Below are 55,875 nucleotides of genomic sequence, written 5' to 3'. Positions count from 1 at the left end.
CGCAGGGCGTCCTGGATGCCGCTGGCGGGGTCGGTGCTCAGGAGGGCGGCGAGCAGCGCGACGTCGTCGGCCGAGCGGGTGAGGACGGCCGTGCGCAGGATCGCGTCGGCGCCGGCGGGGGCCTCGGGCCGCAGCAGCGCGAGCAGCCGGGCCAGGTCCTCCACCGGACGGGTGGCCGCCGCCCGCTGCAGGGCGGGCGTGAGCCGCGAGGTCCGTTCGGACCCGAGGTGGCGCAGGAGCTCGGCCACCTCCTCGACCGGCCGGGCCGCGGCCGCCTCCAGCATCGTCACGGCGAACTCATCGCCGGGTGACGCCTCGGACGCGGGGCCGGGGGACGGCGGTAAGGCACCGGACGGGGCGCCGGGGGAGTCGGGTACCGGATCGGGCGTGATCGCGGTGTCGGGACCGGGGGAGAGCGGGTAAGCCACGGGACCTCCTGGAGACGGACAACTGGAACGACCGTCGGTCTCACCGCTGGAGGGAGCCCGGAACTGCCGTACTCCTTCCAGCCTCCTCGCCGCTCTGCCGAGCGCTACCGGGGTTCGGGCATTCGGAGGACCACGGCCGCCGGCCCGGGGCTCCCCGCCTCGGGCCGTGCCGCCGGGGGTGGGTCAGGAGGCCGGGTCCTCGCCGGTGGGGGTGGGGTCCTCGGGAGGGGTGTGGGGGGCGGCCGGGTGGGGTGTGCGGGGCCCGGTTCGCTCCTCGGCGGTGCGGCAGGTGCCGCAGGTGCTCCAGTGGGGGCGGTGCCGTGGCCGGTCGGCGGTGGTTTCGGTGGAATGTCGTGGCGCCATGGTCATGTCGGAGGTGTCCAGGCCGCACAGGGTGTGCGGGCCGCAGAGGCCGGACGCCTCGGCCGGGGCGGCGTGGGCACGGCGCACCGGGTTCTCGGGGTCCGCCGGTCTGCGGTCGGGTCCGAGGATCCGGACGTTGGTCGGGGTGTCGGGTTCCAGCACGATGACGGTGTCCATCCCCCCAACGTCGCCGGGGGTCGGGCGCGCCGCACCCGCCGGTGGCCATCCGGACGAACCACCGTCCGGCCACGGTCCGGCCGGGGCCCTGTGATACAGCTGGTGGTTTGCGGTCGATCGGAGGGGAAGGTCCATGGCGGAACAACGAGTTGTCATCGTGACAGGCGGCGGTACGGGCATCGGCGCGGCCACCGCGCGGCTGCTGTGCGAGGGGGGTCACCGGGTCGTCGTCTCCGGGCGGCGGAGCGAGCCGCTGGACGGCGTCGCCGAGCGGACCGGCGCGCTGGCCCACCCGGCTGACACGACCGACCCCGAGGCCGTACGCGACCTCGTCGAGAGCACCGTCGCCCGCTTCGGGCGGCTCGACGGACTGGTCGTCAACGCGGGGGTCGGCCGCGGCGGCGGCGTCGGCGAGACCTCCGACGAGGACTGGGACCTGGTGCTGCGCACCAACCTCACCGGTCCGTTCCTGACGATGCGGGCGGCCCTGCCGCATCTGCTGCGCGCCCGCGGCGCCGTCGTCGCGGTGGCCTCCGTCTCGGCGCTGCGCAACGGCACGGGCAACGCCGCCTACGCCGCGTCCAAGGCGGCGCTGCTGCAGCTGTGCAGCTCACTGGCCGTCGACTACGGCTCGCGCGGGCTGCGGGCCAACACGGTGTGCCCCAGCTGGGTGCGCACCGAGATGGCCGACCGCCGGATGGCCCGCTTCGCGGAGGAGGCGCGGCTGGGCGACGGCGAGGGTGCCGGCGGAGGCGTCGGCGACGGTTCCGGCGACGGCGGTCTGGACGCGGCCTACGCCGAGGCCACCCGGCTGCTCCCGGCGGGCCGTCCGGCCGACCCGCGGGAGGTCGCCGAGGCCATCGCCTGGCTGCTGTCCCCGGCGGCCTCCTTCGTCAACGGCGCGACCCTCACCGTCGACGGCGGCGCCACCGCCCTGGACCCGGGCACGGTCCCCTTCAACCACCGGATCGTCCCCCGGGAACCCGCCTCCTGAGCCCCGGCATGCCCACCGCCGGGCCCTGGAACGGACCGGTGCCGGCCTCCCCCCCCGAGTGCGCGGGAGGGGGAGGCCGGCACCGCCCGGGCCGGGCCCGTTACGGCAGCGGGATGCGCACCACCTGCGGGTCGTGGTCGCTGAGCTGGTTGCTGAACTCGCTGTTGATGTGCACGATGTCGTAGCCGTACGAGGTGGCCGCCAGCGCGCGGGAGATCAGGATGTGGTCGAGCACCTGCGAGTTGCCCTCGTACACGTAGGTGTAGCGCTCGGGCAGCGGCAGGGTGCGCGGCAGGTCGGTGAGCGAGCCGCCGGCGGTGAGGATGTCGGCGGTCTGGGAGAACTCGAAGTCGTTGAGGTCGCCGAGCACGATGACCGAGGCGTTCGGGTCGACGGCCAGGATCTGGTCGGTGAAGCCCTTCACCGCGGTCGCCTGGTCGTGGCGCTGGCTCTCCGAGGGGTGGGACGGCTGCTGGTAGCGGCCGAAGAGGGGCTGGTCGCCGCCCTTGGAGTTGAAGTGGTTGGCGATCACGAAGACCGGCTTGCCGTTCCAGCGGAACTCGCCGGCCAGCGGCTTGCGGCTGGAGGAGAAGGCCGCGTTGCCAGGGTCGATCCGTCCGGGGGAGTAGGCGAGCCGCGGCGTGCCGCCCGCGTTCACCACGGAGTCGGCGGTGGTGGAGCCGGCGCCTGGGCGGTCGGTGAAGGAGAGGCCGCGGTCGGTGCGGAACAGGAACACCTGGCGGATGTTGCCGCCGGGCTGCCCGCCGTCCTGGCCGTCCACCGGGTCGATCTCGCGGTACGAGTAGGCGGGGCCGCCGGCCGCGGTGATGGCCGCGGTGAGCTTGGCGATGGTCTGGGTGGCGCTGACCGTGCCGTCGTCGGTGGCGCCGCTGTTGTCCTGGATCTCCTCGAGGGCGACCAGGTCGGGCGAGCGCAGGTTGGTGACGATGCCCGCCGCGAGGCCGTCGAACTTGCTCTGCGGGTCGGAGGGGGCGAGGTTCTCCACGTTGAAGGTGGCGGCGGCGAGCTGACCGGCCGTCGGCGCGGTGGTGACCTCGGGGGCGGTGCCGCCGGAGGTGACCGCCGGGGTGGCGGTGACCTGGAGGGTGAAGTTGCCGAAGGCGTAGTCGAGCACGCCGACGGTGGCGCCGGTCAGGGTGTCGCCGGTGTTCGCGGTCGGGGTGGGCGCGAGCGCCTTGCCGAGGACGACCCGCTCCGGGTTGCCGTCACCGGCCTGGAGCAGGATGCCGCCCCGGTTGGTCCGGGTGGTGCTGCCCTGCGGGACGACGGGGAGCTCGCCGTACTTGTTGGTCGGCCCGACCACGGCCGCGTCGTCGATCTCGACCCGCATGCCCTCCAGGGACTCCCAGAAGTCCAGGCCGTCGGTGGCGGGCTGATAGTTCCCGGCGGTCTCGACGTCGCCGGAGGTGACGCTGGAGATGACCGCGGACGGGGGTATCCGGCCGCCCGGGCCGACCAGGGTGGCGGCCGGCAGCGGCGCGTTGTGGGCGACCACCGTGACGGTGGGCGCGGTGAGTTCGGTGATCGACAGGTTGGTGGTGCCGCCGGTGCCGCCCGGGCGGTACTGGCTGACGGTGGCGCTCACCGTCACCGAGTCGCCGACCGCGACGGTGGGCGCGCCGGCGGTGTAGACGTAGACGCCCTCGCTGGTGCCGGGGTCGCTGTCGGGCTGCGGGTCCTGGTACCAGAAGCCGTTGGGGCCGACGGCGGTCACCACGCCGGGCACCGCGCTGACCGCGGAGCCGGCCAGCGGGGAGGTGCGGGCGGCGCCCTGGATGTCGTGGATGCGGGTGCCGCCGGTGCCACCGCCGCCGGTGGAGGAGGAGTTGCGCGGCGTGGGCGTGGCGAGCGCGAAGTCCGCCGCGTTGTTGTCGGTGTCGGTGGTGCCGCCGCCCGCGCGCAGGGCGGCGGTGGTGTTGGACAGGTTGCCGGTCGGGGAGCCCTCGGCGGAGGTGGCGCTGCTGCCGTAGCCGATGAAGTCCTTCACCCCGGGCTGGGTGGCGCAGCCCGAACCGCAGGTCAGCGCGGTGCCGTTGGTGACCAGCGCGACCTTGCCGGAGGTCGCCGACAGGGCGATCGTGCCGGTGGCGTCCGGCGTCGGCAGGGCGCTGCCGGCGCCGGATCCGGCGGCCTCCTGGACCAGGAAGTAGTGGCCGGGCGCGATCGTGCCGGACAGGGTGGTCCGCGACCAGGACGAGCCGCCGGCCGAGGCGTACTGCACCGTCCAGCCGGTGACGGTCACCGGCGCGGTGCCGCGGTTGTACAGCTCGACGAAGTCGTTGGCGTACGGGGCGCCGGAGTTGCCGCCGCCGCCGTACACCTGGCTGATCACGATGTCGGGGGACGCCGCCTGGGCCGCGCCGGCGGGCAGGGCGACCAGCGCCGCCACCACGGCGGCGGCGGAGGCCGCGGCGAGGGTCCGGCGTCGGAATCCCGGCGTTCTCGGGGTACTCGGCGTTCTCGGGGTGCTCCGGGGGTTCGGGGTGCTCCGCATGAGGCCTACTCCTGACCACCGTCCGGGTTCGTGGCCCGGCGGTGTGAGCGCGGATGGGAAAGGTCGGGCGCTGAGGTTGTAGCAGCGCCACCAGATGCCTACCGTCCGTGTCGGGCAACGGCCAGACGTACGGCGGAAGAACGTTTCTACGCGCGACAAGTGGGAGATTCTGTTCCGGAATTGACGCCTGGTCCGCCCCTGAGGTCGCCTCCGGATCGGCGTCGTCCCGACCGGTCGGATCGCCGGTACTCGCCAGAATTGGTCCAGACCTATTGACGGGCTGTGCCGCCCCTCCTACGATCCGGACCGGCACAGCCCCACATGTCCCCCCACCTCACCCAGAGCCGGGCGTCACGCCCCCACGCGATGGTCATGCGCATGCCCACACCGCATGCCTCATGTCTCATGCCCCGTGGCGCTCGGCGGGAAGGGAGCACAGCATGTTCCGTCGAAGGCCGGGCACTCCACGCCCGTCGAGCGATGCCCGCCCCGCCGTGGAGCGCGCCACCCGGGCCCACCGGACCGGCTCCACCGGGCCCGCACCGACCGTCCTCAAGCGCGCCCTGGCCGGGGTGAGCGCCGCCGCTGTCATCGGGGCCGGGCTCGCGGCGGCCGGCACCGTCACGGCCGGAGCCGCCACCCCCGACCTCGTCGCCAACCTCGTCGCCAACCCCGGCTTCGAGAACGGACTCTCCGGCTGGACCTGCACCGGCGGCTCCGGCACGCCGGTCGGCAGCCCGGTCCACGCCGGCTCCGGTGCGCTCCGGGCCACGCCGACCGGCCAGGACGACGCCCAGTGCTCCCAGACCGTCAGCGTGCAGCCCAACTCCCAGTACACGCTGAGCGCCTACGTCCAGGGCAGCTACGTCTACCTGGGCGCCACCGGCACCGGCCTCTCCGGCGCCCAGTCCACCTGGACCCCGAGCGCCGCGACGTACAGCCAGCTCAGCGTCGGCTTCAGCACCGGGGCGAACACCACCTCGGTCACCGTCTACCTGCACGGCTGGTACGGGCAGCCCGCGTTCTACGCGGACGACGTCTCGCTCGCCGGCCCCGGCGGCAGCAGCCCCACACCGACCGCGACCCCCACCACCACACCGCCGACCACCCCGCCCACCACCCCTCCGACGACGCCGCCGACCACGCCACCCACCACCCCACCCACCACCCCGCCCACGACGCCGCCGACCACCCCGCCGGGTGACACCTGCCCGACGAAGCCCAAGCCCTCGGGCAAGGTCCTGCAGGGCTACTGGGAGAACTGGGACGGCGCTGCGAACGGCGTCCACCCCGGCATGGGCTGGGTCCCCATCACGGACAGCCGGATGGCCGCGCACGGCTACAACGTCATCAACGCCGCCTTCCCGGTGATCCTCTCGGACGGCACCGTGCAGTGGCAGGACGGCATGGACGCCGGCGTCAAGGTGTCGACCCCCGCCGAGATGTGCCAGGCCAAGGCGGCCGGTTCGACGATCCTGATGTCGATCGGCGGCGCCGCCGCGGGCATCGACCTGAGCTCCAGCACCGTCGCCGACCGCTTCGTGGCGACCGTCGTCCCGATCCTGAAGAAGTACAACTTCGACGGCATCGACATCGACATCGAGACCGGCCTGTCCGGCAGCGGCGACATCAACACGCTGTCCGCCTCCCAGGCCAACCTGATCCGCATCATCGACGGCGTGCTGGCCCAGATGCCCGCGGGCTTCGGCCTGACGATGGCCCCCGAGACCGCGTACGTCACCGGCGGCAGCGTCACCTACGGCTCGATCTGGGGCGCCTACCTGCCGATCGTCAAGAAGTACGCCGACAACGGCCGGCTCTGGTGGCTCAACATGCAGTACTACAACGGCAGCATGTACGGCTGCTCCGGCGACTCGTACCAGGCCGGCACCGTCCAGGGCTTCACCGCGCAGACCACCTGCCTGAACAAGGGCCTGACGATCCAGGGCACCACCGTCAAGGTGCCGTACGACAAGCAGGTGCCCGGCCTGCCGGCCCAGCCCGGCGCGGGCGGCGGCTACCTGGACCCGGGCCTGGTCGGCCAGTCCTGGAACGCCTTCGGCGGATCGCTGAAGGGCCTGATGACCTGGTCGATCAACTGGGACGGCTCCCGCGGCTGGACCTTCGGCGACAACGTCAAGCGCCTTCAGGGCCGTTGACCGACCGCCGGGACCCCGCCGAACAGGGCTGACGCCCCCGCCGACGTCCCGCCGACGCCCCGCGCCCGCCCCGCCGACGTCCCGCGTGCCCCGGTGCGCGGGACGTCGGTTGTTCGGCGTTTTGTTCAATGACCGAGGGCCGAACCAGAACAACCCCGGTGCGCTACACCAGTAGCGCACGCCACACCCGTGCCGTGCGTGGGACCAGGGCCGCGACAGCGCCGAACCCCGGGAGAGTGCACCAGATGACGACGCTCTGCATCGCGAACAACCGCACCGAGGAGATGGTCGGGGACCTCACCGGGATGGCGCCGCTGGAGCAGCTGTACGCCGGGTGCGGGGCGCAGCGGATGCTCTGGTGGGCGGAGGACGGGGACGTCCTGGTGCTGCCCTGGGGGCCAGACCCGGAGTACCTGGCGTACGTCACCGGGCTGACCGGGGTGCGGGCCGACAGCCTGACCTTCGTGCTGCCGCCGCCCGGCGCCCAGGGCGACCAGGTGCTCACCACCGACCGGCTGGCCGACCCGGTCTTCCGGGCCGAGCTGGGCCGGGTCCTGGCGGGCCGCACCGTCGAGGAGGTGCTGGCGATCTCGCCGAACGGCGCGGTGGCCGAGCTGGCGGCCGCGCTCGGGCTGGCGCACGCCATGCCCGGCCAGGCCTTCGCCGCGCAGGGCGGCAACGCCCTGGTGAACAGCAAGGCCGGGTTCCGGGCGGTGGCCGCCGGGGTGGGGGTGCCGATCCCGCCCGGGCGGGTGGCCGGCTCGCCCGCGGAGGTCGAGGACGCCATCGAGCAGCTGCTGGCGCAGGGCCACAGCGTGATGGTGAAGGTCGAGTTCCAGGCCGGCGGCTTCGGCAACGAGGTCCTAGCCCGGGACGAGCGGGTGGACGCGGCCGGCGCCGAACGCGTGGTGCCGCTGGCGGACCGGGAGGCGGTGGCCGGGTACGTCGCCGAGCGGTGGACCTGGCTGACCGGCGGGCGCGGCCAACGGGTGGTGGTGGAGCGGTACTTCGCCGACTCCGCGCCGCTCTACGCGCAGTTCCTGATCGACGACGCGGCCGTGGTGCTCTCCGGCTGCGGCGAGATGGTGATGCGGCCGGTGGTGATCGGGGAGATCACCCCGCCGGTCACCCCGGACGCCGAGGTGCGGGCCGAACTCGTCGCCCAGGGCGCCCGGTTGTGCGAGGCGTTGCGGGTGATCGGCTACCGCGGCACGGTCAGTGCGGACGCCGTGCTGACCCCCAAGGGCGAGATCTACTTCCACGAGACCAACGGCCGGCTCACCGGCTCCAGCCACCTGCACGACGCCTACTTCGGCCGTCTGCTGCGCGAGGAGCACCGCGGCTCGCGCTACATCCTGGAGCTGGCCGGCCTCAAGGTACCCTCCTTCGCCGAGGCCGTGGCCGCGATCGGCGAGGCCGGGCTGGCCTTCGACCCGGAGACCGGCACCGGCGTGCTCTACAGCTGCGACTTCGGGCCCGCCGACGGCTCGGTGATGTACTGCACGATCGCCGAGAGCCCGGAGGGCACCCGCGCCCTGGAGACCGCGCTGCTCGCGCTCTTCGCCGGATGAGAGCCGACACGGCCGACGGCGGGATGCGGGCGGCGGTGATCCACCGCTACGGCGGGCCGGAGGAGTTCCGCACCGAGACGGTGCCGGAGCCGGTGGCCGGCCCGGGCCAGGTGCTGATCGACGTCACCCTGGCCGGGCTCAACTACGCCGACCTGCACTGCCGCACCGGCGAGTACGCGCGCTACCCGCTGCCGGCCGTGCTCGGCGCCGACGTGGTCGGCCGGCGGCGCGGGGACGGCCGGCGGGTCGCCGCGCTGCTGCGTTCCGGCGGCGGGTACGCCCAGGTGGCCCGCGCCGAGGCGGCCCACACGGTGGAGCTGCCGGACGGCGTGGCCGACGAGCAGGCGCTCGCGCTGCTGGAACAGGGGGCGACGGCCTACGGCGCGCTGACCCTGGCGGGACGGCTGCGGCCGGGCGAGACCGTCGCGGTGACCTCCGCCGCCGGCGGGGTGGGGCACCTGGCGGTGCAGCTGGCCCGGGAGCTGGGCGCGGGCCGGGTGCTCGCCCTGGCCTCCACCCCGGCGAAGCGGGAGTTCGCCCGCTCGCTGGGCGCGGACCGGGTCCTGGACCCCGGGGACCCGGAGCTGGCCGAGCGGCTGGCCGCGGAGTCGGGCGGGGTGGACCTGTTCGTGGACCTGGTCGGCGGCCGGGTGCTGCGCGCCGGACTGGACGCCCTGGCGCCGTTCGGGCGGCTGCTGTCGGTCGGGGCCCGGGGCGGGGCGGAGGAGAGCTTCTCGGTGGACGAGCTGGCCGACCGCTCGGCGGGGCTGCTGGGGTTCTGGCTCCAGCACGTCCTGGCGGACCGGGTGCTGTTCGCCGGCGTCGCGGAGCGGCTGTTCGGGCTCGCCGCCGAGCGGCGGCTGGTGGCGCGGATCGACCGGACCGTACCGCTGTCCGGGGTGGCCGGGGCGCACCGGGCGCTGGCCGGGCGGGAGACCATGGGCAAGGTGCTGGTGGACGTCCGCCGCGAGGACTGAGCCGGCGCGGTGACCGGGCCCGACGATCCGCCGTCGGGCCCGGTTGCCGGTTCAGTACCCCGCGACCTCGTCCAGGCCGTGGCCGCGCAGCGGGACGAGGAAGCTGCGTTCGAACACCACCACGGTCTCGCCGGTGGACTTGGTGCCGGTGGTGCGGCAGCTCACGATGCCCTGCCCGTCCCGGCTCTTGGACAGCCGCTTGGCGAGGGTCTCGGTCTCCGCGTAGAGGGTGTCGCCGGTGAACACCGGGTGGGTCATCCGGATGTTCTCCCAGCCCAGGTTGGCGATGGTGCGCCCGCTCGTCGAGCGGGCGGTCATCCCGCCGACGATGCTGAGGGTCACCAGGCTGGAGACGATCGGCCGCCCCCACGGGGTGTGCGCGCTGTAGGCGGCGTCGATGTGCAGCGGGGCGTCGTTCATGCTCAGCATGCTCATCAGCACGTTGTCGAGTTCGGTGACGGTCCGCCCGGGGCGGTGCTCGACCACCTCGCCGACCTCGAACTCCTCGTAGTAGCGCCCGACCACCTCGCGGTAGCGGCGCTCGCCGATCCGCCGGTAGCCGGCCGGTTCGGTTCCGTCCATGACGGCGTTCCCCCAAGTCCTAGAGATCGGCGGTGAGTTCCTTGACGTGCCCGGCGAACTCGCGGATCAGCCGCTTGTCCATGTCGGCCCGCATCATCAGCCGGAGCCCGGCCTCGCCCTTGGGCACGATCGGGAAGAACACCGCCGAGCTGTAGAAGCCGCGCTCGAAGAGCTGGGCGGACAGCTTGACCGCCTGCTCGGCGTCCCCGACGTCGACCCGGCGCACCGGCAGGCCGTTGCCCGCGAAGGTGGTCGGCAGCAGCTCGTCGAAGAGGTCGATGTTGCGGTTCAACCTGGCCTGGAGGTCGGCGAGTTCCGGGGAGCGGTGGATGGCGGCACTGCCGAGCGAGGCGCCGACCAGCGGCAGGGCGACGTTCTGCGACCAGCCGACCGGGCCGGCGTGCCGGTGCAGGAACTCGAACTGCTCGCGGTTGCCGAGCATCGCGACGCCGCCGCCGGTGCCGAAGCCCTTGCCGAGGCTGGCGACGATGACCGTCAGCGGGTTCATCTCCAGCCGGGAGCGGACGAAGCCCTCGCCCCGCTCACCCATGATGGACAGCGAGTGGGAGTCGTCGATGTAGAGGAACAGCCCGTAGCGGTCCTGGAGTTCGAGCAGCCCGTCGAGGGCCGCCGCGCCGCCCATCGAGTACGCGCCGTCGGCCACGTAGGCGACCCGCGGGTACTTGCGGCAGATGTCCTCCAGGTAGTTCAGGTCGTTGTGCGGACAGGTGAGCACCAGCGACTCGTCCGCGCAGATCGGCTTCACGTACGCCATGCAGAAGTGGCAGAAGCGGTCGAAGACCATCACCCGCGGGCCGCCGCCGCCCTGGCAGGTGCCGTCCAGGTGGCCGGAGGCGATCAGCGGCAGGATGCCGGCGGTGAGCGAGGTGCAGGACGCGCCCGGCAGGACGTGCGCGCCGAACAGCTCGCCCAGCTCCTCCTCCAGGCGCACCAGCAGGTTGTGCCGGATCCGGGTGGTGGAGGTGACCAGCCAGGTGCTGCGGGACTCGGCCAGCGCGTCCACGGCGGCGGCCGCGACCGAGGGGTGGTTGTTCAGGCCCAGGTACGCGCAGGAGACCATGTTGGCGAACTCGTGGCCGGTCTCGCGGACGATCAGCCGGTTGTTGGACTCCGAGTCCACCGTGATGCCGATCAGGCCGTTGGCGGCGGCGGCCTGCCAGACCGGGTCGGCGGCGGCCAGCATGGCCTCGGCGTTGCGGTACCGGCGCGGGCCCAGGATCGATTCTTCGGTCATCGTCACGTCTCCGTCGCGTGGTTCGGGGTGTTGTCGGGTCGGGGCTTGCTCTCGGGTCGGGGCGGGCCGTCCGGCTGAGGCGCGCCGTCGGGTCGGGGCGAGCCGTCCGGCCGAGGCGGGTCGAACTGCTCGATCAGCCGCTGCGAGGCCTCGAAGAACGGCATGCCGACCATCACCCCGTCCACCACGGTGACCGAGCGGCCGTTCTCCAGGCCTGCCGCGACGACCCGCCGGGCGCGCGCCAGCAGCTCCTCGTCCGGACTGAACGTCTCGTTGATCAGCGCCAGTTGGCGCGGATGGACGGCGATCTTGCCGCTGAACCCGAAGTCCCGGGCGAGACCGGCCTCCCGGTGCAGCCCGGCCAGGTCGGCGACCTCGAAGAACGGCGCGTCCATCGCCTCCACCCCCGCGGCGCGGGCGCTGTTGACGATCCGTCCGCGGGCGTGGGCCAGGGCCTCCCAGGAGAGCCGGGCGCCGACCGCGAAGGCGTAGTCGGCCGAGCCGAAGACCAGCCCGCGCAGCCGGTGCCCGGCGGCCGCGATCGCGGGCGCGTGCTCGATGCCCAGCGGGGTCTCCACGACGGCCAGGAACTCCGTCTCCGGGCAGTCCGGGCCGAGCGCGCCGGCGGCGATCTCGACGTCCCGGGGGGACTCGGCCATCGGGATCAGCACCAGGTCCGGCTTGACCCGGTAGCGGGTGATGGCGATCAGGTCGCGCAGGCCGTCCGGCCCGGACAGGGCGTTGATGCGCACCGCGCTGCGCGCGAGCTTGGTGGACGGGAGGGCGAAGAACTCCTCGGCGAGCCGGCGGGCCTCCTCCTTCCGGGCGGGCGGGACCGAATCCTCCAGATCGACCATGGCGATGTCGGCCCCGGACTGGTGGCTCTTGGTGTACCGCTCCACGGCCATCGCGGGTGTGGACAGCAGGGAACGGCAGTACCGCGTGAACTTCATGGATGTCTCCGAAGTCAGCGAAGGCTGCGGGTCCCGGTTCTATCCCACCGGCTTTGTTCGGCGCCGTACGGCTGGACATTGAACATCAACTCGGAACAACCGACCCGCACGCACCATTGTTTGACGCCAACTGCCCTGTGCATGATGAATCACCGGGGGATGGACAGGAGACACGCCTCGCAACACGCGTCGCACGCGTGGACGCGTGGGGCGCAAGGGCGTCAGCACACCGCTTCAACGAAGAAGGGGGCCGTAGTGCCGCGTCGGGAAAGTCCACTGGACCCTGGGGACGGGTCGCTGCTGCGGTTCGCGGGCGATCTGCGGGCGCTGAGGGAGCGCGCCGGAAGTCCGCCGTACCGCCAGCTCGCGTTGCGGGCGCACTGTTCGGCGGCCAGTCTGTCGGTGGCCGCGGGCGGGCGGCGGCTGCCCAGCCTCGCCGTCACCCTCGCCTATGTGCAGGCCTGCGGCGGGGACGTGCGGGAGTGGCGGCACCGCTGGCAGCTGCTGGCCGCCGAGCTGGCCGCCGACGCCGCCGCGCGGCGGCGCGCCCTGGACGCCGGGCGGGCGCCGTACCCGGGCGCGGCGGCCTTCGAGGCGGTCGACGCGGAGCGGTTCTTCGGCCGGGAGGCGCTGCTGGACCGGCTGGTGTCGGTGCTGGCCGAGCGGCGGCTGGTGATCGTCACCGGGCCGTCAGGATCGGGCAAGTCCTCGCTGGTCAGGGCCGGTCTGCTGGCCAGGCTCGGCTGGGCCCCGGCGGTCGTCGGGGCGGCCGCCGGGAGATCCGGGGCCGGGGACGGAGCGGGGCGGTCCCCGGCCGGCGGCGGTGTGCCGGTGGCGCTGCTGACGCCCGGCGAACGACCGATGGAGGCGTACGCGCTCGCGCTCGCCCGGCTCGGGCAGCGAGCCGGGGAGACGACGCGCGACACGTCCGGGCCGACGGCCGGCGATCCGGTGCTGGTGGTGGACCAGGGCGAGCAGCTGCGCACCCGCTGCCGGAGCGCCGCCGAGCGGGCGCGCTTCCTGGACGCGCTGGTGGCGACGGCGGCGGGCGGCCCCGGGGAGGCCCTGGCGGGGCTGCCGGTGGCGGCGCCGGCCCGGTGCCGGGTGGTGCTGGTGGTCCGCTCGGACCAGAGCGGGCCGCTGTTCGCCGAGCACCCGGGGCTGGCCGAGGTCGGCCGCCACGGCGTGCTGACGGTGGGGCGTCCGGCGCCGGACGAGCTGCGGCGGGCGATCACCGAACCGGCGTTACGGGCGGGCTGCACCGTCGAGGGCGCCCTGCTCGCCGTCCTCATCTCGACCGCCGCGCAACAGCCGGGCGCGCTCCCGCTGCTGTCCGCGGCGCTGCTGGAGACCTGGCGGCGGCGCAGCGGCAACGCGCTCACCCTGGCCGGGTTCCAGGCCACGGGCGGTTTCGAGGGGGCGCTGGCCCGGACGGCGGAGACGCTGTACAACGGGCTGGAGGCCGCGGACCGGGCGGCGGCGCGGGCCGTGTTCCTGCGGCTGGGCGGGGAGTTGCTCGACGGCGAGCTGCCCGGGGCCGGCGAGGAGACGGCCGCCCCGGTGTCCCTGGGCGACGGGCTGACGGTGGGCGGCGAGCTGGTGGGCGGCGGTGACGAGGGCACTCGGAAGCCGGTCCGGCGGGCCGAGTTCGACGGTCCCGGTGTCCCCGAGGTGATGGAACGGCTGGTCCGGGCCCGGCTGGTGGTGGTCGACCGGGACACCGTCGAACTCGCCCACCACGCCCTTCCGCAGGCCTGGCCGAGGCTGCGCGGGTGGCTGGGCGAGGGCCGCGAGGCACTGGGCGAACAGCGCAGGCTCACCGCGGCCGCCCGGGGCTGGGCAGCCGCCGACCGGGACCCGGAACTGCTGTACCGGGGCGTCCGGCTGGAGCAGTTGATGCGACGGGTGGCGGCCGGGGAGCTGGCCACCGCGGGGGTCGAACGGGCCTTCCTGGCGGCCTCGGCCCGGGCCGCCGTCGCCGACCGGCGCCGGTCCCAGCGCCAGCACCTGACGGTGGCCGGGCTGGCCGCGGCGAGCGGGGCGCTGCTGGCCCTGGCGGGCGGGAGCCGGATCCGCCGGGCCTGGCGGTGGTGACCGGCGGGCCGGGCACGACGTAGGGCTGCTGGGGCCCGGACCACCGCCGGTCGCCGGGACGTCCAGCCGGGGCATTGATCGGCACCGGAACGGGTGAGTCGAACAACCGGTTGATCAACCGGAGTCCGGTCGCGGCGGCGTTCTCGGTGCCGATCACGGTCCTTGCGCCGCCGTCGACCGGCCGGGTAGCTTGACGATCGATCCCGGCCCGTCGAAAGGCGAATTCGGCTGCCCGGCCGGGGATTTCCCGTACGCCGTGGCCGGCCGGAGACCGTCCGGCGATTCATCCGCACCCGAATTCCCGTGGCCGGTTCCGTACGCTCGCGCCGCCGTGTCCGCGCCGTTTCCGCGTTTCCCTAAACCCGTGTCAAGGGGGAGTCATGTCCAATTCGGCCCGTCCGGTGCACAGCTGGGACGAGTTCAGCACATTGCGGGAGGTCGTGGTCGGCAGCGCCGTCGGCGCCCGGCTGCCCGAGCAGACCGAGCCGTCCTCCTGGCTGTCCTGCTTCCCGAAGACCAGTGCCGCCGACCTCGGCGCGATCCAGGTCGGGCCGTACTCGCCGCAGGTCGTGGAGGAGACCGAGGAGGACCTGGACGCGCTGGTGGCCACCCTGCGGGGTCTCGGCGTCACCGTCCACCAGCCCGAAGTGATCGACCACGCGGCCGAGTTCGCCTCCCCGCTGTGGAAGGCCGACGGCGGCTTCCACTCCTACTGCCCGCGTGACCTCACCCTGGTGGTCGGCGAGACGGTCATCGAGGTCGCCAGCCCGATGCGCCAGCGCTACTTCGAGGTCTTCGGGCTGCGCGGACTCTTCCAGGACTACCTGCGCCGCGGCGCGCGCTGGATCTCCGCTCCCCGGCCGCAACTGAGGGACGAGCTCTTCGAGTTCGACGCGGACGGGCTCCCGCTGCTGGGTGAGAGCGAGCCGGTCTTCGACGCCGCGAACGTGCTGCGGCTCGGCCGGGACGTGTTCTACCAGGTCTCCCGCAGCGGGAACGAACTCGGCCTGCGGTGGCTGGAGTCCACCCTGGGCCTGCTCGGCGACGGCGGTCTGCGGCTGCACCCGCTGCGCGACATCTACGGGTACACCCACATCGACAGCACCATCGCGCTGCTGCGGCCGGGACTGGTGCTGCTGAACCCGGAGCGGGTCAACCCGGACACCGTGCCGGAGCCGCTGCGGGGCTGGGACATCCTGTGGTGCCCGCCGGCCGAGCCCTCCGGTGACGCGCTGGAGAACGCGCTCAGCGAGAGCTGGATCAGCATGAACCTGCTGATGGTCTCCCCGGACACGGCGATCGTCGAGTCCGGGCAGGACGCCCTGATCAAGCAGCTGGAGCACGCCGGGATCACCGTCCTGCCGCACCGGCTGCGGCACTCCCGGGTGCTCGGCGGCGGCTTCCACTGCGTCACCCTGGACATCCGGCGGGACGGCGGTCTGGAGGACTACCTGTCCTGACCCGACCCGACCCGACCCGACCCGGCCGCGACGGCCGGGCCGGGCGGAGCGGGCTCAGCCCTCGGTGGGGTCGGGCGTCCGGGGGCTCAGCGGCACGGACCGGACGGAGTCGGCCACCTGCTGTACCTGCCGCAGCGTGGGATCGGAGGGCTTCCGCAGACAGGCCGTGATCTCGACCGCCGCCTTGGGGCCGTCGCGCTCGACGACGCGCACCCCGATCATCTGGCGGTCGCCGCCGAGCGCCAGGCAGGCCTTGTCGACGACCTGGGGGAGGAGCTTGGAGCGGTCCCCGGTCATCTTGTCGGCCAGCTCCGGGTCCTCCACCAGCCGGAACGTGAGGACGGCGCCGCCGAGGACGAGCGGCCCGGAGACCGGACAGCGGGAGGCCTCCAGCTTGCAGGACGGTGCGGGCTGGAGCGCCTGGGTGCCGAGGTAGCCGAACCGGTCCTGCGGGTCGTCGGTCACGGCGGTCCGGGTGTGCCAGCCCGCCGGCACGTCCACGACCATGGTCGGGAACAGCGGGAACCGGATCGATGTGCCCGTCGGGCTGAAGGAGACGGTGGGTTCGGCCGTCGGTGTGGCCGTCGCAGCAGCCGTCGCCGCCGGGTTCGGGGCGGAGACGGACCCGGCCGGCCCCAGGCCGCCGCCCCGCCCCGCGCCGGGGGCGATCGCGGGCGCGGCGGCCAGCACGGCGGCGGTGAGCCCGATGCTCAGCCCCGCGGCGAGCCCGGCCGCGCGCCGTCGGCGCCTGCTCCGGTCGACGCGGGCGAGGACGCGTTCCATCCGGTCCTCGGGGGAGGCGAGAGCCGGCACGGCCTGGTGGAGCAGGATCCGCAGCTCCTCCTCGTCGGCCCCGTCGCGCCGCGGGTCGTCCGGGCCGAGCAGGTCAGTTCCAGTCACGACGTCCCCCGTCCAGCAGGAGCTCCCGGGCGGGCAGCCGGCCGCGCAGCGCGGAGAGCGCCCGGTGCGTCTGGCTCTTGACGGTGCCCGTGGTGCAGCGCAGCACCTCGGCGGTCTCCTCGACGCTGAGGTCCTCGAAGAAGCGGAGCACCACCACGGCCCGTTGCCGCGGCGGCAGCGACCGCACGGCCTCGGCGACCACCTGGCCGAGCACCACCCCGTCGTACGGGTCGTGGCCGGTCGGCGGCTCCGGCAGTTCCCCGTGCGGCAGCTCCCCGGTCCAGCGGCGCCGCCACCAGGAGATGTGGCAGTTCACCAGGACCTTGCGCAGGTACGCCTCGGGGCGGTCGGGGGCGATCCGCGCCCACTTGGGCCAGACCTTGGCGAGCGCCGTCTGCAGCAGGTCCTCGGCCTGGTGCGGGTCGCCGGTCAGCAGCCAGGCCACCCGCAGGAGCTTCGGCCCGCAGGCGGCGACGAACTCCTCGAAGTCCGGCGGTGTCGCGTTCGTCATCCTGCCGTCGTCCCCGCCATGCTTCTCGTGCCGTCCCCATCTGCCCGGGCGGCCGTTCGGGCCGCGGTGTCGTCGTTTCTCTCACGGCAGCTCAACGCGGTGGGCGGCGCTCCGGGTTGCCTGGCCGGTAGGAAGATCCTCGGCGGGCTTCCTCGGCGGACTTCCTCGACAGCACCGGGCGCCGGTGATCGGTTCTGCTCGGGCCCGCCCACCGCACCGGCGGCACTAGACTTCCGCCATGCTCAAAGCTGACCGTACCGCCCGGATCCTCGCGCACATCACCGAGGCGGGGAGCGCCGACGTGCACGAGCTGGCCGGGCTGCTCGACGTCTCCCCGGCCACCGTCCGGCGCGACCTGCAGGAGCTGCACGACCAGGGGCTGCTGCACCGCACCCGCGGCGGGGCCGTGACCGGGGCCGTCAACCTGGAACTTCCGCTGCGGCACAAGCACGGCAAGCGCCAGGCGGAGAAGCGGCGGATCGCCCTGGCAGCCGAGCGGCTGGTGCCGGACGGCGCGGTGGTGGGCCTGACCGGCGGCACCACGACGAGCGAGCTGGCCCGGGTGCTGGCGGAGCGTAGCGGGCTCACGATCGTCACCAACGCGGTCAACATCGCGGCCGACCTGATCGTCCGGCCGGAGGTCCGGCTGGTGGTGGTCGGCGGCATCGCCCGGACCACGAGCTACGAGCTGGTGGGGCCGGCCGCCGACCGGATGCTCGGCCAGTACCACCTGGACATCGCCTTCATCGGGGTGGACGGCCTGACCGCCCAGGAGGGCTGCACCACGCACGACGAGATGGAGGCGCAGACCGACCGCGCGTTCCTGGGCAGCAGCGCGCGGTCGGTGGTCCTGGCGGACAGCACCAAGATCGGCCGGGTCACCTTCGCGCGGATCTGCCCGCTCTCCGACGTGCACGACCTGGTCACCGACGACGAGTTGACGGCGGCCCAGGAGGAGGCGGTCGCCGGCTGCGGGGTCCGGGTCCTGCGGGCCTGAACCGTTCGACGCCCCGTCGTTCGCCGCGTACCCCTGATGCCCGGCCGGGCCCGCCCGGCCGGGTTTTCTGCTGCCCCGCCCGTTGACATGAACTGTCCGAGGCAGGAAGCTCGTTCGGAACTGCTCGGAACCAGCTCGCTTCAAGCAATTCGGATCAGCGAATCAAGCGCGTACGAAGGCGGTAGTTGCGGTGAACAAACCTGTGCTGGCCCTCGCCACCGTGTGCGTGCTCGGCGCGCTCGCCCTCACGGCCTGCGGCAGCGGCGGTGGCGGCGGGAGCGACGACGGCGGACCGGGCCCCGGCGGCAAGGTGACGCTCAAACTGGTCGCCGCCGACTACGGCGACAAGGAGTCCAACAGCTCGAAGGCCTACTGGAAGGGCGTCACCTCCGCCTTCACGGCGGCCCATCCCGACATCGCCGTCGACGTCCAGGTGGTCAACTGGAACGACATCGACAAGCAGGTCAAGACGATGATCCAGAGCGGCAACGTGCCGGACGTCCTGCAGACCGGCGGCTACGCCGACAAGGTCGCCGACGACCTCCTCTACAAGGCCGAGGACGTGCTGTCCGCCGCCACCCGGGCCGACCTCATCGACAGCCTCGCCGACGCCGGCCGGGTCAAGGGCGTGCAGTACGGCATCCCGTTCGTCTCCTCGGCCCGCGCCTTCTTCTACAACCGGGCCGTCTTCCAGCAGGCCGGCATCACCCGCCCGCCCGCCACCTGGGACGAGCTGCGCCAGGACGCCGAGCTGATCAAGGCCAGGGTGCCCGGGGTCACCCCGTACGCCCTGCCGCTGGGACCGGAGGAGGCCCAGGGCGAGAGCATGCTCTGGGAGCTCGGGAACGGCGGCGGGCCCACTGGCAAGGACGGCGCGTACACCCTCGACAGCCAGGCCAACGTCGACACCTTCGGGTGGCTCAGGACCAACCTCGTCGGCCCGGGCCTGACCTACGCCAACCCGGCCACCACCGACCGCAAGACCGCGTTCGCCGACTTCGCCGCCGGCAAGGCGGCCATGCTCAACGGGCACCCCTCGCTGATCACCATGGCCCGGGACGGCAAGGTCGACTACGGCGTCGCCCCCGTACCCGGCAAGGCCGGCCCGCTCGCCTCCACCCTCGGCGTGGCCGACTGGATGATGGCCTTCAAGAAGAACGGCCACCGCGACCAGGTCCGCACGTTCCTCGACTTCGTCTACACCGAGGAGAACACGCTCCGGTTCTACGAGACCTACAACCTGATGCCGGTCACCAAGGACGCCCTCAGCGCCATGACCGCCAGCGGACGGCACAAGGACCTCGAACCGTTCTTCGCCCTGCTGCCGCAGGCCACCTTCTACCCGCTCGGCGACACCAGCTGGGACGCGGTCTCGGCCGAGCTGAAGAAGTCCGTCGGCGGCGCCGTCGCGGGCGACCCGGCCAAGGTGCTCGGCGACCTGCAGAAGAAGGCCAAGGCCGCCACCGCCGACAAGTAGGCCCGGCTTCCGGCTCCCCCCTCGTGCCCGGCTCCCCCTCGTGCCCCGCGAAAGGCACCCGCAGTGACCCTCGACCCTCCCGCACCGCACGCCGCCCGTCCGCGCGGGCACCGCGGCCGCCTCGGCCCGCTGCCGTGGATCGCCCCGGCCGTCCTGCTGATCCTGTTCGTCGTCCTGTGGCCCGTGTACGAGATGGTCCGCACCTCGTTCCTGCGCGTCAGCACCAGCGGATTCGTCCGCGGCTCGGCCGGGTCGGACAAGTACCGCAAGCTCTTCGGCGAGACCGACCTCGGCCACGTGCTGCTCTCCACCGTGCTCTGGACCGTCGCCGTGGTCGGTCTGACGATGCTGCTCTCGCTGGGCCTGGCCCAGCTGTTCGACCAGCGCTTCCCCGGCCGCCGGTTCGCCCGCTGGGCCCTGATCGCGCCCTGGGCCGCGTCCGTCCTGATGACCGCCATCGGCTTCCGGTGGATGCTCGACCGGACGGCCGGCGTCCTCAACACCGCGATGACGGACCTCGGCCTGATCGACGGGCCCCGCGACTGGCTCGGCGACCCGGCCACCGCCTGGCCCTGGATGGTGGTCGTCGCGGTCTTCGTCTCGCTGCCCTTCACCACCTACACCCTGCTCGCCGGCCTCCAGACGGTCCCCGGGGAGGTGTACGAGGCGGCCAGGGTGGACGGTGCCTCCCGGTGGCAGGTCTACCGGCGGATCACCCTGCCGCTGCTGCGCCCGGCCTTCCTGGTCGGCCTGGTGATCAACCTGATCAACGTCTTCAACTCCTTCCCCGTCATCTGGGGCATGACCCAGGGCGGCCCGAGCAGCGACACGGCCACCACCACGGTGTTCATGTACCAGTTGAAGAGCACCGACATCGGCGAGTCCGCCGCCATGTCGGTGGTCAACTTCGCCCTGGTCGTGGTGATGGTCCTGGTCTTCCTCAAGGTCAGCGGATGGACGAACGGGGAGCGGAGATGACGGGACGTCAGGCGGCGCGGAAGCTCCGCCCGCGCACCCTGCTGGTCGCGGCGACGGCCTGGCTGCTGGCCGGTGTCTTCCTGCTCCCGTACCTGGAGATGGTGGTCACCGCGCTGCGCCCGGCCGACGAACTGCGCGACCCGTCCTACCTGCCACGGCACTTCGCCTGGTCCAACTTCGTCGACGTCTGGCGGGACTCCACCCTCGGCGCCAACCTGCGGGTCACCCTGCTGGTCGCCGCCGGCTCCACCGTGCTGGTGCTGCTGGTCGCCCTGCCCGCCGCCTACCACACCGCCCGGGTCCGCTACCGGGGGCGCCGGCTCTTCCTGCTCCTGGTGCTGGTCACCCAGATGTTCCAGCCGACCTCCCTGCTGGTCGGGCTGTACCGCGAGTTCTACCAGCTGTCCATGCTCAACTCGGTCTGGACGCTGATCCTCTGCAACGCCGCCTTCAACCTGGCCTTCGCCGTCTGGATCCTCACCGCCTATATCGGCTCGATCCCGGTCGAGCTGGAGGAGGCCGCCATGGTGGACGGCCTCGGCCGGCTCGGGGCGCTGCGCCGGGTGGTCCTGCCGCTGGCCCTGCCCGGCGTGGTCACCGCGCTGATCTTCACCTTCATCGCCGCCTGGAACGAGTTCGTGATGGGCCTGACCCTGACCACCGCGCCGGAACGCCAGCCCCTCACCGTCGGCATCAACGGCTTCATCGGCAACTACACCGTGGAGTGGAACTACCTCTTCGCGGGATCGGTCGTCGCGATCGTGCCGGTCGTGGTGCTGTTCGCCCTCATCGAGCGCCGGGTGGTGTCCGGGCTGACCGCCGGATCGGTCAAGTAGCCGACGCCGTCCCCCGGTCGGGCGCCGGGGCTGTGTCGCCACCCCCTCTTCCGAAGGAGCCGCCGCATGACCTCCCACACCGCCGCCGAGATCGCCTCGCAGCCCGCGTGCTGGCGCCGGGCGGCCGAGTCCCTGCCCCGGTACGCCGACGTGCTGCCCCGCCGGGGCGAGCGGGTCGCCGTCATCGGCTGCGGCACCTCCTGGTTCATGGCCCAGGCCTACGCGGCGCTGCGCGAGGGCGGCGGCCACGGGGAGACGGACGCCTTCGCCGCCTCCGAGTTCCCCGACGGGCGCGGCTACGACCGGGTGCTGGCCGTCACCCGCTCCGGGACCACCACCGAGGTCCTGGAGCTGCTGGCCCGGGCCCGCGCGGCCGGGGTGCCCACCGGCGCCCTCACCGCCGACCCGGCCACGCCCGTCATGGCACTGGCCGACACCGTCGCGGTGCTGGACTTCGCCGACGAGCGCTCGGTGGTGCAGACCCGCTTCGCCACCACCGTACTGGCCCTGCTCCGGGCGCAGTTGGAGGCCGAGGACGCCCGGCCGGCCGGGGTCCGCCCGCTGGCCCGGGCGGTGCGCGACGCCGAACGGGCCCTCGCGCAGCCGCTGCCCGCCGGGGCGGACGGCGCCGAGCAGTTCACCTTCCTCGGCCGGGGCTGGACGTACGGGCTGGCGCTGGAGGCCGGGCTGAAGCTGCGCGAGGCGGCCGGGGCCTGGACCGAGGCGTACCCGGCCATGGAGTACCGGCACGGGCCGATCGCCGTCGCCGGACCGGGCCGGGTGGCCTGGGCCCTCGGCCCGCTGCCCGCCGGGCTCTCCGAATCCATCGCCCGGGCCGGCGGCCTGCTCGTCGCCGGATCCGGCGAGGCCGCGACCGACCTGGACCCGCTGGCCGACCTGATCCGGGCCCAGCGGCTGGCCGTCGCGGTCGCCGAGGCGCGCGGCTGCGACCCCGACCGGCCGCGCCACCTCACCCGCTCCGTCGTGCTGCCGGACCCAGGTTCCTCCTCCTGATCACGTCCCACCTGACACGAACCTCCTGACCACGATCCGACCCCCCTTCCGTCGACAGGAGAACCGACCATGCGCTTACACCGACCCCGACCCCGCCCCCGGCTCCGCCCGGCCGCCCTCGCCGTGGCCCTGAGCAGCATCACCGCCCTCGCCGGGCCCGCCCTCCCGGCCCGGGCCGCGGCCCCCGGCTCCGCCGTCCTCGACCAGGGCCACCAGAGCGTCACCTGGCAGAGCCCCCAGTACGCCAAGGGCACCCTCGGGGACGCCGCGTCCTGCCCGCCGGCCGCGCAGGACCCGGGCGGCGCGGTCTGCGACCATTTCGACCTGACCGTCAACGTGCCGGCCGGCTACTGGGACGACAACCCGGAGGGCGGCGTCCCGGTCTCCGTCCGCTGGCAGAACCAGACCGACGACTTCGACCTCTACATCTACGACGCCGCCGGCAAGCAGGTCGCCAGCAGCGCGGGCACCGCCGACCCGGAGGCCACGGTGATCCCGAAGGCCTCGGGCACCTACCGGGTCCTGGTCGTCCCGTACGACGTCCACGGCGGCTCCTACACCGGCACGGCCTACCTGCCGCAGACCGCCGACGCGGGCGACCTGACCTCCTTCGGCGGCTCCCAGGGCAGCTACGACATCACCGCCGGCACCCTCAAGGCCGAGGTCGACTTCCTCGCCGACGACCAACTGCGCCTGCGCGCCGCCCCCGACGGCGTCCTCACCGACCCGGCGGGCAGCACGATCATCCGCAAGCAGCCCGAACCCCAGCGCGACACCAGCACCTTCGACGCCGGCGCGTACTACGGCATCCGCTCCAAGGACCTGGTGCTGCGGGTCTACAAGCACCCCCTGCGGTTCGGCCTGTACAAGGCCGACGGCACCGCCCTCTGGCAGGAGGACGCCCCGCTGCGCTGGAGCACCGGCGGACTGCGGCAGAGCCTGGTGCGCGGCGCGGACGAGCAGTTCTTCGGCGGCGGCGAGCAGAACGGCTCCTTCTCGCACCGCGACAAGACCATCCACGTCGCCAACAGCTTCGACTGGAACGAGGGCGGCTGGAACAACTCCCAGCCGTTCTACGTCTCCACGGCCGGCTACGGCGTCTTCCGCAACACCTTCGCGCCCGGGATCTACTCCTTCGGCTCGCCCGTCCGCACCGGGCAGCAGGAACGCCGCCTGGACGCCTACTTCTTCACCGGCGACGTCAAGTCGGTGGTCGGCCGCTACACCGCGCTCGTCGGCAAGCCCTTCATGCCGCCGGTCTACGGCCTGGAACCCGGCGACTCCGACTGCTACCTGCACAACGCCAACCGCGGCGAGCGCCACACCCTGGACGCGCTGAAGGTCGCCGACGGCTACGTGGCCAACCAGATGCCGCTCGGCTGGATGCTGGTCAACGACGGCTACGGCTGCGGCTACGAGAACCTCGCGCAGACCGGCCAGGGCCTGCGCAAGGACCACGCCCAGCTCGGCCTCTGGACCCAGAACGGCCTGCCCGACCAGGCCAACGAGGTCAAGGCCGGCGTCCGGGTGCGCAAGCTCGACGTGGCCTGGGTCGGCAACGGCTACGACTTCGCGCTGAACGCCTGCGACCAGGCCAAGGCCGGCATCGAGGACAGCAGCGACGCCCGTGGCTTCGTCTGGCTGCCGGTCTCCTGGGCCGGCGCGCAGCGCTGCGGCGTGCTGTGGAGCGGCGACCAGAGCCTGTCCTGGGACTACATCCGCTGGCAGATCCCCACCTACGCCGGCGCCACCATGTCCGGCATCGCCTACAACACCGGCGACGTCGGCTCGATCTACCGCCGCGACCCCAAGATGTACGCCCGCGACCTCCAGTGGAAGGCCTTCCTGCCGGCCGTCATGACCATGGACGGCTGGGCCAAGGACATGACCGGCAAGCAGCAGCGCGACCAGCAGCCCTGGCTGGACGGCGAGCCGTACACCTCGATCAACCGCAAGTACCTGCAGCTCAAGGAGCGGCTGCTCCCCTACATGTACACCCTCTCCGAGGAGGCCACCCGCACCGGCATCGGCGCGGTCCGCCCGCTCGCCCTGGAGTATCCGAACGACCCCGAGGCCCTCGGCCCGAACGCCACGTACGAGTTCCTGGCCGGGCCCGACTTCCTGGTCGCGCCGGTCTACTCCGACACCTCCGTGCGCGACGGCATCCACCTGCCCGAGGGCACCTGGACCGACTACTGGACCGGCCGCACCTACCAGGGCCCGACCACCATCAACGGCTACTCCGCCCCGCTCGACACCCTGCCGCTGTTCGTCCGCGGCGGCGCGATCGTGCCGATGTGGCCCAAGGGCACGCTGTCCTGGGAGAACCGCGACCGCTCCGAACTCGACTACGACCTCTACCCGCAGGCGAAGGGCGACTCCTCCTACACCCTGTACGAGGACGACGGCGTCACCCGGCAGTTCACCGCCGGCTCCTCCGCCACCCAGCGGGTCGACGTGCACACCAACCGCGCCGTCACCACCGTCGACGTGGGCGCCAGCGAAGGCAGCTACGCCGGCAAGCCCGCCGAGCGGTCGTACCGCTTCACCGTGCACGGCCGCCCCGCCCCGCGCCTGGTGGTCGGCGACGACGGCCCGCTGCCCCGGCGCGACTCGGCGGCCGCGCTCGACTCGGCCGGCTCCGGCTGGTACTTCGACGCCGGGACCGGGGTGACGGAGATCCGCACGCCGTCCCAGCCCACCGACGACAACTTCTCGCTGCGCCTGATCCACGGCGGCAACTGACCGCGACCCGACAGGTACCGAACCCGCGCGCAGGGCTCCCCTCCCGAGGGGGGTCCTGCGCGCGGTCGTATCCCGGGACCGCGAAAGCCGGCGGAACCCGGTGGAATGCTCCCGGGGCTGGCCATTTCCCCCTCGACCTGGTCGAATCCCAGTCGTGGACGTGGACGTGGACGTGGATGTGGACGGAACCGAGGAACCCCGCGGGGGCACCCCCGTGGGACGGCGGGTCGTGCTCGGCCTGCTGGGGCTCGGGGCCGCCGGGGTGGCCGTCGGCCCGTACCTCCAGCGGGCCCAGGACGCCGTCACCGCCGCCGACCCGACCGGGCTGACCGGCCTGCTGCCGGGCGGCGGAGGCTTCCGGTACTACTCCGTGACCGCCTCGGTGCCGAACCGCACCGAGGAGACCTACACGCTGACGGTGGACGGCCTGGTGGACCGCCCGGCGACCCACCGGCTGGCCGACCTGCGGGCGATGCCCCAGCGGCGGCTGGTCAGGGACGTCCAGTGCGTGACCGGCTGGCGCGTCCCGGACACACCGTTCGAGGGCGTCCCGCTCGCCCACCTGCTGGACCGGGCCGGGGTACGGCCCGGGGCGAAGGCGGTGTCGTTCAGCTGCTTCGACGGCGCGTACACCGAGAGCCTCACCCTGGAGCAGGCCCGGCGTGAGGACGTCCTGGTCGCGCTCAAGCTGCAGGACACCCCGATCACCCACGCCCACGGCGGTCCGGTGCGGCTCTACGTCGCGCCGATGTACTTCTACAAGTCGGCCAAGTGGCTTTCGGGCATCACCGTCACGGACGCGGTGCGGCCCGGCTACTGGGAGGAGAACGGCTACGACGTCGACGCCTGGGTCGGCCGGTCGAACGGGCGGGACGATGCGCCGACGAGCTGAGCTGGTCCTCCGGTTCACCCGCGCCGAGCGCTGGGTGCACCGCACCACCGCCACCCTGATGATGATCTGCCTGGCCACCGCGGCCTGCCTCTACCTGGCGCCGCTGGCCGAACTGGTCGGGCGCCGGCGGCTGGTGGTCACCGTGCACGTCTGGTGCGGACTGGCACTGCCGGTACCGCTGCTGCTCGGGCTCACCTCCCGGGCGCTGCGGACGGACGCGTCCCGGCTGAGCCGCTTCACCCCGGCGGACCGGGCCTGGCTGCGCGCCGTGAGCAGGCGCCTACCGCTGCGCCCGGCGGGCAAGTTCAACGCCGGCCAGAAGCTGTACGCGCAGTGGACGCTCGGATCGATGCTGGTCGTCCTGGGCACCGGCCTGCTGATGTGGCTGACCCACCTCGCGCCGCCCGCCTGGCGGACCGGGGCGACCTTCGTCCACGACTGGTTCGCCCTGGCGATCGCCACCGTGCTCGCCGGCCACATCCGGATGGCGATCGGCGACCGGGAGTCCCGGCTGGGCATGCGGACCGGTCTGGTCGACCGCCGGTGGGCCGAGCGCGAGCACCCGCACTGGCAGACCGCCGCCGCACCCGAGCCGCCGTGACCACCGGCTCGGCTCAGGTGGGGCGCGGGTTCAGCGGTCGGCCTGGTAGCCGTTGATCTTGCTCAGCGGCCCGCGGCTGCCGTCCTGGTAGACCGGCTGCATCTGGACGTCACCGTAGATCTGGAACAGCTTCTCCGCCGGATCGGCGGCGGTGGGGTTGCAGTTGGGGTAGCCGACGTACCAGTAGATGCCGGCCACGCCGTCGCCCTCGACCGCGGGGGAGACGGTGGTGTAGAAGGCCGGCGACGGTCATCACCGCGGCCAGCGCGGCGAGGCGTGAGCGGGTTCCTCTGCGTTCCATGATCCGTGACACCTTTCGTTCGTCGGCGAAGTGTCCTTGGGCAGAGCCTGTTCGAGCACGGTGGACGTCGCAAACGCCGTGTGCCGAAGCGGTGACGGCCGGGGGCGGGGCGGGTCAGGTGGGGGAAGGCGGGGTCAGGAGGCCGGGAACATCTCCTCGACGCAGCCGGTGACGGCCTCGCGCAGGGTCTCGATGATCCGGGGGACGAGGTCGTCGGTGGCGGGGTCCGTCGGTCGGGGGTCGGCGGGGGTGCAGATCAGGTACGTGACCGGCACGTGTTCGTCCCCGGCGGGGACACCGAGCCTGCGGCGGAAGGCGTCGACGAACGGCCGGCCGTAGGCCGCGGGGTCGAGGGCGGAAGCGGTGACGAGGAGCGGAGGGGCGCCGAGGGGCGCGACGCCGAGCCGGGCGCGGACCCGGTCGTTGAGCTCGTTGGCGGTCCTGAGGACGGTGTTGGGCTCGCCGGAGACGACCGGGTTGAAGGCGTAGCCGACGGGGAGCTGGTCCGCCCCGAGTTCGCGGAGCAGCGCGAGCGCCTCCCGGTCCCGCAGCAGCTCCTCGTCGCTCCTGGCCGCGATGCGGTCACGGATGAAGGCGAGCTGCTCCTCGACGGCACGGCGCTGCCCGGCGCCCACGGCGCCCGCAGCGCGTTCGGCGGGCAGCCGGTGGACCGTCGTCACGGTGAAGGGGTCGCCGGGGCGGGCCATGGTGAGGAGGGCGGCGTAGAGGCGCTTGGCGGCGAACAGGGCCCGGCCGGGGGTGGGCCCGGTGCCCTCGGAGTCCCCGATGCCCCCGGAGTCCCCGGTGCCCCCGGAGTCCTCGGTGCCGAACAGGCCGGAAGGTCCGAACAGGCCAGAGGGTCCGAACAGGCCGAAGAGGCCGAAGAGTCCGAAGGAGCCGGCACCGGTGCCGAGGAGGGCCTGGTCCCGCTGCCGCCGGTCGCGGTAGCGCAGGCCGCCGGCCGGCTGGGGGGCGGGGCCCGCCCGGTGGGCGGCGATGCTGACGGAGTCGGCCCGGTCCAGGGCGTCGTGCTGCTCGGTGACGTAGGCGCTCCGCGCGAGCTCCCCGGTGGCGGCGACGTCGCTCCGGGCGGCATCCGCGTGGACGGGGTAGCACAGGCCGCGGCGCCCGAACTCCTCGCGCAGGTCGAGGATCGCGGCGAGCGGGTCGACGGCGCCGAGGTCGCCGCCGCCCAGCACGGCGACGTCGAGGAGGACGGGTTCGTGCTCGCCGAGGCACTCCTCCAGCAGCTCGCGGCGGGCGTCCGGGTCGGCCCGCGCGTCGAGGTCGACGGCGACGGCGCGCAGGTTGTCGCGGCCCAGGCCGAGGACGGCGGCGGCCTTGGGCCAGGAGGGGTGCATGGTGGCCGGGGCCAGGATCACGCCGGGGGCGACCTCGCCGCGGAGGAAGTCCCGGAAGGCGTCGTAGCCGAGGTGCTGGAGCGTGTACTTGCCGACCAGGGACAGCTGGGCGTCGGTGAGCCCGTACGCCGTGCGCAGCCGGGCGGGCAGGCCGAGGACGGTCGCCGGCCGGAGGTTCACCAGCTGCCAGGGGGAGAGGTCGGCGAGCGGCTGCTCGGTGCCGTCGGGCAGCGGAACGGTGAGCCGGCGGGCGACGGCGAGGCCGGGCTCCCGGCGGACCGCCTCGGCGACGGCCACCGGGGTGTAGGTGAGGTCGCGGGCGGACCAGGCGGCTTCCAGGTTGGCGACGGTGCCGCCGTGGGTGGGGTGGCCCCGGGAGGCGTCCGTCCGGTGGCCGAGGAGGCGCCGGAGGCCGTCGCCGACGGTCCGTTCCGGGGTGCGGCGGGCCGCCGCCCCGGCCGGCGGGCCGCCGACCTCCTCGGGCAGTCCCTGCCCGCCACCGTCCGTCACGGTCGAGTCCATGCCCGCGCCTCCAGGATCCGCCGGGAACGGTGCGCCGATGCGCACCGCGCGAGACCTGGATAGGGCACGGACCATGATCGTCCGGGCAGTGTCGTGCGCCGGGCCGTGGCCTCCCACTCGACAGGAGTAGCGCGGTCCGGAGTGCGGTGGGGGGCGTGCCCGGGGCCGCGTCCCCCGGGCGCACGACCGCGCACTGCCGTGCGCGTACGCTCCCCCGGCCGACGGGCTGAACGAGCGGGCGACGGCGGGAGTGGGAAGTCGGCCCGGCCGACTTCCCACTCCCGCCCGGTGGTGCGGGTGCGGGGGGATCAGCCGAGCAGCAGGTACTTGGTGGACGGGACGCCCTGGTAGAGGCTGCAGTCGGTGTTCTGGGTGGTCATGGTGTAGGTGAAGCCCTTGGGGATCTCGCAGGCCCAGATGCCGTTGGCGGGCTTGCGGAGGTGGAAGGCGTTGGACTGGACACCGGGCTGGAGGCTGCAGGCGCTGCCCCAGGTGATCAGGTCGTAGGTGAAGGCCGGGGTGCCCATGCAGGCGGTGAGGCCGTCGACCGGGGTGCGCAGGTGGTAGGCGTTGGACTGGACGCCGGGCTGCTGGCTGCAGGCGCTGCCCCAGGTGATGGCGTCGTAGACGAAGCCGGGCGAGCTCTGGCAGGCCGTCAGACCGTCGACGGGGGTGCGCAGGTGGAACTGCGGGGCGTTCCAGCTGCCGGAGCTGCAGGTGCGGTTCATCGACACCTGGTCGTAGACGTAGCCGGACGGGACGGTGCAGGCCCAGACGCCGTCGAGCCCGGTGGTGGTGGCGCTCGCGGGGGTCGCGGTGGCCGCGCCCGAGAGCAGGAGGGCGAGGGCGGCCAGTGCGGCGAACAGCAGGCGGACTGGGCGGGTGCGTGCGGTGGGCATGGCTCTCCCAGGGTGATGGCCCGGACGGGCACGGGGCACGGGGACGTCGAACAGCTGGCACGGAGTGCGGGGCGGGCAGCGGGGGTCGCGGCCCGTCGACGGTTCTAGGGCGGACGATTCGCGGCCGCCTCGCGAACCGGTCGGGCCGGTCCCGCCGTCCCGGCCGGACGTTCACGATTCGTAAGGTCTGCCGCACCGGTTCCGCCGCCGTCCGTTCCTACAGTGGCCGGGAGGTTGTTCCCGAGAAGACGAGAAGAGAGGTGGGCCGGGATGACGGTCGACCAGGACGTCCTGCCGCGTGCCGAGGTGGGCGTGATCGGTGGCTCCGGGCTCTACGAGCTGCTGGACGACGTGACCGAGGTGCGGGTGGAGACCCCGTACGGCGAACCGAGCGACGCGCTGTTCGTGGGGGAGGTGGCCGGGCGGCGGGTCGCCTTCCTGCCCCGGCACGGGCGCGGCCACCGGCTGCCGCCGCACCGGATCGACTACCGGGCCAACCTGTGGGCGCTGCACTCGCTGGGCGTGCGGCAGGTGCTCGGACCGTGCGCGGTGGGCGGGCTGCGGCCGGAGTACGGGCCGGGCACGCTGCTGGTGCCGGACCAGTTCGTCGACCGGACCTCGGGACGGGTGCAGACCTTCTACGACGGGCTGCCGCTGCCGGACGGCACGGTGCCGGAGGTGGTGCACGTGTCGATGGCCGACCCGTACTGCCCGGCGGGCCGGCAGGCGGCGATGGAGGCCGCTCGGGAGGCGGCCTGGGAGCCGGTGGACGGCGGCACCCTGGTGGTGATCGAGGGGCCGCGCTTCTCCACCCGCGCCGAGTCCCGCTGGTTCACCGCCAACGGCTGGTCGGTGGTCGGCATGACCGGGCACCCCGAGGCGGTGCTGGCCCGTGAACTCGGGCTCTGCTACACCTCGGTGGCCCTGGTCACGGATCTCGACGCGGGGGTGGAGAGCGGGGAGGGCGTCACCCACGGCGAGGTGCTGAAGGCGTTCGCCCGCAACGTGGACCGGCTGCGCACGGTGCTGTTCAAGGCGGTCGAGCGGCTTCCGGTGGTGCGGGAGTGCCCGTGCGGTCACGCCCTGGACGGTCTCACGACGGGTCTTCCCGGGGTGCCCGGCGCCTGACGGGCCGGGGCCTGCGCCCGACGGGCCGGGGCCGGTGCCTGGCCGCCCGGTCCCGGCGCCGCCACCGTCCGGCGAGCGCGAGCAGCAGCGCGACACCGGCGGTGGCGGCCAGCACCAGCAGCCAGTTGCGCAGATACGGCAGCGGCAGCACCGAGGGGTTGCCGTGGTCGTCGTCGGCGCGCAGGACGGCCGGCAGGCCGACGGCGGTGACGGCCGCCGCGACGACCAGCCAGCCGCGCAGCACCGGCCCGCGCACCAGGAACGCGCCGAGCAGGCACACCAGCGGCACCCACAGCCCGTCGTGGATCACCAGCCCGCCGAGCGCCCAGACCAGGATCCCCACCGGGTCGGTGATGTACGGGTCGCCGAGCAGCCCGTACAGGCCGTAGCCGATCACGGCGAGGCCGGCGGCCAGGAGCAGGCCGCGGACGGTGGCGGTCATACGATCACCTCGATGCGGGTGACCCACTTGGTCTGCAGGACGCCGGGCCGGTTCGGCGCGATGACGCGGGCCGGGAACCCGTGGTCCGCCGCCAGGACCTCGCCGTTGACCCGCAGGGCGAGCAGGCTCAGCGGATCGTCGACGTACGGTGCGGGCATCGCCATCACCCGGTACGGTCCCTCGGCCTCCAGCGAGGTGACCCGTACCGCCGAGCCGGGCGGGGCTCCGGCCCGCCGCACCAGTTCGGACAGCCGGACCCCGGTCCACCGGGCCGAGGCGCTCCAGCCCTCCACGCAGGAGATGGGCAACTCGACGTCGTGCTGCGGGAGTTCGCCGAGTTCGAGGAGCGTGAGCCGGTACGGCCGCGGCCCGTCCACCAGGAGCCGCCAGTCGGCGGGCACGGTGACCGTGCCGGCCTGGGCGGCGGTGCGGTTCACCGGCAGGCCCTGCGGGCCGAGGTCGGGACGGCGCGGGGCCAGCAGGTCCAGGCCGCTCAGCCAGGGCACGCTCTGCCCGGCGGTGACGAGGGTGACGGTACCGACGGCGGCGGTGGTCGCCGCGAGGAACGCGCGGCGCTGCGCCAGAGCGGGAACCGCCCGGCGCCACCAGTGCGCGGCGATGAGCGGCGCCTTGACGGCCAGGTGGACCAGCAGCCCGCCGGTGGCCAGCCAGCCCAGCCAGAAGTGGGTCTGCCGGAACGGGAACGGCCACGGGTACCACTGCAGGGTGTTCAGCAGGCCGGTGAACAGCTCCAGCAGGACGGCCGCGACGAGCAGCGCGATGCCGAGCCGCTCCAGGGCGTGCAGCACGCTGCGGGCCGGCGGCCACTCGAACAGCCGGGGGTAGACCGCCCACAGCTTCGCGCCGGCCAGCGGGATCGCGGCCAGGCCGCTGATCACGTGCAGGCCCTGGGTGACCCGGTAGCCGTTCACCGGCCGCGCGGGCAGGTGCGGTGCGAGCCAGCCCGGCGGGTCCTGGAGCAGATGGCTGGTCAGGCCGGTCAGGAAGCAGACCAGGAGGGCCGCGCCCAGCCAGCGGCCGAGGACGACCACGGTCCGTGGCTCGTGCAGCGGTGAGGTGAACACCCCCTCCCGCAACGGCCCGCGACGCAGGAACGCCGGGGGAGCGGGCAGCGGCGGGTCGTAGCGGCGGCGGCTGGCAGGAGTGCCGGAGTCGGCGGGTTCGGTTTCCACCCGTCCATCGAAGCGCCCCGGCACCTCCAGCCGGTGCTCCGACGTGCTTACGGATTCCGAACGGCGGCCTCGCCGTCGGCGCCGGGGAGGCGGGCCGGTGGGAGGGTGGGCGGCGTGATCTCCCGTACCGTCCCGCCCTGCCTCCTCGCCCTCGCCGCCCTGGTCACCGCCCTGGCGCTGACCGTCGACCGGAGCGCCGCCCTGCCGCTCGCCGGCTGGTACGTCCTCGATGTCGCCCTGTTCGCCGTCGCGGTGCTGCTGCTGCGCAAGGTGCCCGGCGGGGCGGTGGTGCCGCTGGTCCTGGCCGGCTCCGTCGCCGTGGCCGCCGTCGGGCTGCTGGCCCCGCCGCGCACCAGCGACGACGCCTACCGCTATGTCTGGGACGGCCGGGTCCAGGCGGCCGGGATCTCGCCGTACGCCCGCACCCCGGACGATCCGGCGCTGGCGCGCTTGCGCGATCCGGGGCTCTTCCCGGTGGGGGACGGGTGCGCGGGCTGGGACGAGCGGCGCACCACGGCGGGGGACTGCACCCGGATCAACCGGCCGGCCGTGCACACCGTCTACCCGCCGGTGGCGCAGGCGTGGTTCCTCGCGGTGCACCCGTTCGGCGGCGGGGTCCGCGGGGTGCAGGCGGGCGGGGCGGTCCTGGCGGTGGCGACCACCGGGCTGCTGCTGGCGGTGGGGCGGGAGAAGTGGCGGGCCGCGCTGTGGGGGTGGTTCCCGGGCCTGACGGTGTGGGCGGTCAACGACGCGCACGTGGACACGCTGGGCGTCCTGCTCACGGTCGCCGGGCTGGGCTGCGCGGTGCGGGGCGGCGCGGTGCGGGGCCGGGCGGCGCGGGGACGGGCCGTCCGCGGCGGGCTCCTGCTGGGCGGCGCGGTCGCGGCCAAGCTGCTGCCCGCCCTCGCCCTCCCGGGCGCGCTGTCGGGTCTGCTCGCCCGGCGCCCGGACCGGAACGACGTGCTGCTCCTCGGATCCGCGCTCGGCGCCTTCGCGCTGTCCTACCTGCCGTACGTGCTGGCCTCGGGCACCTCCGTACTGGGCTACCTGCCGGGCTACCTGCGGGAGGAGGGCTACGAGCAGGGGCACATCGACCGGTTCGGACTGCTGCGGCTGGTGCTGCCCGACCGGCTGCTGCCCTGGGCGGCGGCCCTGGTCCTCGCGGCGGTGGTGGCCGCCGTCCTGCGCCGGGGCGACCCGCGGCGGCCGTGGTCCGGGGCGCTGCTGGTGACGGGCACGGCGCTGCTGCTCGTCGCGCCCTCCTACCCGTGGTACGGGCTGCTGGTGGTCGCCATGGTCGCGCTCGACGGCCGCTGGGAGTGGCTGGCCGTCCCGGCCGCGGGGCAGGCGCTCTACCTGACGGGGGGCCAGGAGGCGCAGCAGCTCTCCTACGGAACGGCGCTGTGCGTCGTCCTCCTGGTCCCGCTGCTGCGGCAGCGCCGCACGGGGCGGGCGGCCGTGGCGGTGGGCGCCGAGAAGTGACGGAAGTCTGACGGACCGGCGCCGGCCCTGGCCGTGCCGCCTCCCGGCTGGTCGAATCGGCGGCGTGAGCGAACAGATCGAAGAGGACCGGGGAACGCCGGTCGGCCGCCGTACGGTGCTGGGCCTGCTCGGGCTCGGCGCGGCGGGAGCCGTGGCCGGCCCGTACCTGCAGAGAGCCCAGGAAGCGGTGGCCGGGAAGGACCCGACGGGTCTGGCCGGCCTGCTGCCGGGAGGCGGCGGCTTCCGGTACTACTCCGTGGTCGGCTCGGTGCCGGTCAAGGGCCCGGACACGTACACCCTGACGGTGAACGGGCTGGTGGACCGCCCCGGCAGCTACCGGCTGGCCGACCTCCAGGCGATGCCGCAGCGCCGGATCGTCCGGGACGTGCAGTGCGTGACCGGGTGGCGGGTGCCGGACACCCCGTTCGAGGGCGTGCCGCTGGCGCACCTGCTGGACGCCGCCGGAGTCAGGGCGGGCGCCGCCGCGGTGCGGTTCGACTGCTTCGACGGCGAGTACACCGAGAGCCTCACCCTGGAGCAGGCCCGGCGTGACGACGTGGTGGTCGCGCTCAAGCTCCAGGACGCGCCGATCCCGCACTCCCACGGCGGCCCGGTGCGGCTGTACGTGGCGCCGATGTACTTCTACAAGTCGGCCAAGTGGCTGTCCGGGATCACCGTCACCCGCACGGTGGAGCCGGGGTACTGGGAGCAGAACGGCTATGACGTCGACGCCTGGGTCGGCCGCTCGAACGGACGTGACGATGCGCCGACCGCCTGACCGCGTGCTCCGCTTCACCCGCGCCGAGCGCTGGGTGCACCGCGCCACCGCGGGCCTGATGCTGATCTGCCTGGCCACCGCCGCCTGCCTCTACCTCGCGCCGCTGGCCGAACTGGTCGGGCGCCGGCGGCTCGTCGTCACCGTGCACGTGTGGTGCGGCTCGGCGCTGCCGGTACCGCTGCTGCTCGGGCTGGCCTTCCGGGCGGTGCGGGCGGACGTGACCAGGCTGAGCCGCTTCCACCCCGTGGACCGGCAGTGGCTGCGGGCGGCCCGGGCCCGGGTGCCGCACCGGCCGGCGGGGAAGTTCAACGCCGGGCAGAAGCTCTACGCCCAGTGGACGCTCGGCGCCATGCTGACGATCCTCGGCACGGGCCTGCTGATGTGGTTCACCCACCTCACGCCGACGGTCTGGCGGACCGGCGCGACCTTCGTCCACGACTGGCTCGCGGTGGCCATCGCCGTGGTGACCGCCGGGCACGTCCGGATGGCCCTGCGGGACCCGGAGGCCCGGCGCGGGATGCGGACGGGGCTGGTGGACCGGCGCTGGGCCGAGCGGGAGCACCCGCAGTGGCCGGTGCCGGGCGGGGACCGCGTGGGGGCGCGGGAGTAGCGGGTCCCCCCGGGCGGGCGTCCTCCGGCCCGGGGGGGCGCCTACCGGGGGGACGCTTCTCGTCAGCGCGGACGGGCCGCCTTCCGGAAGGCGAGGAAGTGCCGGCCGTGCGAGGACCAGCGCTCGGTCTCGACGAGCCCGGCCCGCTCCGCGCGCCGGGTGGTGGCCGTCGCACCGCAGCGGGCCCAGGCGAACGGCGGTCCGACCCGCCCGTCGGCGCCCTCGACCCGTACGGTGATCCGCTCGTCGACCTCGGCCGGCTCCACCTCGACCAGCAACACGGCCCCCGGGGCGAGGAGTTCGGCGCTGCGGCCGAGCAGCAGCCCCGGGTCGCCGCCGATGCCGAGGTTGCCGTCGGCGAGCAGCGCGCCACCCCAGCGGCCCTCCGCGGGGAGCCGGTCGAACACCGACCGGCGCAGGGCCGGCCCGCCGAGGCTCCTGGTCCGGGCCACCGCGGCTCCGGTCACGTCGACACCCAGCGCCGGCACGCCCAGGCCCAGCAGGGCCGCGACCAGCCGGCCGGGGCCGCAGCCGAGGTCCACCACCGGCGCGGCCAGCCGGGTGCAGCGCAGCAGCAGCCCGTGATCGGCTCCGGCGGCGGGTGCGCACCAGCGTTCGACGTCGAGCGGGATCCGGCGGCCGTCCTCGCCGCGGAGCCACAACGGGCCCCGGCCGGCGCGGACGGCCTCGGCGAACGGGTCGTCCACCCACGCCTCGGACGCGACGGTCACCCCGCCACCTCCCGGGCGGTCCCGATCGACCGCAGGCAGGCCGCGAACCTGCCGTCCGGGGCCTCGGCGGCGACCTGCCGCGCGTCCAGGACGGTGTCCACGTCGGTGACCACCGGGAGCCGGCCGACCGCCAGGCCTTCCGCCGCCAGCCGGTCGAGCAGGGCCCGCCCGGTGTCCGGCGTGGACATCGGCACGCCCAGGAGCAGCCGCCGGGCCAGCCGCTCGGTGGGCCTGGCCAGCCCGAGCGCCCAGAACCCGCCGTCGGCGGCCGGCCCGTACCAGGCGTCGACGCCCGTACGCCCGGCGGGCGACAGGGACTCGGCGAGCAGCGCGGCGTCCAGCTGCGGGGTGTCCATGCCGACCAGCAGGGCGGGCGCGTCCGGGGCGAGGACGGCGGCCGCCGCGAAGGCCGCCGCGAGCCGGGCGTCCAGCCCGCCGCCCGACTGCGGCACGACCTGCCAGCCGGGTGGGAGCCAGTCGCCGACGGCGCCGTCCAGGACGAGCAGCCGCCGTCCGGCCGGCATCCGGGACAGGGCGGCGAGGGTGTCGGCGAGGGCGGCCTCGGCCAGCGCCGCCGCCTGCTCGGGCGTGCAGGGCGGGGTGAGGCGGGTCTTCACCCGCCCCGGGACCGGCGACTTGGCGATCACCAGCAGGGTCGGGGCCGGTGCGGCCAGGACGGCCCGCATGTCGCGGACGGCCTGCCGGGTGCCGCGCACGGTGCCGGTGACCTTGGAGCGGCCCGCGCGCGGCAGGTAGTCCACGGGCGTCTCGGCGATCCGCATCCCGGCCGCCGACGCGGCGAGGACCATCTCCAGGGGGTAGCCGGAGCGGCGGTCGCCCAGGCCCAGGGCCAACAGCCGGTCACGGCGGGCGGCCCGCATCGGCCCGAGGTCGTGCAGCGGCGCTCCCGTCCTCGCCCGCAGCCGGCGGGCCAGGAACGCGTTGGCCAGGCGGGCGTGGAGCGGCCACGCCCCGACGGTCGCGGGGCGGCGCCGGCCCAGCACCAGGTCCGCGGCGCCGGCGAGGACGGGGGCGGTGACCCGCGGCAGCTGGGCGGGATCCAGCGAGCCGTCGCAGTCCATGAAGCAGACGAACTCGGCGGTGGCGGCGAGCAGCCCGGCGTGGCAGGCGGCGCCGAAGCCGCGTCGCGGTTCCTCGACGACGGTCGCGCCCAGCGAGCGGGCCAGCTCGGCGGAGCCGTCACGGGAGCCGTTGTCGACGACGACGGCCCGCCAGCCCGGCGGGACGCGCCGCAGCACCCAGGGCAGGGCCTCGGCCTCGTCGAGGCAGGGCAGGATCAGATCGGCACGTGGCAGCGGGGGAGTCGGAGAGATCACGTCGGCCACGCTAGGGGCGGGCGGGCCCGTGGCGGCCGAACCGCGCCCTTACGGAAGTCGTACGTCAGCTCGCCGGCGGAGGAAGCCGGTGTTCGGCCGGAGGGAGCGGCGTCCGGCTTGAGCCGCGATCTTACGGAACGCGAACGTCGACCCCGGTGCGGCACCCCGGGACGGCCCACGACTCGTATCCTCGGCGGGGTGAACGACAGCCCCGCCTCCGCCGCACCGCCGGACCCCGCCCGCATCCTGGTGATCGACGACGACCTCACCGTGGGCGAGGTCGTCGCCGGCTACCTCACCCGGGCCGGCCACCACGTCGACCGGGCCGTCGACGGCAACCGGGGCCTCGACCTGGCCCGCGCCCACCGCCCCGACCTCCTGGTCCTGGACCTCATGCTCCCCGGGATCGACGGGCTGGAGATCCTGCGCCGGCTGCGCGCGACCGAGGACGGCGCCGACCTCCCGGTGGTCATGCTCACCGCCCGGGGCGACGAGGCCGACCGCATCCTCGGCCTGGAACTGGGCGCCGACGACTACGTCACCAAGCCCTTCAGCCCACGGGAACTCGTCCTGCGGGTCCAGTCCGTCCTGCGCCGCGCCCGCGCCGGCGCCGGCGCCGCCACGACGCCCGCCCCCGTGCGGCTGGTGTCCGGGGACATCACGCTCGACCCGCGGGCCCGCCGGGCCGACCGCAAGGGGCGTGAACTCCTGCTCACCCTGCGGGAGTTCGACCTGCTCGCGTTCCTCCTCCGGAACCCCCGGACGGTCTTCGCCCGGCAGGAGCTGATGCAGCGGGTCTGGGGCTGGGACTTCGGCGACCTGTCCACCGTCACCGTCCACGTCCGCCGACTGCGCGAGAAGATCGAGGACGACCCCGCCGCACCGACCCTGATCACCACGGTCTGGGGCGTCGGATACCGCTACGACCCCGCGACGGACGGTCGCCGCGACCCGATGACCGACGGTCGCCACGACCCCGCGACGGACGGTCGCCACGGCCCCGTGACGGACGAGAAGGACGGCCCGGCGTGAAGGACCTCCTGCTGATCGCCCTGTTCGCGGGGCTCGGCGCCACCGGCGCCGGACTGCTCGGCTGGCTGGCCGTACGGCTGCTGCGCCGGCGCTCGGTGGCGCTCTCGCTCTTCTGCGTGGCCGTCGTCACCGTCCTCGCCGTCACCTCCGGGACTTTCGCCGTCGCCCAGGCGATGTTCCTGTCCGGGCACGACCTCGGGGTGGTGATAACCGTCCTCGGCATGGCGTCCGTGGTCTCGCTGCTCACCGCCGCGCTGCTCGGACGCCAGGTGGTGGCGGGCAGCCGCGCCCTGACCGCGGCGGCCCGCACGGTCGGGAGCGACACCGGCTTCACCGCGCCCGACCACCCCCTCGGGCTCGAACTGGCCCAGCTCAGCGAGGAACTCGCCGCCACCAGTGCCCGGCTCGCCGAGTCCCGGGCCCGGGCGCAGGCGCTGGACGCCTCGCGGCGGGAGCTGATCGCCTGGATCTCCCACGACCTGCGCACCCCGCTCGCCGGGCTGCGCGCCATGGCCGAAGCCCTGGAGGACGGGGTGGCCGACGAGCCGGAGCAGTACCTGACGCGGATCCGCGCCGAGGTGGAGCGGCTCACCGGCATGGTCGACGACCTCTTCGAACTCTCCCGCATCCAGGCCGGCGCGCTGTCCCTGACGGTGTCCCGGGTGTCCGTCTACGACCTGGTCGACGACGCGCTGGCCGGCGCCCACCCGCTGGCCCGCCGGCGCGGCGTCCGGCTGGAGGGCCGTCAGGTCGCCGCCGAGCCGGTCGAGGTGGACAGCCGCGAGATCACCCGGGTGCTGGGCAACCTCCTCGTCAACGCGATCCGCTCGACGCCCGAGGACGGCGTCGTGGCGGTCTCGGCCCGCCGGGAGGTGGACGAGGTCGTCCTCTCGGTCACCGACGGCTGCGGAGGGATCCCGGAACAGGACCTCTCCCGGGTGTTCGAGACCGGCTGGCGCGGCAGCAGCGCCCGGACGCCGCGGCGTGATCCCGGTGAGGGCGGGGACAGCGGGGCCGGGCTCGGCCTGGCCATCGTCCGCGGCATCGTCGAGGCCCACTCCGGCCGGGCCCGGGTGCACAACGTCGCCGGGGGCTGCTGCTTCGAGATCGCGCTCCCGGCGGCGCGCGGGTAGGCGGGGCCGCGGGGGGGGGTAGGCCCCTGGGCGGTCAGGCCCGCAGGGCCGCGGCGGCGAACTCGGCCATCCCCGCGCGGAACGGCACCCGGGCCCGCCAGCCCAGCTCCGCCCGCAGCCGGGAGGAGTCGGCGGTGATGTGCCGGACGTCCCCGAGCCGGTACTCGCCGGTCACCACCGGCGCCGGCCCGCCGTGGGCGTCCGCCAGCGCCCGGGCCATCTCGCCGATGGTGCGCACCTCCCCGCTGCCCACGTTGTACGCCCGGGCGTGGCCCGGCGGCCGCTCGCGGACGTCCGCCAGGGCGGCGAGGTTGGCCGCCGCGACGTCGTCGACATGGACGAAGTCCCGGCGCTGGCCGCCGTCCTCGAACACCCGGGGCGCCTCGCCGCGGGCGAGCGCCGAGCGGAACAGCGAGGCCACCCCGGCGTACGGGGTGTCGCGCGGCATGCCCGGGCCGTAGACGTTGTGGTAGCGCAGCGCCAGGACGGATCCGCCGCAGGCGCGGGCCCAGGCGGAGGCCAGGTGCTCCTGGGCGAGCTTGGTCGCCGCGTACACGTTCCGGGGATCGCCCGGCGCCTCCTCCGCCACCAGGCCCGGCCGGAGCGGGGCCCCGCACACCGGGCACGGCGGCTCGAACCGGCCCGCGTCGAGGTCCTCCGGCCGCCGCGGACCGGGCGCCACGGCCCCGTGCTCCGGACAGGCGTACCGGCCCTCGCCGTAGACCACCATCGATCCGGCCAGGACCAGGTTCCGCACCCGTGCGCGGGCCATCGCGGACAGGAGCACCGCCGTACCGAGGTCGTTGCAGCCGGCGTACGCGGGCGCGTCGTCGAGGTCGAGCCCGAGGCCGACCATCGCCGCCTGGTGGCAGACCGCGTCCACCCCGGCCAGGGCGTGCTCCACCGTGGCCGCGTCCCGTACGTCGCCGTGCCGGAAGTCGACGCCGGCCGGCAGCTCGGGAGCCGACCCCGACGGGTGGACCGCGGGCAGCAGCGCGTCCAGCACCCGGACCTCGTGGCCCGCGGCGGCCAGGGCGCGCACGACCGTCGAACCGATGAACCCGGCGCCGCCGGTGACCAGAATCCTCATGACCTGGGACGCTACCGGCCGGCCCGCCCACCGGGCCGTCGCCACGGGACGGCGTCAGCGATCCGTAAGGCCTGGCGTTCCCCGCCGGGTACGGGAAATGGGGTGGCGATCGCACGTGTGATCGATAGGCTTCGCGCCGATCAAGCTGACACACAAGGTGGTTGACGATCCGTCCGGTCCGTCCGGTTCGACCGGTCCGTCCGGTCCGTCGTCGTCGGCACGAACGTGAGGACTACTGATGAGCGACCCGATCATCGTCGTGGGTGCGGGCCCGGTGGGGCTGACCGCCGCGTTGGAGCTGGCCAGGCGCGGGGTGCCGGTGCGGATCGTCGACCGGCTGGCAGAGCCCACCACGGAGTCGCGCGCCATCGTCGTGCACGCCCGCAGCCTGGAGATGTTCGAGCGGCTGGGCCTGGTGGACGAGCTGATCCGGGCCGGGGTCCGGACCACGGGGATGGAGATGCACGCGGACGGCGAGGTGGTGGCCCGGATCGCCCTCGACCTGGTGGACAGCCCGTTCCCGTACTCGGTGACCGTCGCGCAGACCGAGACCGAGCGCATCCTCACCGCGGCGCTCGCCGGTCACGGCGTCACCGTCGAGCGCGAGGTGACCCTGACCGGCCTGACGCAGGACGAGCACGGCGTCCAGGCGGTGCTGGAGCACGCCGACGGGCGTCAGGAGGCCGCCGGTACGGGCTGGCTGGTGGGCGCCGACGGCGGGCACAGCCAGGCACGCAAGCTGGTCGGCAGCGCCCTCGCCGGGAAGTTCAAGGGCGAGAAGTTCCTGATGGGCGACGTGAACGCCGACCACGACCTCGACCCGCACAGCATGTACACCTTCTTCTCGCCGCACGACGGCCCGCTGCTGGTCTTCCCCATGGAGGGGGACCGGCTGCGACTGATCGCGAACATCCCCACGGACGAGCAGCGCACCGCCACCCGGGAGTGGCTGCAGCAGGTGGTGGACGAGCGCGCCGAGCGCCCGATCCGCATCCGCGACTCCCGCTGGCTCACCGTCTTCGAAGTGCACCACGCCCAGGTGCCCGAGTACCGGGTCGGCCGGGTCCTGCTGGCCGGCGACGCGGCGCACGTGCACAGCCCGGCCGGCGGCCAGGGCATGAACACCGGCATCCAGGACGCCCACAACCTGGCCTGGAAGCTCGCCCTCGTCAGCACCGGCCAGGCCGGCCCGGCCGTACTGGACAGCTACCACGCGGAGCGCCACCCGGTCGGAGCCCAGGTGATCCAGTTCGCCGGCACGCTCACCCGGGTCGCCACCCTCGCCAACCCGATCGCGCAGAAGCTGCGCAACAAGGGGATGCACCTGCTCACCGGCCTCGCCCCGGTCCGCCAGGCGATGGCCGACCGCACCGAGGAGACCGCGGTCGCGTACCGCAGGAGCCCGATCGTGGTCCGGGGCCGCGGCGGCGGCGACCTGCACGCCGGTGACCACCTCCCCGCGGCCGGCCCGGAGCTGCGCGCGGCGCTCGCCGGAGCCCACGAGCACGTGCTGCTCACCGTGGCGGTCGACGGCTCGGCACCCGCACCGGTGAGAGGTCTGACGGTACGTCAACTCCTGGTCGGCGCCAACGCCCCTGCCTCGACGGGCTACGACGCCGCGCTCCAGGACCCCGACGGCCACGCGGCCGCCCGCTACGGCCTGCCGAACGGCGGCCGGATCATGGTCCGCCCGGACGGCTACGTCGCCGCGATCGCCCCACTGGACGACGACGCGCCGCTGCACGCCTACCAGGCGCTGCTGCGGGCGTAGGGCCCGTCTTCGAACCACCGCCGGGGTGGGCCCCGCCGGCCCACCCCGGCCAACCGTCACCGATGCCGTGATGTGGCGCACGATCCCTTGACCGGATCTTTGCGGTTTCGCCATGATGAGCCGTCATGTTCTGACTCCGCCGTCGGGGGAAGTCCGGTCCGAATCCGGCGCTGACCCGCAACGGTAGGCCGCCGACCCGCGTCGGTGGCGAGCCCGAGTACCCGTCGGCGGAGGTGTGTCGTCCCCTCCTCCCGTCGTGGTCTGCGGGCCGGAGCTCCGAGGGCTGCCCCGGCGCGTTGCCGACGTCCTTCGGGCCCCTGCGTCCAGGCCCGGAAAGGCACTCCATGCCCGCGCTCCGCCGCACCCTCCTCCGCCCGCTCGGTCTGCTCGCGATACCCGCCCTTGCCCTCGCCACCGCGCTTCCGGCCGCCACCGCCGCCCAGGCCGACACGACGTCGTCCCGGACCGTCCGTCCGGACGCCGCCGCGGCCGGCTGGCTGGCCCGGCAGCTCGTCGACGGGGACCACTTCGAGTCCGTCTTCAACGGCACCGCCTACCCCGACCAGGGCCTGACCGTCGACGCCGTGCTCGCCTTCGCCGCCTCGCACAGCTCCGACCAGGCCGCCGCCAAGGCCACCGCCTGGCTGGCGAAGCCCGAGGTGATCAGCGGCTACCTCGGCGACGGCACCACCGAGGCCTACGCGGGCGCCACCGCCAAGCTGCTGCTGGCCGTCGAGGTGCGCGGCGGGAACCCGGCGGGCTTCGGCGGGGTCGACCTGCCGGCCCGGCTGCGCTCGCTGCAGACCGCCGAGGGCCGCTTCTCCGACCGCTCGCAGTGGGGCGACTACAGCAACGCCTTCGGCCAGTCGCTGGCCCTGATCGCCCTGCACCGTACGCCCGGTGACGCCCCGGCGGCGGCCGTGGACTTCCTCGCGAACAGCCAGTGCGCGGACGGCGGCTTCCCCGTCTCCTTCGGCCAGACCTCCTGCACCAGTGACTCGGACGCCACCGCGCTGGCCGTCCAGGCCCTCGCCGCCACCGGCCGCACCACCAAGGCGAACGCGGGCCTGACCTGGCTGACCGCCCACCAGAACGCCGACGGCGGCTTCGCGGCGGCCGGGGCGACCGCCTCCAACGCCAACACCACCGGCCTGGCAACGCAGACGCTGCTGGCCGGCGGGCACTACGGCACCGGCCTCAAGGGCTGGAGCCGGCTGGTGAAGTTCCAGCAGGGCTGCTCCGCCGACCCGGCGGCGCGCGGCGCGGTCGCCTACGACGCGTCCGGCTTCAACGGGGCCACCGGTGCCCGGGCCACCGCCCAGGCCGTCCTCGGCCTGGCCGGCACCCCGCTGGCCACCCTCTCGGCCGCCGGGGCGCGCCCCGACGCGCCCACCCTCGCTTGCCCGGCCCCGGCCGCACGCTGAACTCGCCTGACATCAGGAGGACTTCACTCATGACCGGTACCTTCACCCGGGCCCGTGCGGCCCGCCGTGCGCTCGGCTCCGTCGCCGCCGTCGCGGCTCTCACCGCCGGCCTGCTCGGCGTCTCCGCCGTCCAGGCCCCGCAGGCCCGGGCCGCCTCCTGCGACGGCACGACCGGGGTCACCGTCGTGGTCGACTTCACCGCCGTCGGCGGCGGCATCGAGACCGGCTGCGCCCCCGGCGACCCGGCCAGCGGGCTCGCCGCGCTGACCGGCGCCGGATTCTCGTACGCCTTCCACCCGCGCTTCCCGGGCTTCGTCTGCAAGATCAACGCCTTGCCGACGACCTGCACCAACCCGACCGGCAGCGCCTACTGGTCGTACTGGCACGCCCAGCACGGCGGCCCCTGGTCGTACAGCAATCTGGGTGCGGGCAGCTACAACCCGGCGCCCGGCGACGTCGAGGGCTGGTCCTTCGGGGCGGGCGCCCAGCCGGGCGTCACGGCGCCCTGACACCCGCCCGCCGGCACGCTCTCGGCCGTCCCGGGGCGCCGGCGCGCCCTCCGACGTTCCGGACCGGCGGCACCATGGCGACGCGGGTGCCGCCGGAGCCCGGGGCGGCGGTCTGACGGTCCGTTGACTCCGAATCCAGCACTGTGGTCTGATGAAACGATTTTTGCCCTCGGCATTCAGGGGAAGCCGGTCCGACTCCGGCGCTGACCCGCAACCGTAGGCCCACCACCCGGTGGGTGAGCCGGAATGCCTGGACCGGGGGCCTGTTCACAGAGCACTTGCGTCGTCGCGGACTACGACGCGGTCAGGGCGGTCCCCCCTTCCCGGGGTGACCGCAGGCTGCGCCGTTGTCTCCCGCGTCGACCGACCAGGGAGTCGTCGTGAGGGTCAGCACCAGTCGCACACGTCACAGGAACCGGGACCTCGCGTCGCTGGTGGCCGCCGGCGCCGTCACGGCCGCCGCCTGCGGCACCGTCCTGCTCGGGCACGCCGGCGCCGCGACCGCCGCCCCGGCGCCGACCGCCACCAACGGCGCCCCGGCGGCCGCGTCCGCCGGAAGGACCCCCGACGCCGCCAAGGGCAGCGCCTACCTCACCGACCCGGCCCGTCTGATCGACGGCCGCTACTACGAGGGCTTCCCGGCGTTCGCCGACTTCGGCCTCACCGTCGACGGCGCCTACGCCCTCGCCGCCACCGGCACGGACGACGCCGCGCTGCGGAGGATCGTCGACTTCCTGGACCAGCAGGGCAAGGACGCCAGCGAGCGCACGGTCAACGACTGGACGGCCATCGGCACCGAGTACGCCGGCGGCGGCTCGATCGGCAAGGAGGCCCTGCTCGCCGAGGCGGTCGGCCGCGACCCGCGCGCCTTCGGCGGCCACGACCTGATCGCCGCCCTCGCCGGCCTGGTGTGCACCAAGGCCGACGCGAACACCGGCTGCGACGCCCCGGGGAACTACACCTACGCGACCTCGGTGTTCTCCCAGGCGCTCGCCGTCATGGCCCAGCTCCGGGCCGGGGAGTCGACCAGCGCCGCCCCCGCGATTGCCTACCTGAAGGGCCTCCAGCACCCGGACGGCTCCTGGCCCAGCCTGATCCCCGCCACCGGCGACTCCGACGTCGACAGCACGGCGATGGCCGTGATGGCCCTCGCCCTGGTGCCCGGAGGCGAGGCCTCCCAGGCCGTGGAGAAGGGGCTCGGCTGGCTCGCCGCCCGGCAGCTGCCCGACGGCGGCTTCCCCGGCGCGGCCGGGGACTCGACCAACTCGGCCGCCCTCGCCGTCCAGGCCATGACGCTGCGCCAGTCCTCGTACGGTGCGCAGATCGGCAAGGCGCTGGACTTCCTCGCGGGCCAGCAGAACGGCGACGGCGGGTTCAACGTCGCCGCAGCGGGGCAGCGGGGATCGGACGTCCGGGCCTCGACGCAGGCGCTCGGCGGTGCGACCGGCATCTCCTTCGGCACGCTCTCCCGGAACCTGAACGGAACACCGACGCCGACGCCGACGCCGACGCCCACCGGGACGGGCACCCCGACCGGCACACCCACGGGTACACCGACAGGTACGCCCACGGACACCCCGACCGGGACGCCCAGCGGGACTCCCTCGGGCACGCCGAGCCCGACGGGCTCCGCCACGACGACGGCGCCCGCCCCGGCGTCCACGTCGCCTTCGACTCTGCCTTCGACCTCGCCCTCGACCTCGCCCTCGACCTGGCCCGATGGGCTCGACATCCCGGCCGGGGACGGCCGAGCCCCCGCCGACGGCGCGCCGGCCCGGACCGGTTCCGGCAGTCTCGCGAGCACCGGGAGCCAGGCCCTGGCGCTGACGGCCGGCGCCGGTGCGCTGACCGCGCTCGGCGCCGCAGCCGTCCTGGTCGCCCGTCGCCGGGCCGGTGGCGCCGCGGGGCGGCACCGGTGAGCCGGGGACCGGGCTCGCGCTCCGGGCGGCTGTCCGGGGCGGCGGCGCTGACCTTCGCCCTCGCCTGCGGCGGCGTCGCGGGGGGCACCGCCCCGGCGTCCGCGGCGCCGCTGCCGATGGACCAGTGCACCCCGACCACCGGCGTGGTGCTGGCCGTGGACTTCGGGAAGTGGGGCGGCCCGCTGCTGCGTTCCTGCGGGAGCACCCCGACCACCGGCTACGCCCTGCTCAACCAGGGCGGTTGGAAGACCACCGGCACCAGCCACGACGGCCCGGCGTTCATCTGCCGGATCGGGTACAGCGGCTTCCAGGGCGGCAAGCAGTTCCCGACCCCGGACCAGGAGAAGTGCGTCCTGACGCCCCCGGCCACGGCCTACTGGTCGTACTGGCACGCCGACCCCGGGCAGTCCACCTGGTCGTACAGCCAGCTGGGCGCGATGCTCTACCAGCCCAAGCCCGGCAGCGTCGACCTGTGGATCTTCGGCGGGACGAACATCGAGGGCACCGAGGGCCGCCCGACCGTCTCGCCGGACAGCCTGCGCGCCCACGACACCACGCCGGGCGGCTCGGGCACCGGCGCCCAGCAGCCTCAGCCACCCCAGCCGCCGGCGGGCGGCGGGTCGACGGGTGCCACCGGTACGACCGGCGGCTCCGGCTCCGGCGCCGGGGCGGCTTCCGGCGGCGGTACCGGCCGCGCCCCGGCCCCCGCCAAGCCCCAGCCGGGCGGAGCCCGTCCGCCCGCGCCCGCCACGACCCCCGGCACCGCCGCCACCCCCGAGGACGGCATCACCCCGCCCGGGGCGCCCGAGCCGGCGCCCGTGCCCGCCACCGTGGTGCCGGTCGAGCCGTCCGCCGCGCCGCCCACGGACACCCCGAGCGAGCAGCCCGGCCCGCAAACGGCGGCGGCCGCGCCGACGCCCGGCCCCGCGGTGCCCGGCAGGGTGATGGACGCCGCCCCGGTGGCCGACGCCCCGCACGACTCCGGCTCGATGCTCCCCGCCGTGGTCGGCGCCGTCCTGGTCGTGGCGCTCGGCGTGGCCACCGTCGTCACCGCGCGCCGCCGCCGACGGGCCGAGTGATCGCGTGACCGTGCTCGACAAGCGGACCGTGCCCGACACCGTGACCGTGCCCGACGAGCGGACCGGGGGAGGCCGGCGCAGCCCGCGCAACCTGCACCCGCTGGCCTGGTGGACCTGGGCGCTGGCCCTGGCGACGGGGGCCAGCCGCACCACCAACCCGCTGCTGCTCCTGCTCGTCCTCGCCGTGCTCGGCTACGTGGTCACCGCCCGCCGCAGCGAAGCCCCGTGGGCGCGCGGGTTCGCCTACTACCTGTGGCTGGCCCTGACCGTGGTGGCGATCCGGGTGGTCTTCCGGTGCGTCTTCGCGACCGGCATCACCCCGCAGGACCACCTGCTCTTCTCGCTGCCGCACATCCCCACGCCCGCCTGGTACGCGGGGATCCGGATCGGCGGCCCGGTGTCCTTGGAGGCCACGCTCTCCGCGGCCTTCGACGGGCTGCGGCTGGCCTGCCTGATCTGCTGCATCGGCGCCGCCAACACCCTGGCCAACCCGAAGCGGGCCCTGCGCGTGCTGCCGGGCGCCCTGTACGAGCTGGGCGTCGCCGTCACGGTCTCCCTGAGCGTCGCGCCGCAGCTGGTGCAGAGCGTCCAACGCGTCGCGCGGGCACGCCGGTTGCGCGCCGGGCAGCGCAAGGGCGTGCGCGCGCTGCGCGGCATCGTGGTGCCGGTCCTGGAGGACGCGCTGGAGCGTTCGCTGCACCTGGCCGCCGCGATGGACTCGCGCGGCTACGGCCGCTCCGGCACCGCCTCGCGCCGCTCCCGCCGGCTCACCGGCGCGCTGATGCTGCTCGGCATGTGCGGCCTGTGCGCCGGGGTGTACGGGCTGCTGGACGGGACGGCCCCGGCCGCGCTCGGGCTGCCCGCCTTCGTCGCGGGCGCCGTGCTCTGTACGGCGGGTCTCGTCCTCGGCGGGCGCCGGGTGCGGCGCACCACCTACCGTCCGGACCGCTGGCGGGCCGCCGAGTGGGCGGTCGCCGGGTGCGGGGTGGCCGCCGCCGTGCTGCTGTTCGCCACGGTCGGCTACGACGCGACCGACCTCAACCCCTCGCTCTACCCGCTGACCTGGCCGGCGCTGCCGCTCGTCCCGGTGCTCGCCCTGCTGCTGGCGGGCGCCGCCGGGATCGTCTCCCCGCCGCCCGGGCGTACGCCGGAACGAGCAACCGACGCCCGCCGAACCGGCACCGACCGCACGACCTCCGAGGTGAGCACGTGATCCGATTCGACCGGGTCGGCGTGGTGTACGACGGCGAGACCACGCCCGTCCTGCGCGACGTCGACCTGCACATCCCGGAGGGCGAGCTCTGCCTGGTGGTCGGCCGCACCGGCGTCGGCAAGTCGACCCTGCTCGGCGCCGTCAACGGCCTGGTGCCGCACTTCACCGGCGGCACCCTGCGGGGCCGGGTCACGGTGGACGGCCGGGACACCGCCCACCACCCGCCGCGCGAACTGGCCGACGTGGTCGGCGTGGTGGGCCAGGATCCGCAGGCCGGCTTCACCACCGACACGGTGGAGGAGGAACTGGCCTACGTCATGGAGCAGTTGGCCATCCCGCCGGAGGTCATGCGCAAGCGCGTCGAGGAGACCCTGGACCTGCTCGGCCTGGCCGAGCTGCGCCACCGCGCCCTGTACGAGCTCTCCGGCGGGCAACAGCAGCGCGTCGCCATCGGGTCCGTCCTCACCGCCCACCCCCGCGTCCTGGTCCTGGACGAGCCGACCTCCGCGCTCGACCCGACCGCGGCCGAGGAGGTGCTGGCCGCGGTCACCCGGCTGGTGCACGACCTCGGTGTGACCGTGCTGCTCGCCGAGCACCGGCTGGAGCGCGTCGTCCAGTACGCCGACCGGGTCGTCCACCTGCCCGGCGACGGGACCGTCGTGCACGGGCCGCCGGCGGAGGTCTTCCGGGAGACCGCGATCGCGCCGCCCGTCGTCGACCTCGGCCGGCTCGCGGGCTGGCAGCCGCTGCCACTGTCCGTACGGGACGCGCGCCGCGCCGCCGCGCCGCTGCGGGAGCGGCTCACCGACGTGCCCGTTCCCCCGCCGCGCCGGGCAGCGGTGGCGGGGGAACGGGTGCTGGACGCCCAGGGGGTGGTCGTCCGGTACGGTCCGGTGGCCGCCGTCCGGGAGGTCGGGCTGGAACTGCGGGCGGGCGAGGTCACCGCGCTGATGGGCCGCAACGGCTCCGGCAAGTCCTCGCTGCTGTGGGCCCTGCAGGGCTCCGGCCCCCGCCAGGGCGGCAGCGTGAAGGTCACCGGCACCGAGGGCGAGAAGCCCGAGGACCCCAAGCGGCTCTCCGCGGCCCGGGCCCGGCAGCTGGTCGGGCTCGTCCCGCAGACCCCCACGGACCTGCTGTACCTGGAGACGGTCGCCCAGGAGCTCGCCCAGGGCGACCTGGAAGCCGGCCGCACCGGCGGGCCGAGCGCACGGCAGATCCTCGACCGCCTCGCCCCCGGCATCCCGGACGGCACCCACCCCCGGGACCTCTCCGAGGGGCAGAAGCTGGCCCTCGTACTGGCCATCCAACTGTCCGCCGCACCACGGGTGGTGCTGCTGGACGAACCCACCCGGGGGCTCGACTACCAGGCGAAGGAGGCGCTCACCGGCATCGTGGACGCCCTCGCCGCCGAGGGCCGGGCCGTCGTGGTGTCCACCCATGACGTCGAGTTCGTCGCCTCCGCCGCCGACCGGGTCGTGGTGATGGCGGAGGGCGAGGTCGTCGCCGACGGCCCCACTGCCGAAGTCATCGTCGCCTCACCGACCTTCGCCCCGCAGACGGCCAAGATCCTCGCGCCCCTGGCCTATCTGACGGTACGTCAGGTCGCCGGAGTGCTGGAGACCGGGGAGACCCCCCGATGACCGCCGTCCGGATCCCGGGCCGGGCCCGGGTCGTGGTCGCCCTCGCCGCCTTCATCGGACTGACCGCCTTCACCTGGCCCTTCGTCGTCGCCCCCGGGAAGTTCGGCTCGAACTACGCCCCGCCGCTGATCTTCGGCGCCCTGCTCGTCCTGGTGCTCGCCGTCGTGATCGCGGAGATCTCGGCCGGCGGCATCGACGCCAAGGCCCTCGCCATGCTCGGCGTGCTCTCCGCCGTCAACGCCGGACTCCGCCCGCTCGGCGCCGGGACGGCCGGGGTGGAGACCGTCTTCTTCATCCTCGTCCTGGCCGGCCGGGTCTTCGGCCCCGGCTTCGGCTTCACTCTCGGCTGCACCTCGCTGTTCGCCTCCGCCCTGCTCACCGGCGGCGTCGGCCCCTGGATGCCCTACCAGATGTTCGGCTGCGCCTTCGTCGGCATGCTCGCCGGCCTGCTGCCGAAGGTCCGGCGGCGCCGCTGGGAGGTGCCGATGCTGGCGGCCTACGGGGCGTTCTCCGGCTACCTGTTCGGCTTCCTGCTCAATCTCTCCTTCTGGCCGTTCTCGACCGACCCGAACAGCTCCATCGCCTACCTCCCCGGCCTGCCGTTCACCGAGCAGTGGCACCGCTACCTGCTGTTCGACCTGGCCACCTCGCTCGGCTGGGACACCGGCCGCGCCGTCACCACCTTCACCGCCGTCCTGGTCGTCGGACCGGCCGTCCTCACCGTCTTCCGCCGCGCGGCCCGCCGCGCCAACTTCGAGCCGACCGTACGCTTCGAGCCGACCGTACGCTTCGAGGTCCCGGACGCGCCCGGAACGGCCTGACACCCCGGCGGACGCGCTACCCGCGCGTCCGCCGGGGTGCGGTGGCCGGGCGGTTCAGCCCGTGCGGTGGACGTGGAAGCCGCGCCCGCTCTTGCGGCCGAGGAGGCCCGCCTCGACCATGCGGGAGAGCAGCGGCGGCGGGGCGTACAGCGGCTCCTTGTACTCCTCGTACATCGAGCGGGCGATCGCCTCGACGGTGTCCAGGCCGATCAGGTCGGCGAGGGCGAGCGGGCCCATGGGGTGGGCGCAGCCGTGGACCATGCCGGCGTCGATGGACTCGGGGCTGGCGTGCCCGGCCTCGGCCATCCGGATCGCGGCGAGCAGGTAGGGCACCAGCAGGGCGTTGACGACGAAGCCGGCCCGGTCCCGGGAGTGGACGACGTGCTTGCCGAGGACGTTCGCGGCGAAGTCCTCGATCCGGCCGACCACGGCGGGGGAGGTGTGCAGCGAGGTGACCAGCTCGACCAGGGGCATCGCCGGTGCGGGGTTGAAGAAGTGCAGGCCCAGGACGTGGGAGGCCCGGCCGGTGGTGATGCCCAGGCGGGTGACCGGGATGGCCGAGGTGTTGGTGGCCAGCACGGCGTCCTCGTCGACGAGGACCTTGTCCAGGGTGGTGAGCACCTCGGTCTTGACCCGCTCGTCCTCGACCACGGCCTCGACGACGAGTTGGCGGTCGGCGAGCGCCTCCGGGTCGTCGGCGAACAGCAGGTGGGCCCAGGCGTCGGTGCGCTGGCGCTCGCTGAGCCGGCCCCGGTCGACGGCGCGGTGCAGGGAGCGGTCGATCCTGGCCCGGGCGGCGCGCAGGGCGTCCCGGCCGTTCTCGCAGACGACGGTGTCGAGCCCGGCGCAGGCGAAGACCTCGGCGATGCCGGAGCCCATCAGCCCGGCGCCGACGACCGCGACGCGGCGAATCTCGTTCATGGTGTGCACTGCCTCCGTGGTGGGGCGGCTCAGGCCGCGGTGCGGATCCGTACGAGGTGGCGGGCGTAGGCCTCGGTGGTGAGGAAGGCGGGCAGGTCGGCGCCGAGGGAGGTCTCTTCCAGGATGCGTACGGCGTCGTCCACCCGTGCCGGGTCGCAGCCCTCGGCGAGCAGCGCGGCGCGTTCCCGGTCGATCAGCCGGCGCACCAGGTCGGGGGTGGCGAGTGAGCCGCCGGTGAGCCGGGTGCAGTGGTGCTGCCACTGCCAGATCTGGCAGCGGGCGATCTCGGCGGTGGCGACGTCCTCCATCAGCCCGAAGACGGCGACCGCGCCGGAGCCGCCGAGCCAGGCGACCAGGTAGCTTAGGGCGACCGCGACATTGGCGCGCAAGCCCTGTTCGGTGGGCAGCCCGGCGGTGAGCCGCTGGACGCCCAGCAGGTGGGCGGCGGTGACCTCGACGTCCGTGCGGGTGCGGTCGAGCTGGTGCGGGCGGTCGCCGAGGACGGCGTCGAAGGCGGTGCGGCAGGTGTCGACCAGGCCGGGGTGGGCGACCCAGGAGCCGTCGAAGCCGTCGCCGGCCTCACGCTCCTTGTCGGCGCGCACCTTGGTCAGGGCGACCGCGTCGGCGGCCGGGTCGCGCTGCGGGATCGCGGCCGCCATGCCGCCGATGGCGTGGGCGCCGCGCCGGTGGCAGGTGCGCACCAGCAGGTCGGTGTAGGCGCGCAGGAACGGCTGGGTCATGGTGAGGGTGGAGCGGTCGGGCAGGACGTACCGGGGGCCGTGCTGGGCGAAGTTCTTGATCAGGCTGAACAGGTAGTCCCAGCGGCCCGCGTTGAGACCGGCGGCGTGTTCGCGCAGCTCGTGGAGGATCTCGTCCATCTCGAAGGCGGCGGTGACGGTCTCGATCAGGACGGTGGCGCGGATCGTCCCGTGCGGGATGCCGAGCTCGGCCTGGGCGAAGGTGAAGACCTCGTTCCAGAGGCGGGCTTCGAGGTGGTTCTCCAGCTTGGGCAGGTAGAAGTACGGTCCGGAGCCGGCCGCGATCTGCGGCCGGCCGCAGTGGAACAGGTAGAGGCCGAAGTCGACCAGGGCGCCGACGGCCGGGCGGCCGTCGATCAGGAGGTGCTGCTCGTCCAGGTGCCAGCCGCGCGGGCGGACCACGATGGTGGCCGGGGTGTCCCCGATGTAGTACCGCCGGCCCTCCGGGGTGGTGTCGTCGATCCGGCGCTCGATCGCGTCGATCAGGTTGAGCTGGCCGGAGACGAGGTTGTGCCAGGTCGGCGAGGTGGCGTCCTCGAAGTCCGCGAGCCACACCTTCGCACCGGAGTTGAGGGCGTTGACGGTCATCCGGCGCTCGGGCGGGCCGGTTATCTCCACCCGGCGGTCGTGCAGGCCGGGGCCCGCACCGGCCACCCGCCAGGAGGAGTCCTCGCGGACGGCGCGGGTCTCCGGGAGGAAGTCCAGGGAGCCGCCGGCGGCCAGGGCCGCGGCACGGCGACGGCGTTCCGCGAGGAGTTCGGCGCGGCGGGCGGCGAAGGCCTCGTGCAGACGGGCCACGAAGTCCAGGGCGGCGGGGGTGAGGATCTCGTCGAAGCGGTCCTCGGGTTCTCCGAGGATCTCGACGCGGCTGGGCTGGCTCATCCGGTTCTCCAGGAGGCGGGGGCAGGGTGGGAGGCAGGTGGAAGGCGCCCGGGGCCTCGTCCCTCAACGAGGCCCCGGGCGGCGGGTGGACGGCGGCTCGTCCCTCAACGAGGCCGCCGGGGTCGGCGGTCGGGCGCCGCTGGGGTGGCTCAGTGGAACTGCTCGGCCTCGGTGGAGCCGGTGAGCGCGAGGGTCTCGGCGTTCGGGTTGAGTGCGGTGGAGACCAGGTCGAAGTAGCCGGTGCCGACCTCGCGCTGGTGCTTCACCGCGGTGTAGCCGTCCGGCGCGGCGGCGAACTCGGCCTCCTGGAGGTCGACGTACGCGGTCATGCCGTGCTCGGCGTAGCCGCGGGCCAGCTGGAACATCGAGTGGTTGAGGGCGTGGAACCCGGCCAGGGTGATGAACTGGAAGCGGTAGCCCATCGCCCCCAACTCCCGCTGGAACTTGGCGATCTGGTCGTCGTCCAGAGCGGCCTTCCAGTTGAAGGACGGCGAGCAGTTGTAGGCGAGCATCTTGTCCGGGTACTCCGCCTTGAGCGCCTCGGCGAACTCCCGGGCCTGGGCGAGGTCCGGGGTGCCGGTCTCCACCCAGATCAGGTCCGCGTACGGTGCGAAGGCGAGGCCGCGGGAGATCACCGGGGCCATCCCGGGCTCGACCCGGTAGAAGCCTTCGGCGGTGCGCTCACCGGTGCAGAAGCGGGCGTCGCGCTCGTCGACGTCGGTGGTCAGGAGGTTGGCGGCGAGCGCGTCGGTGCGGGCCACGATCAGGGTCGGCACGTCGGCGATGTCGGCGGCCAGGCGGGCGGAGTTGAGGGTGCGGATGTGCTGGGCGGTGGGGACGAGCACCTTGCCGCCGAGGTGGCCGCACTTCTTCTCGGAGGCCAGCTGGTCCTCGTAGTGGATGCCGGCCGCGCCGGCCGCGATCATGCCCTTGGTGAGCTCGAAGGCGTTCAGCGGGCCGCCGAACCCGGCCTCGGCGTCGGCGACGATCGGCACCAGCCAGTCCGGGCCGTCGTTGCCCTCGGCGGCGTCGATCCCGTCCGCCCGCAGCAGCGCGTTGTTGATCCTCCGCACCACCTGGGGAACGGAGTTGGCGGGGTAGAGGCTCTGGTCGGGGTAGGTCTGACCGGCCTGGTTGGCGTCGGCGGCGACCTGCCAGCCGGACAGGTAGATCGCCTGCAGCCCGGCCTTCACCATCTGCACCGCCTGACCGCCGGTCAGCGCGCCGAGGGCGTGGACGTAGTCCTGCTCGTGCAACTGGTTCCACAGGCGCTCGGCGCCGCGCCGGGCCAGGGTGTGCTCCTCGCGCACCGTGCCCGACAGCCGGACCACGTCGGCCGCCGTGTAGGTGCGCTCGATGCCCGCCCACCTGGGGTCGGAGGCCCACCGGGCGGCCAGCGCCGCCGCCTGCTGCTCCTGCTGCTGCCGAACCGACTGCGTCATGGGTCTGCTCCCGGGTGTTCGTTGCGAGGGTTGTTCGCTGTGAGGTGCGTTCGCTGCGAGGTGCGCTCCTTGCGAGGTGCGCGCATGGAGAAGGGCGCGCTCGTTGCGAAGGATGTGAGGCACCTCACCGCGAGGGTGAGTGGGCGGCCGGGTGGTGCCGGGCGGCGGTGGAACACCGCGGGACGTGGACGCCCGGACAGCCCACCCGACCGCGACCGACCAGGTGTTTCTCCGCTGTCCTGCGCACCTCCCGGCCGCACCACCGACTCTGGCAGCCCCCGGAGCCGCCGTCACCGGTGGACCACTGCCAACTGCTGCGAACGGTCGTCAGCGGATCTGCGAAGCCTGCGAAGGCCGGCCCGACCGTCGTGCGGCTAGGCTGCCCGCACCGGGTCGTCAGTTGCGCGCAGTGGGGAGAACGACACCATGGGGAAGGCCTTCGCGGGTGCCAGGCTGCGCCGTCTGCGCGAGGAGCGCGGGCTCAGCCAGGCCGCGGTCGCCCGGCTGATCGACCTCTCGCCCAGCTACCTCAACCAGCTGGAGCACGACGCCCGGCCCCTCACCGTCCCCGTCCTGCTGCGGCTCACCGAGGCCTTCGGGGTCGAGGCCGGCTACTTCGCCCCGCCGGACAGCGCCCGGCTCACCGCCGAACTGCGCGACGCGCTCGGCGAGGAGCTGACGGCCGGCCGGGTCAGCACCGGTGAGCTCGACGAACTGGCGGCCCGACTGCCCGCCGTGGCACGGCTGCTGACGGACCTGGCCCGCGGCCGCCGCGACGCGGCCGAGCAGCTCGCCGTCCTCGTCGGGGACCGCGGCCCCGGGGCCGACGCCCGTACGCCGCACGAGCAGGTCCGCGAGTTCTTCTACCGCCGCCGGAACTACCTCCACGAACTCGACACGGCGGCCGAGGAGTTGGCGGAGGGCATCAAGCTGAGGCGCGGCGGGGTCAGGGAGGCGCTGGCCGACCGGCTCGCCAGC

The 55,875-nt window shown here is 74.3% G+C and carries 48 protein-coding genes, 1 pseudogene and 1 riboswitch (2 of these 50 running past the window's edge); of the genes and pseudogenes, 29 read left to right on the top strand and 20 right to left on the bottom strand.

Annotation, left to right across the window (positions count from 1 at the left end):
* Positions 1-290, bottom strand: partial view of a hypothetical protein gene (locus tag ACYP53_RS19395; protein WP_459648262.1) — the 5' end (the start) only. Its footprint begins 574 nt before the window's first position; the window shows 290 of its 864 coding nt (coding positions 1-290); the start codon lies at positions 288-290; the stop codon falls past the left edge of the window.
* 321 nt (positions 291-611) lie between these two features.
* The gene (locus ACYP53_RS19390) at positions 612-968 is read right to left on the bottom strand and encodes a hypothetical protein (protein ID WP_459648261.1); all 357 of its coding nucleotides are present in this window, start codon (positions 966-968) and stop codon (positions 612-614) included.
* Between the two features lie 133 nt (positions 969-1,101).
* Between ACYP53_RS19390 and ACYP53_RS19385 the strand changes: the two genes are divergently transcribed.
* Positions 1,102-1,962, top strand: a complete 861-nt coding sequence (locus ACYP53_RS19385) for an SDR family NAD(P)-dependent oxidoreductase (protein ID WP_189914188.1) — start codon at positions 1,102-1,104, stop codon at positions 1,960-1,962.
* Positions 1,963-2,062: 100 nt separating this feature from the next.
* On the opposite strand, the gene ACYP53_RS19380 is transcribed toward ACYP53_RS19385, so the two are convergent.
* Positions 2,063-4,477, bottom strand: a complete 2,415-nt coding sequence (locus tag ACYP53_RS19380; protein WP_459648260.1) for a lamin tail domain-containing protein — start codon at positions 4,475-4,477, stop codon at positions 2,063-2,065.
* A 440-nt stretch (positions 4,478-4,917) separates the two neighbouring features.
* Here ACYP53_RS19380 and ACYP53_RS19375 point away from each other — a divergent pair, with 440 nt between their 5' ends.
* The 3 genes from ACYP53_RS19375 (at position 4,918) to ACYP53_RS19365 (ending at position 9,184) form a co-directional block, all read left to right on the top strand.
* Positions 4,918-6,636 carry a carbohydrate binding domain-containing protein gene (locus ACYP53_RS19375; RefSeq protein ID WP_459648259.1) on the top strand — a complete coding sequence of 573 codons (1,719 nt, stop codon included), beginning with the start codon at positions 4,918-4,920 and terminating at the stop codon, positions 6,634-6,636.
* A gap of 245 nt (positions 6,637-6,881) precedes the next feature.
* The gene (locus tag ACYP53_RS19370) at positions 6,882-8,207 is read left to right on the top strand and encodes a preATP grasp domain-containing protein (protein ID WP_459648258.1); all 1,326 of its coding nucleotides are present in this window, start codon (positions 6,882-6,884) and stop codon (positions 8,205-8,207) included.
* The gene (locus ACYP53_RS19365; protein WP_459648257.1) at positions 8,204-9,184 is read left to right on the top strand and encodes a quinone oxidoreductase family protein; all 981 of its coding nucleotides are present in this window, start codon (positions 8,204-8,206) and stop codon (positions 9,182-9,184) included. Before ACYP53_RS19370 ends, ACYP53_RS19365 begins: the two co-directional genes overlap by 4 nt.
* 51 nt (positions 9,185-9,235) lie before the next feature.
* Here ACYP53_RS19365 and ACYP53_RS19360 read toward each other — a convergent pair whose 3' ends face one another.
* The 3 genes from ACYP53_RS19360 to ACYP53_RS19350 are packed head-to-tail and all read right to left on the bottom strand — an operon-like array spanning position 9,236 to position 11,974.
* The gene (locus ACYP53_RS19360) at positions 9,236-9,766 is read right to left on the bottom strand and encodes a MaoC family dehydratase (RefSeq protein ID WP_189914184.1); all 531 of its coding nucleotides are present in this window, start codon (positions 9,764-9,766) and stop codon (positions 9,236-9,238) included.
* Positions 9,767-9,785: 19 nt separating this feature from the next.
* Positions 9,786-11,021 carry an aminotransferase class I/II-fold pyridoxal phosphate-dependent enzyme gene (locus ACYP53_RS19355; protein WP_459648256.1) on the bottom strand — a complete coding sequence of 412 codons (1,236 nt, stop codon included), beginning with the start codon at positions 11,019-11,021 and terminating at the stop codon, positions 9,786-9,788.
* A 2-nt stretch (positions 11,022-11,023) separates the two neighbouring features.
* Positions 11,024-11,974 (bottom strand): HpcH/HpaI aldolase/citrate lyase family protein, encoded by a 951-nt coding sequence (locus ACYP53_RS19350; protein ID WP_459648255.1) that lies wholly within the window; start codon positions 11,972-11,974, stop codon positions 11,024-11,026.
* Between the two features lie 255 nt (positions 11,975-12,229).
* Between ACYP53_RS19350 and ACYP53_RS19345 the strand changes: the two genes are divergently transcribed.
* Both ACYP53_RS19345 and ACYP53_RS19340 read left to right on the top strand, forming a co-directional pair.
* Positions 12,230-14,068 carry an ATP-binding protein gene (locus tag ACYP53_RS19345; RefSeq protein WP_459648254.1) on the top strand — a complete coding sequence of 613 codons (1,839 nt, stop codon included), beginning with the start codon at positions 12,230-12,232 and terminating at the stop codon, positions 14,066-14,068.
* 380 nt (positions 14,069-14,448) lie between these two features.
* Positions 14,449-15,528 (top strand): inosamine-phosphate amidinotransferase 1, encoded by a 1,080-nt coding sequence (locus tag ACYP53_RS19340; RefSeq protein ID WP_459648253.1) that lies wholly within the window; start codon positions 14,449-14,451, stop codon positions 15,526-15,528.
* 54 nt (positions 15,529-15,582) lie between these two features.
* On the opposite strand, the gene ACYP53_RS19335 is transcribed toward ACYP53_RS19340, so the two are convergent.
* Together ACYP53_RS19335 and ACYP53_RS19330 are read right to left on the bottom strand one after the other, a co-directional pair.
* Entirely contained in the window at positions 15,583-16,428 is an 846-nt protein-coding gene (locus ACYP53_RS19335) for a hypothetical protein (protein WP_459648252.1), read from the bottom strand.
* Positions 16,415-16,939: a SigE family RNA polymerase sigma factor gene (locus ACYP53_RS19330; RefSeq protein ID WP_189914178.1), complete on the bottom strand. Its 525-nt coding sequence runs from the start codon at positions 16,937-16,939 to the stop codon at positions 16,415-16,417. The genes ACYP53_RS19335 and ACYP53_RS19330 overlap by 14 nt, the downstream gene beginning before the upstream one ends.
* A gap of 238 nt (positions 16,940-17,177) precedes the next feature.
* Between ACYP53_RS19330 and ACYP53_RS19325 the strand changes: the two genes are divergently transcribed.
* The 8 genes from ACYP53_RS19325 (at position 17,178) to ACYP53_RS19290 (ending at position 26,479) form a co-directional block, all read left to right on the top strand.
* Positions 17,178-17,936: a DeoR/GlpR family DNA-binding transcription regulator gene (locus ACYP53_RS19325; protein ID WP_459648251.1), complete on the top strand. Its 759-nt coding sequence runs from the start codon at positions 17,178-17,180 to the stop codon at positions 17,934-17,936.
* Between the two features lie 190 nt (positions 17,937-18,126).
* Positions 18,127-19,413 (top strand): extracellular solute-binding protein, encoded by a 1,287-nt coding sequence (locus ACYP53_RS19320; RefSeq protein WP_459648250.1) that lies wholly within the window; start codon positions 18,127-18,129, stop codon positions 19,411-19,413.
* A gap of 63 nt (positions 19,414-19,476) precedes the next feature.
* Entirely contained in the window at positions 19,477-20,391 is a 915-nt protein-coding gene (locus ACYP53_RS19315; protein WP_459648249.1) for a carbohydrate ABC transporter permease, read from the top strand.
* The gene (locus tag ACYP53_RS19310; RefSeq protein WP_459648248.1) at positions 20,388-21,227 is read left to right on the top strand and encodes a carbohydrate ABC transporter permease; all 840 of its coding nucleotides are present in this window, start codon (positions 20,388-20,390) and stop codon (positions 21,225-21,227) included. Before ACYP53_RS19315 ends, ACYP53_RS19310 begins: the two co-directional genes overlap by 4 nt.
* Before the next feature lie 66 nt (positions 21,228-21,293).
* Positions 21,294-22,241, top strand: coding sequence for an SIS domain-containing protein (locus ACYP53_RS19305; RefSeq protein WP_459648247.1), 948 nt, complete (start codon positions 21,294-21,296; stop codon positions 22,239-22,241).
* A gap of 69 nt (positions 22,242-22,310) precedes the next feature.
* Entirely contained in the window at positions 22,311-24,986 is a 2,676-nt protein-coding gene (locus ACYP53_RS19300; RefSeq protein ID WP_459648246.1) for a glycoside hydrolase family 31 protein, read from the top strand.
* Between the two features lie 154 nt (positions 24,987-25,140).
* Positions 25,141-25,878 (top strand): molybdopterin-dependent oxidoreductase, encoded by a 738-nt coding sequence (locus ACYP53_RS19295; protein WP_459648245.1) that lies wholly within the window; start codon positions 25,141-25,143, stop codon positions 25,876-25,878.
* Positions 25,862-26,479, top strand: a complete 618-nt coding sequence (locus tag ACYP53_RS19290; RefSeq protein WP_189914171.1) for a cytochrome b/b6 domain-containing protein — start codon at positions 25,862-25,864, stop codon at positions 26,477-26,479. Before ACYP53_RS19295 ends, ACYP53_RS19290 begins: the two co-directional genes overlap by 17 nt.
* Before the next feature lie 30 nt (positions 26,480-26,509).
* Here the strand turns inward: ACYP53_RS19290 and ACYP53_RS19285 are convergent, their stop codons facing one another.
* The 3 genes from ACYP53_RS19285 to ACYP53_RS19275 all read right to left on the bottom strand — a co-directional run bounded on the left by ACYP53_RS19285 (position 26,510) and on the right by ACYP53_RS19275 (position 29,562).
* Positions 26,510-26,677, bottom strand: coding sequence for a hypothetical protein (locus ACYP53_RS19285; RefSeq protein ID WP_459648244.1), 168 nt, complete (start codon positions 26,675-26,677; stop codon positions 26,510-26,512).
* Between the two features lie 237 nt (positions 26,678-26,914).
* Positions 26,915-28,663 (bottom strand): hypothetical protein, encoded by a 1,749-nt coding sequence (locus ACYP53_RS19280; protein ID WP_459648243.1) that lies wholly within the window; start codon positions 28,661-28,663, stop codon positions 26,915-26,917.
* A gap of 308 nt (positions 28,664-28,971) precedes the next feature.
* Positions 28,972-29,562 (bottom strand): hypothetical protein, encoded by a 591-nt coding sequence (locus ACYP53_RS19275; protein WP_189914168.1) that lies wholly within the window; start codon positions 29,560-29,562, stop codon positions 28,972-28,974.
* A 270-nt stretch (positions 29,563-29,832) separates the two neighbouring features.
* Between ACYP53_RS19275 and ACYP53_RS19270 the strand changes: the two genes are divergently transcribed.
* Positions 29,833-30,690: an S-methyl-5'-thioadenosine phosphorylase gene (locus ACYP53_RS19270; RefSeq protein WP_459648242.1), complete on the top strand. Its 858-nt coding sequence runs from the start codon at positions 29,833-29,835 to the stop codon at positions 30,688-30,690.
* Here ACYP53_RS19270 and ACYP53_RS19265 read toward each other — a convergent pair.
* Entirely contained in the window at positions 30,656-31,132 is a 477-nt protein-coding gene (locus ACYP53_RS19265) for a hypothetical protein (RefSeq protein WP_459648241.1), read from the bottom strand. The genes ACYP53_RS19270 and ACYP53_RS19265 overlap by 35 nt on opposite strands.
* Positions 31,129-32,217: a molybdopterin-dependent oxidoreductase gene (locus tag ACYP53_RS19260; protein ID WP_459649788.1), complete on the bottom strand. Its 1,089-nt coding sequence runs from the start codon at positions 32,215-32,217 to the stop codon at positions 31,129-31,131. The genes ACYP53_RS19265 and ACYP53_RS19260 overlap by 4 nt, the downstream gene beginning before the upstream one ends.
* A 222-nt stretch (positions 32,218-32,439) precedes the next feature.
* On the opposite strand from ACYP53_RS19260, the gene ACYP53_RS19255 reads away from it, so the two are divergent.
* From ACYP53_RS19255 to ACYP53_RS19245, 3 genes are all read left to right on the top strand, one after another.
* Complete coding sequence (locus ACYP53_RS19255) at positions 32,440-33,807, top strand: hypothetical protein (protein ID WP_459648240.1); 1,368 nt, start codon at positions 32,440-32,442, stop codon at positions 33,805-33,807.
* Between the two features lie 64 nt (positions 33,808-33,871).
* Positions 33,872-34,585, top strand: a complete 714-nt coding sequence (locus ACYP53_RS19250) for a molybdopterin-dependent oxidoreductase (RefSeq protein WP_459648239.1) — start codon at positions 33,872-33,874, stop codon at positions 34,583-34,585.
* Positions 34,527-35,195: a cytochrome b/b6 domain-containing protein gene (locus tag ACYP53_RS19245; protein WP_189914163.1), complete on the top strand. Its 669-nt coding sequence runs from the start codon at positions 34,527-34,529 to the stop codon at positions 35,193-35,195. The genes ACYP53_RS19250 and ACYP53_RS19245 overlap by 59 nt, the downstream gene beginning before the upstream one ends.
* A 62-nt stretch (positions 35,196-35,257) precedes the next feature.
* Here ACYP53_RS19245 and ACYP53_RS19240 read toward each other — a convergent pair whose 3' ends face one another.
* The 3 genes and pseudogenes from ACYP53_RS19240 to ACYP53_RS19230 all read right to left on the bottom strand — a co-directional run.
* The gene (locus tag ACYP53_RS19240) at positions 35,258-35,926 is read right to left on the bottom strand and encodes a class I SAM-dependent methyltransferase (protein ID WP_189914162.1); all 669 of its coding nucleotides are present in this window, start codon (positions 35,924-35,926) and stop codon (positions 35,258-35,260) included.
* Entirely contained in the window at positions 35,923-36,450 is a 528-nt protein-coding gene (locus ACYP53_RS19235; protein WP_229928428.1) for a DUF2064 domain-containing protein, read from the bottom strand. Before ACYP53_RS19235 ends, ACYP53_RS19240 begins: the two co-directional genes overlap by 4 nt.
* A gap of 96 nt (positions 36,451-36,546) precedes the next feature.
* Positions 36,547-37,272: pseudogene (locus ACYP53_RS19230) on the bottom strand (glycosyltransferase family 2 protein); the annotation flags it as partial.
* Between the two features lie 189 nt (positions 37,273-37,461).
* Here ACYP53_RS19230 and ACYP53_RS19225 point away from each other — a divergent pair.
* Both ACYP53_RS19225 and ACYP53_RS19220 read left to right on the top strand, forming a co-directional pair.
* Positions 37,462-38,295, top strand: coding sequence for a response regulator transcription factor (locus ACYP53_RS19225; protein WP_459648238.1), 834 nt, complete (start codon positions 37,462-37,464; stop codon positions 38,293-38,295).
* On the top strand, positions 38,292-39,428 hold the full coding sequence (locus ACYP53_RS19220) for a sensor histidine kinase (RefSeq protein ID WP_189914160.1): 1,137 nt from the start codon (positions 38,292-38,294) through the stop codon (positions 39,426-39,428). The genes ACYP53_RS19225 and ACYP53_RS19220 overlap by 4 nt, the downstream gene beginning before the upstream one ends.
* A 34-nt stretch (positions 39,429-39,462) precedes the next feature.
* Here the strand turns inward: ACYP53_RS19220 and ACYP53_RS19215 are convergent, their stop codons facing one another.
* The gene (locus ACYP53_RS19215) at positions 39,463-40,518 is read right to left on the bottom strand and encodes an NAD-dependent epimerase/dehydratase family protein (RefSeq protein ID WP_459648237.1); all 1,056 of its coding nucleotides are present in this window, start codon (positions 40,516-40,518) and stop codon (positions 39,463-39,465) included.
* Positions 40,519-40,756: 238 nt separating this feature from the next.
* Between ACYP53_RS19215 and ACYP53_RS19210 the strand changes: the two genes are divergently transcribed.
* From ACYP53_RS19210 to ACYP53_RS19175, 8 genes are all read left to right on the top strand, one after another.
* On the top strand, positions 40,757-42,289 hold the full coding sequence (locus ACYP53_RS19210) for an FAD-dependent monooxygenase (RefSeq protein ID WP_459648236.1): 1,533 nt from the start codon (positions 40,757-40,759) through the stop codon (positions 42,287-42,289).
* Positions 42,290-42,412: 123 nt separating this feature from the next.
* A riboswitch (cobalamin riboswitch) is annotated at positions 42,413-42,532 on the top strand.
* A 101-nt stretch (positions 42,533-42,633) separates the two neighbouring features.
* Positions 42,634-43,713: a peptidase gene (locus ACYP53_RS19205; RefSeq protein ID WP_459648235.1), complete on the top strand. Its 1,080-nt coding sequence runs from the start codon at positions 42,634-42,636 to the stop codon at positions 43,711-43,713.
* 29 nt (positions 43,714-43,742) lie between these two features.
* Positions 43,743-44,222 (top strand): flagellar hook-length control protein FliK, encoded by a 480-nt coding sequence (locus ACYP53_RS19200; RefSeq protein WP_459648234.1) that lies wholly within the window; start codon positions 43,743-43,745, stop codon positions 44,220-44,222.
* Between the two features lie 380 nt (positions 44,223-44,602).
* Positions 44,603-46,141, top strand: coding sequence for a prenyltransferase/squalene oxidase repeat-containing protein (locus ACYP53_RS19195; protein WP_459648233.1), 1,539 nt, complete (start codon positions 44,603-44,605; stop codon positions 46,139-46,141).
* Complete coding sequence (locus ACYP53_RS19190) at positions 46,138-47,220, top strand: hypothetical protein (RefSeq protein ID WP_459648232.1); 1,083 nt, start codon at positions 46,138-46,140, stop codon at positions 47,218-47,220. The genes ACYP53_RS19195 and ACYP53_RS19190 overlap by 4 nt, the downstream gene beginning before the upstream one ends.
* A 10-nt stretch (positions 47,221-47,230) precedes the next feature.
* Complete coding sequence (locus ACYP53_RS19185) at positions 47,231-48,433, top strand: CbiQ family ECF transporter T component (protein ID WP_459649787.1); 1,203 nt, start codon at positions 47,231-47,233, stop codon at positions 48,431-48,433.
* Positions 48,430-50,073 carry an ABC transporter ATP-binding protein gene (locus ACYP53_RS19180; protein ID WP_459648231.1) on the top strand — a complete coding sequence of 548 codons (1,644 nt, stop codon included), beginning with the start codon at positions 48,430-48,432 and terminating at the stop codon, positions 50,071-50,073. The genes ACYP53_RS19185 and ACYP53_RS19180 overlap by 4 nt, the downstream gene beginning before the upstream one ends.
* On the top strand, positions 50,070-50,894 hold the full coding sequence (locus tag ACYP53_RS19175; RefSeq protein WP_459648230.1) for an ECF transporter S component: 825 nt from the start codon (positions 50,070-50,072) through the stop codon (positions 50,892-50,894). The genes ACYP53_RS19180 and ACYP53_RS19175 overlap by 4 nt, the downstream gene beginning before the upstream one ends.
* Positions 50,895-50,948: 54 nt before the next feature.
* On the opposite strand, the gene ACYP53_RS19170 is transcribed toward ACYP53_RS19175, so the two are convergent.
* The 3 genes from ACYP53_RS19170 to aceA all read right to left on the bottom strand — a co-directional run bounded on the left by ACYP53_RS19170 (position 50,949) and on the right by aceA (position 54,897).
* On the bottom strand, positions 50,949-51,815 hold the full coding sequence (locus ACYP53_RS19170) for a 3-hydroxybutyryl-CoA dehydrogenase (protein WP_459648229.1): 867 nt from the start codon (positions 51,813-51,815) through the stop codon (positions 50,949-50,951).
* 29 nt (positions 51,816-51,844) lie between these two features.
* Positions 51,845-53,455: a malate synthase A gene (gene aceB / locus ACYP53_RS19165; protein ID WP_459648228.1), complete on the bottom strand. Its 1,611-nt coding sequence runs from the start codon at positions 53,453-53,455 to the stop codon at positions 51,845-51,847.
* A gap of 149 nt (positions 53,456-53,604) precedes the next feature.
* On the bottom strand, positions 53,605-54,897 hold the full coding sequence (aceA, locus tag ACYP53_RS19160; protein WP_459648227.1) for an isocitrate lyase: 1,293 nt from the start codon (positions 54,895-54,897) through the stop codon (positions 53,605-53,607).
* Between the two features lie 426 nt (positions 54,898-55,323).
* Between aceA and ACYP53_RS19155 the strand changes: the two genes are divergently transcribed.
* Positions 55,324-55,875, top strand: partial view of a short-chain fatty acyl-CoA regulator family protein gene (locus ACYP53_RS19155; protein ID WP_459648226.1) — the 5' portion only. Its footprint extends 855 nt past the window's final position; only the first 552 of its 1,407 coding nucleotides appear in the window; its start codon is at positions 55,324-55,326; the stop codon falls past the right edge of the window.

The sequence above is a fragment of the Kitasatospora sp. Ki12 genome, from assembly GCF_054601375.1.
The sequence above is the reverse complement of the archived record's forward strand: the minus strand, read 5'-3'. Positions and strand labels throughout refer to the sequence as shown.

What these genes read in the sequence shown, in the direction of transcription:
- ACYP53_RS19385 (WP_189914188.1), top strand. Translation starts at nt 1,102, where the DNA reads ATGGCGGAACAACGAGTTGTCATCGTGACAGGCGGCGGTACGGGCATC.
- ACYP53_RS19275 (WP_189914168.1), bottom strand. Translation starts at nt 29,562, where the DNA reads ATGCCCACCGCACGCACCCGCCCAGTCCGCCTGCTGTTCGCCGCACTG.
- ACYP53_RS19300 (WP_459648246.1), top strand. Translation starts at nt 22,311, where the DNA reads ATGCGCTTACACCGACCCCGACCCCGCCCCCGGCTCCGCCCGGCCGCC.
- ACYP53_RS19325 (WP_459648251.1), top strand. Translation starts at nt 17,178, where the DNA reads ATGCTCAAAGCTGACCGTACCGCCCGGATCCTCGCGCACATCACCGAG.
- ACYP53_RS19390 (WP_459648261.1), bottom strand. Translation starts at nt 968, where the DNA reads ATGGACACCGTCATCGTGCTGGAACCCGACACCCCGACCAACGTCCGG.
- ACYP53_RS19200 (WP_459648234.1), top strand. Translation starts at nt 43,743, where the DNA reads ATGACCGGTACCTTCACCCGGGCCCGTGCGGCCCGCCGTGCGCTCGGC.
- ACYP53_RS19205 (WP_459648235.1), top strand. Translation starts at nt 42,634, where the DNA reads ATGCCCGCGCTCCGCCGCACCCTCCTCCGCCCGCTCGGTCTGCTCGCG.
- aceA (WP_459648227.1), bottom strand. Translation starts at nt 54,897, where the DNA reads ATGACGCAGTCGGTTCGGCAGCAGCAGGAGCAGCAGGCGGCGGCGCTG.
- ACYP53_RS19375 (WP_459648259.1), top strand. Translation starts at nt 4,918, where the DNA reads ATGTTCCGTCGAAGGCCGGGCACTCCACGCCCGTCGAGCGATGCCCGC.
- ACYP53_RS19380 (WP_459648260.1), bottom strand. Translation starts at nt 4,477, where the DNA reads ATGCGGAGCACCCCGAACCCCCGGAGCACCCCGAGAACGCCGAGTACC.
- ACYP53_RS19370 (WP_459648258.1), top strand. Translation starts at nt 6,882, where the DNA reads ATGACGACGCTCTGCATCGCGAACAACCGCACCGAGGAGATGGTCGGG.
- ACYP53_RS19355 (WP_459648256.1), bottom strand. Translation starts at nt 11,021, where the DNA reads ATGACCGAAGAATCGATCCTGGGCCCGCGCCGGTACCGCAACGCCGAG.
- ACYP53_RS19280 (WP_459648243.1), bottom strand. Translation starts at nt 28,663, where the DNA reads ATGGACTCGACCGTGACGGACGGTGGCGGGCAGGGACTGCCCGAGGAG.
- ACYP53_RS19210 (WP_459648236.1), top strand. Translation starts at nt 40,757, where the DNA reads ATGAGCGACCCGATCATCGTCGTGGGTGCGGGCCCGGTGGGGCTGACC.
- ACYP53_RS19305 (WP_459648247.1), top strand. Translation starts at nt 21,294, where the DNA reads ATGACCTCCCACACCGCCGCCGAGATCGCCTCGCAGCCCGCGTGCTGG.
- ACYP53_RS19310 (WP_459648248.1), top strand. Translation starts at nt 20,388, where the DNA reads ATGACGGGACGTCAGGCGGCGCGGAAGCTCCGCCCGCGCACCCTGCTG.
- ACYP53_RS19270 (WP_459648242.1), top strand. Translation starts at nt 29,833, where the DNA reads ATGACGGTCGACCAGGACGTCCTGCCGCGTGCCGAGGTGGGCGTGATC.
- ACYP53_RS19170 (WP_459648229.1), bottom strand. Translation starts at nt 51,815, where the DNA reads ATGAACGAGATTCGCCGCGTCGCGGTCGTCGGCGCCGGGCTGATGGGC.
- aceB (WP_459648228.1), bottom strand. Translation starts at nt 53,455, where the DNA reads ATGAGCCAGCCCAGCCGCGTCGAGATCCTCGGAGAACCCGAGGACCGC.
- ACYP53_RS19360 (WP_189914184.1), bottom strand. Translation starts at nt 9,766, where the DNA reads ATGGACGGAACCGAACCGGCCGGCTACCGGCGGATCGGCGAGCGCCGC.
- ACYP53_RS19245 (WP_189914163.1), top strand. Translation starts at nt 34,527, where the DNA reads ATGACGTCGACGCCTGGGTCGGCCGCTCGAACGGACGTGACGATGCGC.
- ACYP53_RS19265 (WP_459648241.1), bottom strand. Translation starts at nt 31,132, where the DNA reads ATGACCGCCACCGTCCGCGGCCTGCTCCTGGCCGCCGGCCTCGCCGTG.
- ACYP53_RS19350 (WP_459648255.1), bottom strand. Translation starts at nt 11,974, where the DNA reads ATGAAGTTCACGCGGTACTGCCGTTCCCTGCTGTCCACACCCGCGATG.
- ACYP53_RS19175 (WP_459648230.1), top strand. Translation starts at nt 50,070, where the DNA reads ATGACCGCCGTCCGGATCCCGGGCCGGGCCCGGGTCGTGGTCGCCCTC.
- ACYP53_RS19340 (WP_459648253.1), top strand. Translation starts at nt 14,449, where the DNA reads ATGTCCAATTCGGCCCGTCCGGTGCACAGCTGGGACGAGTTCAGCACA.
- ACYP53_RS19330 (WP_189914178.1), bottom strand. Translation starts at nt 16,939, where the DNA reads ATGACGAACGCGACACCGCCGGACTTCGAGGAGTTCGTCGCCGCCTGC.
- ACYP53_RS19215 (WP_459648237.1), bottom strand. Translation starts at nt 40,518, where the DNA reads ATGAGGATTCTGGTCACCGGCGGCGCCGGGTTCATCGGTTCGACGGTC.
- ACYP53_RS19365 (WP_459648257.1), top strand. Translation starts at nt 8,204, where the DNA reads ATGAGAGCCGACACGGCCGACGGCGGGATGCGGGCGGCGGTGATCCAC.
- ACYP53_RS19290 (WP_189914171.1), top strand. Translation starts at nt 25,862, where the DNA reads ATGCGCCGACGAGCTGAGCTGGTCCTCCGGTTCACCCGCGCCGAGCGC.
- ACYP53_RS19235 (WP_229928428.1), bottom strand. Translation starts at nt 36,450, where the DNA reads ATGCCGGCCGGACGGCGGCTGCTCGTCCTGGACGGCGCCGTCGGCGAC.